Genomic DNA, 45,200 nt, shown 5'->3' on the forward strand with positions numbered 1-45,200 from the left:
AAGCCGGCTCCCACAGTTGGATCACTGGCCTTGAACGCTGTAAAGCCCCTGTGGGAGCCGGCTTGCCGGCGATGAGGCCAGTCGAGTTCTACCTGCCCTCGACCAGCCACTGCGGAATCCGCCGCTCCAGGTAGTAAGCCGGATTGCGCAGGCTGCCCTCGACAAACCCCACGTGCCCACCGCGGGCATGCAGTTCGAAATGCGTCTGAGGTGCCAGCTCGCTGACCGTGGGCAGGCTGTGGCCGGATACGAAAGGGTCATCGACGGCGTGGATGATCAGCGTTGGCGTGCGGTTCTCCCCCAGGTAATAACGGCTCGATGACCGGCGATAGTAGTCGTGGGCATCGCTGAAACCGTTGAGCGGTGCGGTGACCTTGCCGTCGAAGTCCCAAAAGGTACGCAAGTTGCGCAACGGCCCCAGGCGGTCGAGTGCAGCCAGGCCCTCATGATGCCCCTGCGCTCGGAAGTGCTGCTGCTTCGACTGCACATACGCCATCATCTCGCGCATGAAATGGGCCTGATAGACCTTGGAAAAACCTTGCCCGATACGGTCGGCGCACTGGTCGAGGCGAAAGGGCACCGAAACCGCCACCGCCGCTTCCAGCTGGCTGGCACAACCGCTTTCGCCCAAGTATTTGAGCAGTACATTGCCGCCCAGCGAATAACCCACGGCATACAGCGGTGCCAATGGACGTTCGGCGCGCAGGTGGGCGACCACCTCGGCCAGGTCCTCGCTGGCGCCGGAATGGTAGCTGCGGGCCAGCAGGTTGGGCTCGCCCGAGCAGCCGCGCCAGTTCACCGCCACGCTGGCCCAGCCACGCGCCTGCAGCGCCTGCTGCAAGCCTTTGACATAGGGTGAGTGGGACGAGCCGGTCAGGCCATGCAGCACCAGCACCAGCGGCGCATCGGCCAGGTGCGGGCCATGCCAGTCGAGGTCGAGGAAGTCGCCATCGGCCAGCCACAGGCGCTCGCGGTTGCGCTCGAGCGCGGGCAGCTTTCGCCACAGCGGGCCCCACAGGGTCTGCAAGTGGGGGTTGGACAGGCCGATGGCCGGGCGGAAGGTGGCAGTGAGACTGGGCATGCTGGGCGACTCGTGTTGTGCCTGCCTAGAGTGCCATGAAACCTCACCGCCGTATCTGCGCTATTGGTCGGTTGAGCTCCGCTGCCACAGCGCGTAGTGCACCTGGCCGGTCTTCTTCTCGCGGTGCAGGCGCCAGTTGCCCGGCAGTTGCAGGGTCGACGGGGCCGCTTCGCTTTCGGTGTAGATCCAGGCCTGGTCGCGCAGCCACTGGTTCTGCTCCAGCAGGTTGCAGACATTGGCCAGCAGGTCCTGGTGGAACGGCGGGTCGAGGAACACCAGGTCGAACTGCTGCTTGGCCGGGCCTTGCAGGTAGCGCAGGGCGTCGGTCTGCAGGATCTGCCCGCGCGGGCAGCGCAGGAGTTCCAGGTTGTTCTTCAGGTTACCGATCGCTGCCGGGTTGCTGTCCAGCGCCACGGCATCCTCGGCGCCGCGGGACAATGCCTCGAGCACCAGGGCGCCGCTGCCGGTGAAGGCATCCAGCACCCGGGCGCCTTCGATATGAGGCGCCAGCCAGTTGAACAGGGTTTCGCGCACGCGGTCGGGCGTTGGCCGCAGGCCTTCGCCTTCCGGTACCGCCAGACGGCGGCTGCGCCATTCGCCGGCGATGATGCGCAGGTGACCCTGGCCCTTGCTTTGGCCCGATTGGGGGCGGGCGGGAGGGTTGGATCTAGGCATTAGTGCTCCGGTACGCCGAGCGCTTGCTCGGCAGGTTTGTCAGTGGGGGCTGGCAGCGGTTTCTGCTGCACGCTTGGGCCAACGGTGACGATCACCAGCTTGTCGGCTGCCAGGTGTTTGTTCATGGCTGTCTTGACCTGCTCGACCGTGAGCGCCTGGGACTGCTGCATGAAGTCCTCCAGCCAGGTCAGCGGCAGGTTGTAGAAGCCGATGGCGCCCAGTTGGCCGACGATGCTCGCATTGCTGGCGTTGGACAGCGGGAAGCTGCCCGCCAGTTCGCGCTTGGCGTCGTCCAGCTCCTGCTGGGTCGGACCGCTTTTCAGGTAATCGGCAAGAATATCTTCAACCAGCTTGAGCGTACCTTCGCTGAGCTCGGCACGGGTCTGCAGGTTGATCATGAACGGGCCGCGCACCTGCATCGGGCTGAATACCGAGTACACGCCATAGGTCAGGCCGCGTTTTTCCCGTACTTCACTCATCAAGCGCGTGCCGAAGGCGCCGCCACCGAGAATCTGGTTGCCCAGCGACAGGGCTGGCCAGTCCGGGTCCTGGCGGTCGATGCCGAGCTCGGCGAGCATCAGGTGCGTCTGCTTGCTCGGGAAGTCGATGTGGGTGATGCCTGCCTTGGGCGCTACCGGTTGGGCCGGTGCCGCCAGTGCCGGGCCTTTCGGCAGGGCGGCGGATACCTGGGCGGCAACGGCTTCGGCTTCCTCGCGGCTGAGGTCGCCGACCAGGGCGATCACGGCGTTGCCGGCAGCATAAGCCTTGGCGTGGAAGGCGCGCAGTTGCTCCAGGGTGATGCCCGGGATGCTCTCGGCAGTGCCATCGCTGGGCTGGCCGTAGGGGTGGTCGCCGTAGAGCTTGGCGAACAGGGCCTTGCCACCGATCTTGCCGGGGTTCTGCTTTTCATACTCGAAGCCGGCCAGCAGCTGGTTCTTGATGCGTTTGAGCGCGTCTTCCGGGAAGGTCGGCTGGCCGGCCACCTCGGCGAACAGCTTCAGCGCGGGCTCGCGTTTGTCCTTGGCGCTCAGGCTGCGCAGCGAGGCCACGGCCATGTCGCGGTAGGACCCGTTGCCAAAGTCCGCGCCGAGGCCCTCGAAGCCTTCGGCAATGGCGGTCACATCCTTGCCGGCCACGCCCTCGTTGAGCATGGCGTTGGTCAGGCTGGCCAGGCCGGGCGTCTTGCCGTCCTGGCTGCTGCCTGCGGCGAAGGTCACGCGCAGGTCGAACATCGGCAGCTCGCGGGCCTCGACGAACAGCACCCGGGCGCCTTCGGCGGTGGTCCAGTTCTGGATGTTCAGCTGGCGCCGGCTCGGTGCCTTGCCGTCCAGTTCGGCCAGCGATTGCAGGGTGTTGGCCGAGCGGGCGGCACTGCTGTCGGCCTCGGAGTGAGCCGGGCGCACCAGGACGGCGGCCACTGTCACCACCAGCGCGATGATGCCCGCGCCGATCAGGGTGTAACGTGGTGCGCTGCGATCACTCATGAGCGGACTCCTCGGGCAGTACATGGGCAACGCTCAGGCGTTCGCGGGTGAAGTAGGTGCGTGCAGCGTTCTGGATATCCTCGGGGGTGACGCGCTTGAGTTCGTCCAGCTCGCTGTCGATCAACTTCCAGGACAGGCCAACGGTTTCCAGCTGGCCAATGGTCGTGGCCTGGCTGCTGATCGAGTCACGGTCGTAGACCAGGCCGGCAATCACCTGTGCGCGCACGCGCTCCAGCTCTTCGGCGCTGGGCGGGGTGGTCTTGAGTTCGTCGAGCAGCTGCCAGACGCCTTTTTCCACATCGGCCAGGGTTTTCTGCTTCTGCACGTTCGGCGTGGCCGAGATCAGGAACAGGCTGTCGCCGCGGGTAAAGGCGTTGTAGCTGGACGAGGCGCCGGCCACCAGTTCTTGACCACGTTCCAGGCGCGCCGGCAGGCGGGCGCTGTAGCCGCCGTCGAGCAACGCCGAGATCAGCCGCAGGGCGTGCACGGTGCGTGGGTCCTTGGCAGTGGCCAGGCCGGGTACGTTGAAGCCGTAGATCAGGCTCGGCAGCTGGGTGCGCACGTGCAGGCTCAGCTGGCGCAAGCCCGGTTCGGCAAGCTCGAGCGGCAGCTTGGCCGGCGGCACGCTGCGTTTGGGGATGGCGCCGAAGTACTTCTGTGCCAGGCCCTTGACTTCATCGGCGGTGACGTCGCCGACCACCACCAGGGTGGCATTGTTCGGTGCGTACCAGGACTCGTACCAGTGGCGCAGCTCCTCGACCTTCATCCGTTCGAGGTCAGCCATCCAGCCGATGGTCGGTGTGTGGTACCCACTGGCCGGGTAGGCCATGGCGCGGAACAGCTCGAAGGCTTTCGAGCTGGGCTGATCGTCGGTGCGCAGGCGGCGCTCTTCCTTGATCACTTCGATTTCCCGGGCGAACTCGTCAGCCGGCAGGCGCAGGCTGGCCAGGCGGTCGGCCTCCAGCTCGAAGGCCACCGGCAGGCGGTCACGGGCCAGGACCTGGTAGTAGGCGGTGTAGTCGTCGCTGGTAAAGGCGTTCTCTTCCGCGCCAAGGTCACGCAGGATGCGCGAGGCCTCGCCGGGACCGATCTTGGCGCTACCCTTGAACATCATGTGCTCGAGCGCGTGGGACAAGCCGGTCTGGCCCGGCGTCTCGTAGCTGGAGCCGACCTTGTACCAGATCTGCGAAACCACCACCGGCGCGCGGTGATCCTCTCGCACGACCACTTTGAGGCCGTTGTCGAGGATGAACTCGTGGGTGGGTTGCACATCGGCGGCGAAAGCCATGAGTGGCAGGCAGAGCGTGCTGAGCAGCAGGCCAGCGGCGCGGCGGGCTAGAGCATTCATAAGGTGTTTAACCTGTTCGGCGGCCCGCAGGGTTTAGCGTCGGCGGGCCAGGAGGTGCTAGGATACTGATCCGGTTGCCTGGCGACCATGCCTGTCGCCGTTCTGGCCCCCAGGCCCATTTAGACAAAACATTGCGCATGAACCAGCCGGATTCAAAATAGTCTGTTCTGCGTTTAGAGAATTCCCGATGCGCCACTGCTGGCCCATCGCTACCCTGAGATAGCCGTCTTCCATGTTTGGTTCCAACGACGACAAAAAAGCGCCGGCCGAGGCTGGCGAGAAAAAAGGCCTGTTCAGCTGGTTTCGCAAGAAGCCGCAGCAACCTGTCGCCGAACAGCCACAAACGCCTGAAGCTCAAGCTGCCGAGCCGGTAGCCGCGCAGCCCGCCGTCGAGCTGCCTGAAGCCGCTCCGGCAGCGCCGGCGGCTGCCGAAGCCCCTGCTGTTCCTGCTGCCCCTGAGGCGCCGCGCACAGTGCAGTATGAGCCGATAGCGGCCCCTGAGCCTGTGCCAGTCACTGTCCCTGCGCCAGCCGCCATTCCTGAGCCTGTACATCAGGCCCCTGTGGAAGCGGACTTGCCCGCGAATGCGGAGCCTGCCCCAGCACAGGTCGAAAGTCCGCCGCCGGTCGTTGCAGCCCCTGAAATCCCGGTTGCTCGCCCCGTTGAGCCGCCCGTCAGCAACCTGGTCCTGCCCGTTGCCGAAGAGCCTGTCGCCCTGGTCCCTGACCTCGAGCCCAAGGCTCCTCCGGCGATTCCTGAGCGCCCGGCGCCAGAGCCCGTCGCTACCGTAGCTGCGGCCCCGGCAGTCGTAGAGCCTGTAGTCGCGTCTTCAGCCGTCATCGAGCCTGAGCCGGCTCCGGTGGTCGCTGCCCCTGCCGCCACCGAACAGTCCAAGCCCGGCTTCTTCGCGCGCCTCAAGCAAGGCCTGTCGAAGACCAGCGCCAGTATCGGCGAGGGCATGGCCAGCCTGTTCCTGGGCAAGAAGGTCATCGATGACGACCTGCTCGACGAGATCGAAACCCGCCTGCTGACCGCCGATGTCGGCGTGGAAGCCACCTCGGCCATCGTCCAGAACCTGACCCAGAAGGTCGCCCGCAAGCAGCTCGCCGATGCCGACGCCCTGTACAAGTCGCTGCAGGAAGAACTGGCCGCGCTGCTGCGCCCGGTCGAGCAGCCGCTGAAGGTCGAAGCGCAGAACAAGCCTTACGTGATCCTCGTGGTCGGCGTGAACGGCGCCGGCAAGACCACCACCATCGGCAAGCTGGCCAAGAAACTGCAGCTCGAAGGCAAGAAGGTCATGCTGGCCGCTGGCGACACTTTCCGTGCCGCCGCTGTCGAGCAGCTGCAGGTGTGGGGCGAGCGCAACCAGATCCCGGTGATCGCCCAGCACACCGGTGCCGACTCCGCTTCGGTGATCTTCGACGCCGTACAAGCCGCCAAGGCCCGTGGCGTCGATGTGCTGATCGCTGACACCGCCGGCCGCCTGCACACCAAGGACAACCTGATGGAAGAGCTGAAAAAGGTCCGTCGGGTCATTGGCAAGCTCGATGCCGAGGCACCGCACGAGGTGTTGCTGGTGCTCGACGCCGGTACCGGACAGAACGCCATCAGCCAGGCCAAGTACTTCAACCAGAGCGTCGAACTGACCGGCCTGGCCCTGACCAAGCTGGACGGCACTGCCAAGGGTGGAGTGATCTTCGCCCTGGCCAAGCAGTTCAACATCCCGATCCGTTTCATCGGTGTCGGTGAGGGGATCGACGACCTGCGCACCTTCGAAGCCGAGCCGTTCGTCAAGGCTCTGTTCGCCGAGCGAGAGCACCCATGATCCGATTCGAACAGGTTGCCAAGCGCTATCCCAACGGCCATGTCGGCTTGCATGAGCTGAGTTTCCGGGCGCGCCGGGGCGAATTCCTGTTCGTCACCGGCCATTCCGGCGCCGGCAAGAGCACCTTGCTGCGCCTGCTGCTGGCCATGGAACGCCCGACCAGCGGTAAATTGCTGCTGGCAGGGCAGGACCTGGGGCAGATCAGCAATGCACAGATCCCGTTCCTGCGCCGACAGATCGGGGTGGTGTTTCAGAACCATCAGCTGCTGTTCGACCGCACGGTGTTCAACAACATCGCCTTGCCGCTGCAGATTCTCGGCTTGTCCAAGGCCGAGATCACCAAGCGGGTGGATTCGGCGCTGGAGCGTGTATCGCTGGTCGACAAGGGCGATCTGTTCCCGGCCGACCTGTCCACCGGCCAGCAGCAGCGGGTCGGTATCGCCCGTGCCATCGTCCACCAGCCAGCCTTGCTGCTGGCCGACGAACCCACCGGTAACCTTGACCCGCGCCTGGCCGCGGAAATCATGGGCGTGTTCGAAGACATCAACCGTCTGGGTACCACGGTATTGATTGCCAGCCACGACCTGGCACTGATCGCGCGCATGCGCCACCGCATGCTGACCTTGCAGCGCGGCCGTCTGATCGGCGATGGGGAGGCCGGGCAATGAGCAATGCACGTACACCAAAGGTTTCCGAACGGGTCGCACCGAAACCTGCCGACCCGCAGCCTGCGAAGAACAAGCGCGGCGAACATGACGATGATGGCCCGGACTTCCGCACCCTGTTGCACGCCTGGCTGGAAAGCCACCGTGCCAGCCTGGCCGACAGCCTGCGCCGCCTGGGCAAGCAGCCGATCGGCAGCTTTTTCACCTGCCTGGTGATGGCCGTGGCCTTGAGCATGCCCATGGGGCTGTCGCTGCTGCTGAAAAACGTCGAGAAGCTCGGCGGCTCCTGGCAGCGCGCGGCGCAGATCTCGCTGTACCTGAAGCTCGATGCGGGCAGCAAGGAAGGCGAGGCCCTGCGCGACGAGATCAAAGGCATGCCGGGCGTGGCAGATGCCCAGTACGTCAGCCGCGAGCAGGCGCTCGAAGAATTCCAGCAGCAATCCGGGCTGGGTGAGGCATTGCGCGAGCTCCCCGACAACCCGCTGCCCGGCGTGGTGGTGGTAACCCCGAGCGAAGTCGACAAGCCGGCGCTCGAGGCGCTGCGTCAACGCCTGGCCGAGCTGCCGCGCGTCGAGAATGCACAGCTTGACCTGGTTTGGGTCGAGCGCCTGGCGGCGATCCTCAAACTGGGCGACCGGTTCGTGTTCGGCCTGGCGGTCATGCTGATTTCGGCCTTGCTGTTAGTAATCGGTAACACAATTCGTCTACACATTGAAAACCGTCGCGTCGAGATCGAAGTGATCAAGCTGGTAGGCGGTACCGACAGCTATGTACGCCGGCCTTTCCTGTACATGGGGGCCTTGTACGGCCTGGGTGCGGGCATGCTGGCCTGGGGGATTCTGGCGTTTGGCCTGAACTGGCTGAACGAGGCCGTGGTAGGGCTGTCCGGGCTGTATGACAGCGACTTTGCCCTGGGCGGTGTGCCAGCATCCGATGGTCTGTCGCTCTTGATCGGGGCGGTCCTGTTGGGGTATATCGGTGCATGGATCGCGGTGGCCCGTCACTTGAACGAGTTGGCACCACGATAGTTTTTTCGTGCCAGCATTGACATTTTTTTCATTTTGGAACTTGTACCGTCGTTCCGGGTCAATGTTGGCAGCGCTCACAAGGCGCGAGTCTAGTAAGTCGGAGGTTCTTGAATGACCACATCGTTGCAACCTGCCTATGCCCTGGTACCTGGTGCGAACCTGGAAGCCTATGTGCACACGGTCAACAGCATCCCGCTGCTGACTGTCGAGCAGGAGCGTGATCTGGCCGAGCGTCTCTACTATGAGCAGGATCTTGAGGCCGCTCGGCAAATGGTGATGGCCCACCTGCGTTTCGTCGTACATATCGCCCGTAGCTATGCAGGCTACGGCCTGGCCCAGGCCGACCTGATCCAGGAAGGCAACGTTGGCCTGATGAAAGCGGTCAAGCGCTTCAACCCGGAAATGGGTGTGCGCCTGGTGTCCTTCGCGGTGCACTGGATCAAGGCCGAGATTCACGAGTTCATCCTGCGCAACTGGCGTATCGTCAAAGTGGCCACCACCAAGGCCCAGCGCAAGCTGTTCTTCAACCTGCGCAGCCAGAAGAAACGCCTGGCCTGGTTGAACAATGACGAAGTGCATCGCGTGGCGGAAAGCCTTGGCGTCGAGCCACGTGAAGTGCGCGAGATGGAAAGCCGCCTGAGTGGCCAGGACATGGCCTTCGACCCGGCAGCTGAAGCGGACGATGACAGCGCCTTCCAGTCGCCTGCGCATTACCTGGAAGACCACCGTTACGACCCTGCCGTGCAGCTGGAAGACGCGGACTGGAGTGACAACTCCACCAGCAACCTGCATGAAGCACTGCAGGGCCTGGATGAGCGTAGCCGTGACATCCTCTACCAGCGTTGGCTGGCGGAAGAAAAGGCAACGTTGCATGAGCTGGCGGACAAGTACAGTGTTTCGGCTGAGCGTATTCGCCAGCTGGAGAAGAATGCGATGAACAAGGTCAAGGCATTGATCGCGGTCTGATTGAGTGCTTGAAGTACTGAAAAGCCGCTGGCCCTTCTGGGGTCAGCGGCTTTTTTGTATTGGCTTTACTGGCCCTATCGCCGGCAAGCCGGCTCCCACAGGTATCCCACTGTCTGAAAGTGAGTGGTGTACCTGTGGGAGCCGGCTTGTCGTGGCGACGAACCGCGGCGATAGGGCCAGAACAGTCAGCAAATCGGCTCAAGGCCTGCGCGAAGCATCCAGTTGCATCAGGTAGCCAGGCCCGCCCAGCTGGCTCATCTGTCGGCGAATCCAGCCCGCGCGGCTCGCTACATAGGCGCTCGGCCGGCTGGCACTCCACTTGATCGGGCTTGGCAGCACGGCCGCCAGTTGTGCCGCCTGTTGCCGATTCAGCCGGCTTGCATCGATTCCAAAGTGGTAACGCGCCGCTGCCTGGGCACCGAATACCCCTTTGCCCCATTCCGCACTGTTCAGGTAGACCTCGAGGATGCGCTCCTTCGACCAGAACAGCTCGATCAGTGCCGTGAACCAGGCCTCCAGACCCTTGCGCAACCAGCTGCGCCCGGACCACAGGAACATATTCTTGGCCACCTGCTGGGTCAGCGTACTGGCGCCGCGAATGCTGCGGCCGCGTTCGTTGTAGGCCAGCGCCGCCTGGATGGCCGGGATATCGAAGCCCCAGTGCGTGGCGAACTTCTGGTCTTCACCGGCAATGACCGCGACCTTGAGCTCGTCGGAGATATTCTCCCAAGGCTCCCAGTCGCGCTGCAGGTCGATTGGTTCGCCACTTACCCACGACTGCACCTTGCGCTCGACCATCAATGCCGTGCCAGGTGGCGGCACCCAGCGAAACACCAGCACCAGTACGATGCTGCCGGCAGCGAACCAGAGCAGGGCGCGGGCGAAGCGGCGAATGATCGATGAAAGCATGGCGATGGCTTGGCCGGACCGGTGGAAGGGGCCATTATACAGACCCGATCCAAGGAGTCGTCCCATGCTTCGCAGCTTCCTGATGCTCGCCGCCTTTTTCGGTTTTACCGGTGTCGCCCTGGGCGCGTTCGCCGCCCACGGCCTGAAAAACCGGTTGACGGCGGACTACCTGGCAATCTTTCACACCGGTGTGACCTACCAGTTGGTGCATGCCCTGGCGATCTTCGGTGTGGCTGTACTCGCGGCGCACTTGCCGGGGCGTCTGGTGGGCTGGGCCGGTGGCCTGTTCGCCCTGGGTATCGTGCTGTTTTCCGGCAGCCTGTACCTGCTGACCCTCAGCGGGCTGGGCAAGCTGGGCATCATCACCCCCATTGGCGGCCTGTGCTTCCTCGCCGGTTGGCTGTGCCTGGGCCTGGCGGCCTGGCGCCTGGGCTGACCAAACGGTCCACAATCGCGACTAATGGCTCCCGTCGCCCTTGGGTAAAGGCGTTGTTCGGCGCTAGAATGCGGGCCCCAAAGAACGATGGTGGCCGTGCGCATGCGCATTCAACTGAACGGTGAACCTTACGAAGTACCCGCTGGCGAAAGCGTCGCGGCCCTGCTGACGCGCCTGGAGCTGACTGGGCGCCGGGTGGCGGTGGAACTCAATCTGGATATCGTGCCGCGTAGCCAGCACGACAGCACGCAGCTGAATGAAGGCGACCAGGTCGAAGTGGTCCACGCCATCGGTGGCGGTTGATTCCGTCCCGGCGACTCACCTGCAAGCCCAGCAACCTTTTCCCGAGGAACAACGATGAGCAACGTTCGTAGCGACAAGCCCTTCACCCTGGCCGGGCGTACTTTCCAGTCGCGCCTGCTGGTCGGCACCGGCAAGTACCGTGACATGGAAGAAACCCGTCTGGCCATCGAGGCCTCGGGTGCCGAAATCGTCACCGTCGCCGTGCGCCGCACCAACCTCGGCCAGAACCCAGGCGAGCCGAACCTGCTCGACGTGTTGCCGCCGGACCGCTACACCATCCTGCCGAACACAGCTGGCTGCTATGACGCGGTCGAAGCCGTGCGCACCTGCCGCCTGGCCCGTGAGCTGCTCGATGGCCACAACCTGGTCAAGCTGGAAGTCCTGGCCGACCAGAAAACCCTGTTCCCCAACGTGATCGAAACCCTCAAGGCCGCCGAAGTGCTGGTCAAGGACGGTTTCGACGTGATGGTCTACACCAGCGATGACCCGATCATTGCCCGTCAGCTGGCCGAAGCCGGCTGCATCGCGGTGATGCCGCTGGCCGGCCTGATCGGCACCGGCCTGGGTATCTGCAACCCGTACAACCTGCAGATCATCCTGGAAGAATCCAAGGTGCCGGTACTGGTTGACGCCGGTGTAGGTACCGCCTCCGACGCCACCATCGCCATGGAAATGGGCTGCGAAGCCGTGCTGATGAACTCGGCCATCGCTCACGCCCAGCAGCCGGTGCTGATGGCCGAGGCCATGAAGCACGCCATCGTGGCTGGCCGCATGGCCTACCTGGCCGGGCGCATGCCGAAGAAACTCTATGCCAGCGCCTCTTCGCCGCTGGATGGTCTGATCAAGTAAGAGCCCCTGATGACTGAACCGCAAGATACGCCGACCACCCCTGACGGCGAAGCGCGCCCCCACCGTCGCATCAAGAGTTTCGTGATGCGCGCCGGGCGCATGACCGAAGGCCAGCAACGCGGCCTGGACCAGGGCGGCCCGCTGTACATCCTGCCGCTGGCCGACAGCCCGGTGGACTACGACCAGGTGTTTGGCCGTTCGGCGCCGCGCACCCTGGAGATCGGTTTCGGCATGGGCCATTCCCTGCTGGAAATGGCCGCTGCCGCGCCGGAGCTGGACTTCATCGGTGTGGAAGTGCACCGCCCGGGTGTTGGCGCACTGCTCAACGGCGTGCTGACCCAGGGCCTGAAGAACCTGCGGGTGTACGACTGCGACGCCATCGAAGTGCTCAACCGCTGCGTGGCCGACAACAGCCTCGACCGTTTGATGCTGTTCTTCCCCGACCCGTGGCACAAGGCGCGCCATCACAAGCGCCGCATCGTGCAGCTGGAGTTCGCCGAGCTGGTGCGTCGTAAGCTCAAGCCGGGCGGCGTGTTCCACATGGCGACCGACTGGGAGCCGTATGCCGAGTACATGCTGGAAGTGATGAGTGCTGCGCCGGGTTACCGTAACCAGGCGGCGGACGGGGCTTATGTGCCGCGTCCGGAAGAGCGACCGATCACCAAGTTCGAGCGCCGTGGTGAGCGCTTGGGGCATGGAGTTTGGGATTTGAAGTTCGAGAAGGTGGATTGATTGGCTGTTTGAGCCTTTCGAGCCACAAGTGCCTGCAGAAATGCAGGCATAAAAAAACCGCCTTGAGAGAGGCGGTTTTTTTATGCGAGCGAGAGGACTGAGTATCCTTCGCTCGGGGTCTTCACCGACAAGTCAGTGGATCAGATGCTGGAAGATTGGCCCGCCAACACGGAGGCCATGGCATATGAAGCGTTTGCTTGATGCGCTGAGCCACGTTTGGAAGCTCATCAGGATCTTGTTCGTACTCAAGACCGCGAGAGATTTCTGTGGGAGCGGGCTTGTCCCGCGAAGAGGCCGGCTCAGCCGCAGCAAGTTGATGGTCAGGGCTTCGCCCTGGTTCGCGGGACAAGCCTCCCACAGATATGTGCAATCCTGTTGCTGTGGCTCACCCCCGCCGATCGGCCACCACGCCAATCAACACCAGCACCACCAACAAAACGGGTGCCAACGCATAGTTGTTGAACTGGCTCAGCCCCTTCACCACCCAGGGCGTGGCATAGATCAGCGCCGCGCCACTGCCGATCATCACCAGCAGCGCCATGAACGGCACACGCAGGGCACCCGCCAGGCCGCCCAGGCGTTGTTCCACCCAGGCCTTGAGGTCAGTGCCGAACAGCACCAGCAGGCAGCCTACCAGGGCCAGGGAAATCTCCGACAGGTTGCTACGGCTCCAGCGGGAAACCGTGGCCAGCAGATCAAGTACCAGATCCATGGGTCATCCTTAGGTCAAGAAATACTGCAGCAAGTCATTGAGGAACAGCTGGCCGCGCGGCGTGGCCACCAACCGATCCGGTTCGACCTGCAAAAGGCCCTTTTGTTCGGCGGCGCGGCGTGCCTCGGCCAGTTGCGCCAGGGGCAGCCCGGTGCGTTGGGTGAACAGCTCGGCTTCCACGCCATCGGTGAGGCGCAGCGCGTTCATCAGGAACTCGAACGGCAATTCATCGACCGGTAGCAGCTTCTCGCCGGCCTTGAAGGGCTTGGCAAGGTTCAGGTAGTCCTTCGGCAGGCGGGTCTTCCAGGTACGCAGGATGCGGCCATCGGCGAAGGTCAACTTGCCGTGGGCCCCGGCACCAATGCCGATGAAATCGCCAAATTGCCAGTAGTTCAGGTTGTGCCGTGCCGGGCGGCCGGGCTGGGCGTAGGCCGACACTTCGTACTGTTTGAAGCCATGCTCGGCCATCAGGGTTTGGCCAGCTTCCTGAATGTCCCAGAGGATGTCGTCTTCCGGAAGCTCCGGCGGCTGGTTCCAGAACACCGTGTTCGGTTCCACGGTCAGCTGGTACCACGACAGGTGCGTCGGCCCCAGGTCGATGGCCTGGCGCAGGTCGCCGAGGGCATCTTCCAGCGACTGGTCCGGCAGGCCGTGCATCAGGTCCATGTTGAAGTTGTCGAAGCCGGCCGCGCGGGCCATGGCCGCTGCGCGGACCGCTTCGTCGCCATTGTGGATGCGGCCCAGGGCCTGCAGCTTGGCGGGCTGGAAACTCTGCACACCGATGGACAGGCGATTGATGCCCGTTTGCCGGTAGGCCTTGAATTTCTCCTGCTCGAAGGTGCCTGGGTTGGCTTCCAGCGTGATCTCGATGTCTGGGGCGAACGGGATGCGTTGCTCCACGCCACGCAGCAAGCGGCCCAGGGCATTGGCGCTGAACAGGCTGGGCGTGCCGCCGCCGAAGAAGATCGACGAAATCGGCCGGCCCTGAACGGCAGCCAGCTCCTGGTCGAGGTCGGTCAGCAGGGCGTCGACATACGCCTCTTCCGGCAGCTCAGGGCCGGCGGCGTGGGAGTTGAAGTCGCAGTAAGGGCATTTGCGCACGCACCACGGAATGTGGATGTACAACGCCAGGGGCGGCAGCGTGGTGAAAGCCACCGCGTCTGGTTGGGACAGCGTTGCGATCATGCCAGGCCCAGACGTTGACGCAGCAGGGCCATGGCGCGGGCGCGGTGGCTGAGCTGGTTCTTATCCAATGGGGCGAGGTCGGCGCTCGAGCAGTTGCGCTCCGGCACCCAGAACAGCGGGTCGTAACCGAAGCCATGCTCACCGCTGGCTTCGAACAGGATGCGCCCTTGCCACAGGCCTTCGCAGAGAATCGGCAACGGATCATCGGCATGCCGCACCAGGGCCAGGACGCAGACGAACTGGGCGCCGCGCTGATCTTCCGGCACATCCTTGAGTGCTTCGAGCAGCTTGGCATTGTTTGCCGCGTCACCCTTGCCGTCGGCATAGCGCGCCGAATAGATGCCTGGCGCGCCGCCAAGGAAATCCACCGCCAGGCCCGAATCGTCGGCCAGCGCCGGCAGGCCGGAAATGCGGGCCGCATTGCGGGCCTTGAGGATGGCATTCTCGACGAACGACAAGCCGGTTTCTTCAGGCTCGACCTGGCTGAACTCACCGATCGAGCGCAGCTGCACCGACTGGCCGAGCATGGCCTGGAGTTCCTTGAGTTTGCCGGCGTTATGGCTGGCCAATACGAGTTGCTGGAAATTCATCATTCGCCTGGGAACACTTCCTGGTTGAAGCTGAGAGAGTTGCTGGTACCGCCGGTTTCGATATTCAGATCGAAGGTGACGGTTTCTGGCTGGTCGATCTTGAACTGGGCGATGTAGTACACCGCGCCTTGTTCGGTGATTTGCTTGAACGACAGCGGGCTGCTGCGTCCGGTCAGGTCCTTGACCGTGCCGCTGACCACCGCCATCGCAGGTTTGTCGGCCTTGAGCACGGCAATATTGAGCACGCCCTGGTTCTTGCTGCGGACAAGGCCGGTGGCCGTTGCCACCTCCGGCGTGAGCATGCTTGAAGTGAATGCACTGTAGTGCACCGTCACGTCGCCAAACACTTCCTTGCGCTCGGGCCTGGCGGCATCGGCAGCCAGTACTGGCAGGGCCAGGCACAGGCTGATCAGGAACAGGGCTAGACGACGCATGGTGCGATTCCTCCGGTGGGCGTCAGACCGCGAGCTGGTGCTCCTGCAGGCCAGGGCTGCTGACGCGATAAATGCCGATTTCACCTAGAAGATTAGGCCAAAGCCGGCCACCCCACCCGTTCCGGTGCAAGTGGTCGACGGCCAGGCGGTCGAGTACCTTGGCGTGGCGTTCATGGCACAGCTCTTCGAAGTCGGCGAAGGTGCAGAAGTGGATGTTCGGCGTGTTGTACCAGGTATACGGCATGAAGTCCGACACCGGCATGCGGCCTTTGGTCGCCAGGTACCAACGGCAGCGCCAGTGGCCGAAGTTGGGGAAGGTGATGATGCACTGGCGGCCCACCCGCAGCATCTCGTCGAGAATGCGGTCGGGGTACTCTACGGCCTGCAGGGCCTGGGTCATGATCACCACGTCGAAGCTGTTGCTGGCGAAGTTGCCCAGGCCCTTGTCGAGGTCTTGCTCGATCACGTTGACGCCCTTGGCGACGCAGGCGGCGATGTTGTCGGCGTCGATTTCCAGGCCGTAGCCGGTGACTTGCTTGCGATCGCGCAGCGAAGCCAGCAGCTCGCCACTGCCGCAGCCCAGGTCGAGTACCCGGCTGCCGGCGGGAATCCAGTCGTGGATGATTTCCAGATCGGCTCTCATGCTGTCCTCAGATGGCGATGCGGTTCATGTAGTTCGAGAAACCCTGCATGTAGCGAGGCGTCGGGATCAGGAAGGCATCGTGCCCATAAGGCGAGTCGATCTCCAGATAACAGACGTTCTTGCGCGCAGCCATCAGAGCGTCGACGATCTCGCGCGAGCGGGCCGGCGAGAAGCGCCAGTCGGTGGTGAACGACATGATGCAGTAGTTTGCCGTGACGTCGGCCAGGGTGGCTGCCAGATCACCGCCATGGGCCGCAGCCGGGTCGAAATAGTCCAGGGCCTTGGTCATCAGCAGGTAGGTGTTGGCGTCGAAGCGCCCGGAGAATTCTTCGCCCTGGTAGCGCAGGTAGCTTTCGACCTGGAACTCGACGCTGTGGAAGTCGTAGTTGAGCTTGTCGCTCTTGAGCTCACGGCCGAATTTCTCGCCCATCGAATCGTCGGACAGGTAAGTGATGTGGCCGACCATGCGCGCCAGCATCAGGCCGCGCTTTGGAATCACGCCCTGGTCCTGGAACGAGCCGCCATGGAACTCCGGATCGGTAAGGATGGCCTGGCGCGCCACTTCGTTGAAGGCGATGTTCTGTGCCGACAACTTGGGGGCCGAGGCGATGTCGACGCAATGGCGCACGCGGTCAGGGTAAGTGATGGTCCATTGCAGTGCCTGCATGCCACCGAGGCTGCCACCGACCACGACGGCCCATTGCTGGATGCCCAGGCGGTCGGCCAGGCGCACCTGGCTGTGCACCCAGTCTTCCACGGTCAGTACCGGGAAGTCGGCGCCATAGGGCTTGCCGGTGGCCGGGTTGACGCTGCTCGGGCCGGTGCTGCCATTACAGCCGCCGAGGTTGTTCAGGCTGACCACGAAGAAGCGGTTGGTGTCGATCGGTTTGCCAGGGCCGATGCAGCTGTCCCACCAGCCCGGCTTGCGGTCGGTGGTGGCATGGTAGCCCGCGGCATGGTGGTGGCCGGACAGGGCATGGCAGATCAGTACGGCATTGCTGGCGCTGGCGTTCAGGCTGCCATAGGTCTCGTAGACCAGCTCGTAGCTGGCCAGGGAACGGCCACAAGCCAGGGCCAGCGGTTCATCGAACCGGGCAATTTGCGGTGTAACCAGACCGACGGAATCTTCGGGAAGGACAGTGGACATCGACCCTGCTCACGCTTGACGGAGGCGTAAGTCTAAAGAGCGCTACCCCCAGCGGCAAGCAATGGCTTGCCGCCAGGTGCACGCGGGGTCAGATCATCCGCCACAGTTCCTGTGGCATGCCGGCGTAGGTGGCCAGCGGAGGCATGACGAACGACTGGATCACCTGGATCGCCAGGAAGGCGAAGATCGGCGAGATGTCCATGCCGCCCAGGTTCGGCATGATGCGGCGGAACGGTGCCAGCACCGGTTCGCTGATCTGGTAGGCCAGTTCGGCTGCCGGGTTGTGGCTGTTCGGCGCGACCCAGGAGACGATCACCATGACGATCATCGCCACCCAGAAGATCTTCAGGAACAGCGAGGTGATGCCGATGATCGCCCACATCAGCAAGTGCAGAACATCACCAAAGGTGCCGTAGGTCACCATCAGCACGAAGCCCATCAGCAGGGCCTGGATGACGACAGACAGCAACAGCGACGAAGTGTCCAGGCCGCCGACGCTGGGGATGATCCGGCGGATCGGCTTGAGCAGCGGCTGGGTGGCGCGCACGGCGAACTGGCACAGCGGGTTGTAGAAGTTGGCTTTGACCAGCTGCAGTACAAAGCGCAGCAGAACGATCACCAGGTACAGGCTGACCAGGGTTTGCACCACGAAGATCGCGGCGCCTGACAGTGCATTCATCAAGAACTCCTTATTTGCCCAATTGCTCGGCCAGCTCGGCGGAACGCTTGGCCGCAGCCTCCAGCGCCTGCTCGACGATGGCCTCGAATGCGTTGCCCTGGAACGACTTGATCGCCGCCTCGGTGGTACCGGCAGGCGAAGTGACGCGGCGGCGCAGTTCGGCAGCGTCGACGTCGCTGGCCACAGCCATGCGCGCAGCGCCCAAGGCCGTCTGCAGGGTCAGTTGCGAAGCAGTTTCGCGCGGCAGGCCGAGTTTTTCGCCGGCAGCGGTCATGGCTTCGATCAGCAGGAAGAAATAGGCCGGGCCGCTGCCGGAAACGGCGGTGACGGCATCGAGCTGTTGTTCCTGCTCCAGCCACAGCGCAGTACCGACAGCCGACAGCAGTTGTTCGGCCTGCTCGCGCTGTTCGCTGGAAACTTCGGCCGTTGCATACAAGCCGCTGACCCCCTGGCGCAGCAGGGCCGGGGTGTTGGGCATGCAGCGCACCACCGGGCGGGCACCGAGCCAGGCTTGCAGGCTGGCGCAGGTGATGCCGGCGGCAATGGAAACGATCAGCTGGCCGTCTTGCAGGTTGGGCTGCAAGGCCTGGCAGACGGCTTTCATCACCTGTGGCTTGACCGCCAGGACGATCACGTCGGCACCGGCGATGGCGCTGGCATTGTCTTCGAAGGTTTCAATTCCATGTTCGGCCTGCACCCGGGCGCGGGTTTCGGCGCCCGGGTCGCTGGCGCGGATCTGCGATGCGTCCAGGCCTTGGGCACGCAGACCGCCGATCAGGCTGGCGGCCATGTTGCCGGCGCCGATAAAGGCAATACGTGTCTTGCTCATGTCAGGTCCTTGAGGGAAAGAGTGAGTAAAGCATGGAATCAGACAGGGTCGCTGGCAGGGTAACTGCGTGCGCCGAACAGGGCGGTGCCGATGCGTACCCAGGTCGCACCTTGGGCAATGGCCGCTTCGAGGTCGTGGCTCATGCCCATGGACAAGGTGTCCAGACCCAGGCCCAGGCGTTCCTGCAGCTGGCGCAGGCTGGCAAAGGCCGCCTCCTGTTCGGCGCGGTCTTCGGTTGGCTCGGGGATCGCCATCAACCCACGCAGGCGCAGGTTGGGCAGCGCAGCCACGGCGTTGGCCAGTGCTGGCAGGTCGGCCGGGGCACAGCCCGACTTGCTGTCTTCGCCGCTGACATTCACCTGCAGGCAGATGTTCAGCGGGGGCAGGCCTGCGGGGCGCTGTTCGGACAGGCGTTGGGCGATCTTCAGGCGGTCCACGGAATGTACCCAGTCGAAATGTTCGGCAATCGCTTTGGTCTTGTTCGACTGAATGGGGCCGATGAAGTGCCAGATCAAGGGCAGGTCGCGCAGTTCGCCCTGTTTGGTCAGCGCTTCCTGAAGGTAGTTCTCGCCCACGTCGCGCACGCCTGCGGCATGGATTTCGCGGATGGCGCTGGCCGGTTTGGTCTTGCTCACCGCCAGCAACTGGATGCTGGCCGGGTCGCGTCCGACGGCCCGGGCTGCGCTATCGATGCGCTCGGCGAGGGCGGAAAGGTTGTCTGCTATGGTGGACATGGATCGATGCCGTCGGCTCTGGGTTCTGCGGCATTCTACCTGCTTGATGGCCTTTGGGGAGTCTCATGGACGTGACCGACCTGCTGGCCCGGGCTGTGGAGGCAGGGGCGAGTGACCTGCACCTGGCCGCGGGCGAAATACCGATGCTGCGCCTGGATGGCGAGTTACGACGACTGGAGCTGCCTGGCCTGCATCCTGCGGCCCTTGACGATGGCCTGACGCCGTTGCTTGGCGATGGCCAGCGGCAACAGTGGCAGCAGGGGGATGAGCTGGACCTGGCCCTGGAGCTACCGTCACTCGGGCGCTTTCGTCTGAACCTGTTTCGCCAGCGCAATGGCCCCGCAGCGACCTTCCGCGTGATTCCAAAACGCATCGCGACAGTCGATGAACTGGCGCTGGAAGAAGTGTATCGAGCTATTGCGCAGCATACCGATGGCCTGATCCTGATCGGGGGGCCAACCGGTAGCGGCAAGTCCAGCACCTTGGCGGCCCTGATCGATCAGCTCAATCGTGAGCGGTGCTTGCACATCATCACCCTGGAAGACCCTGTCGAAGTTATCCACAGCGGCCAGCGCAGCCTGGTCAATCAACGGGAGATCGGTCGGCACTGCCGTGACTTCTCCCAGGGCTTGCGCAGTGCGCTGCGTCAGGACCCGGATGTGATCGTGATTGGCGAATTGCGAGACCTGGAGACGATTCGTCTGGCACTGCGTGCCGCGGAAACGGGGCATCTGGTGCTGGCGACGGTGCATACGCGCTCGGCGGTGAGCAGCATCGACCGACTGGTGGAGGTATTTGCCGCAGAGGAAAAACCCTTGGTGCGGGCGATGTTGGCCGAGTCGCTGCGTGTGGTGGTGGCGCAGGTACTGCTCAAGCGGATAGGCGGTGGCAGGGTGGCTGCAAGGGAGGTGCTGGTGGCGACGGCGGCGGTACGCAACCTGATTCGCGACGGACGCATGGCCCAGCTGTGTTCGGTGATGCAGACGGGGGCGGCGGAGGGGATGCGGACGATGGAGGGGGCGATGAGCCACCTGAAGATCAACGGACTGATCGAGCCTTGTGTGAGGCCTTAGGGCCCTATCGCCGGCAAGCCGGCTCCCACAGATGCATCACAGGCTTCGAAAGCTGTGTAGTACCTGTGGGAGCCGGCTTGCCGGCGATAGGGCCGTAACAGGCGACTGAGGGCTATCAGCGTTTGGCCAGGGCCAGCTGCTGCTGTTCCTTCGGCAACACCCGCTTGGCGACAACATAGTGCTTCTGCCAGTAAGGCTTGCTCAGGTTGTCGATGCTCACCCGCTTGCCGCGACGCGGTGCGTGGATGAAGCGGTCGTTGCCCAGGTAGATGGCAACGTGGTTGACCCGACGGCTCTTGATATTGAAGAAGATCAAGTCGCCTGGCTTGAGGTCGCTTTTCGCCACTTTCACGCCGTGGCCTTGAGCCATGGCGTTGGAAGTGCGCGGCAGGTCGACGTCAGCCACGTCGTTGAAGGCGTATTTGACCAGCCCGCTGCAATCAAAGCCCCTTTTAGGGCTGCTGCCACCCCATACGTACGGCGTGCCGAGCACATTGACGGCACGGCTGAGCACGTCGCTGCTCTGCTTCGGCGACATCGCGGCTACGGCTGGCAGGTTCTGGTCCTTGGCCGAAGCGTTTTGACGTGCGCGCAGCGTCGTCTGTTTGACCGGGGCGTGCTTCACCGAAGTGTTGCTGGTGTAACCGGTGAAACCGTTGGGAAGACGTTGCTCACGATTGGTGGCGTGGGCGGCCAGGGGCAATAATAGGCAGAGGGTCAGCCATGTCTTGAACAAAGGCGGCATAGATGAAGCTCTTTATGAATGTTTTATGTGTGTTGGCGGGCAACTTTATAACAGCTTTTTGATCAATTTTTGATCCGTTGGTCGATTGTCATGGTGCCATGCGTCGGCCAGCAGCGAAAAAGTCACATTTTTTTTAAGAAAATTTTTGGATAACCCAAGAGGGCTACGAATGAACAGTTATCAACAGGGAGCGCCGTATCACGACACCCACAGCAAGGTGATCGGCTACCTGCTCTGGATTTTCGGCTTTACCGGTTCGCACCGCTTCTACTACGGCAAGCCCATCACCGGCACGATCTGGTTCTTCACGTTGGGGCTGCTGGGCATCGGCTGGCTGATCGACCTGTTCCTGATTCCGTCGATGGACCGCGAGGCCGACATGCGCTTCCAGTCCGGGCGCATCGACTACAACATCGCCTGGCTGCTGTTGACCTTCCTCGGCATCTTTGGCGTGCATCGGCTGTACCAGGGCAAATGGATCAGCGCGATCATCTACTTCTTCACCGGCGGGTTGTTCCTGGTGGGGGTGCTGTATGACTTCTGGACGCTGAACGGCCAGGTCTCCGAGGTCAACGCCGAGCGTCGCTGAGGCAGAAAAAAGGCCTTGTCGCATCGCGCGGCAAGGCCTTTTTCTTTACTGGCGGGTTTGCCGCTGTTGCAGCAGCAGGTTGCTGAAACCTGCCCCTGCCAGCTGCTTCTGCGCCCCGGTCAGCTGTTCACGGTTGCTGAACGGGCCGACCAGCACGCGGTACCAGGTTTCATCCTTGACCGTCCCCGACTCGACCTTGACGGCCTGGCCCAGCAGGATGATCTGTGCGCGCACCTTGTCGGCATCTGCCTGCTTGCGGAACGAGCCCGCCTGGAGGAAGAACTGCGTGGTCGCTGCCGGCTTGATCACGGGCGGCGCCGGAGGTGGCGTCTGCCCCAGCAAGGCGGCCTGGGCGCGCGCCGTGTCGATCTTGGCGGCTTCCGCTGGGGTGACCGGGGTCACCGGTTGTGCCGGCACCGGTGGTGTCTTCTCGGGCACGGCCTCCGGCGGCACGATGACCTCGGACTCCGGCAGCAGGGTGTAGAAGTCGTACTTCGGCTTCACCGGCTGCTGCGGCGTGGCAGCGGTGGACTTGCCAGCCTCGGCCACCTTCTCCGGCTTCTGTTGCTCGGGCTTGGCGCGCTTGATGTCGCCACCACCAGGCTCGAGCTTCATCAGGAAGACGATGAAGGCGCCGACGGTCAGGCCGACCGCCAACCATACCCAGCCGGGAATCGGCTGTTTGGCCGGTGCCTGGGTGCGGCTGGCGCCGCGCTTGGGTGCTGGTTTTTTCTTGGCAGCCAACTTACATACGCTCCAGGGTTTCCAGGCCGAGCAGTTCCAGACCTTGCTTGAGGGTACGGCCGGTCAGGGCAGCGAGGCGCAGTCGGCTCTGTTGCTGCTCTGGCGTTTCGGCGGCGAGGATCGGGCAGTTCTCGTAGAAGCTGGAGAACAGGCCGGCCAGGTCGTACAGGTAGCTGCACAGCACGTGCGGCGTGCCCTTTTCGGCCACGTTATTGAGGATTTCGCCGAACTGCGCCAGGCGTGCGGCCAGGTCCTGTTCGTGCGGAGCTTGCAGGACGATGCTGCCCTCGACTTCGTCGAAGCCCTTGCCCAGCTTGCGGAACACGCCGGCCACGCGGGTGTAGGCGTACAGCAGGTAAGGCGCGGTGTTGCCTTCGAAGTTGAGCATCAGTTCGAAGTTGAAGCTGTAGTCGCTGGTGCGGTGCTTGGACAGGTCGGCGTATTTCACCGCGCCGATACCGACCACTTCACCGATGTGGCGCAATTCATCTTCGGCCAGGCTCGGGTTCTTTTCCTTGACCAGGGCGTAGGCACGGTCCTTGGCTTCGGTCAGCAGGTCGATCAGCTTGACGGTGCCGCCGTCACGGGTCTTGAACGGGCGGCCGTCGGCGCCGTTCATGGTGCCGAAGCCCATGTGCTCCATCTGCATCGGGTGGCCGACGAAGCCTGCGCGGCGGGCCACTTCGAACACTTGGTTGAAGTGCAGCGCCTGGCGTTGGTCAACGAAGTACAGGGCGCGGTCGGCCTTGAGCACGTTGCTGCGATAACGCACGGCAGCCAGGTCGGTGGTGGCGTACAGGTAGCCGCCGTCGGCCTTCTGCACGATGACCGGCAACGGCTCGCCTTCGCTGTTCTTGAACTCGTCGAGGAACACGCACTGGGCGCCCTGGTCCTCGACCAGCAGGCCCTTGGCCTTGAGGTCGCTGATCACGTTGGCCAGGTCGTCGTTGTAGGCACTCTCGCCCATCACGTCGGCCATGGTCAGCTTGACGTTGAGCAGCTCGTAGGTCTTCTGGCAGTGGGACAGCGAGATGTCCTTGAAGCGCGTCCACAGCGCCATGCAATCCGGGTCGCCGGCCTGCAGCTTGACCACCAGGCCGCGGGCGCGGGTGGCGAACTCTTCGGATTCGTCGAAGCGCTTCTTGGCCGCGCGGTAGAAGTTCTCCAGGTCCGACAGCTCGTCGCTGGTGATCGGGTTTTCCTGCAGGTAGGCCATCAGCATGCCGAACTGGGTACCCCAGTCACCAACGTGGTTCTGGCGGATGACCTGGTCACCGAGGAATTCCAGTACGCGGGCGACGCTGTCACCGATGATGGTCGAGCGCAGGTGGCCGACGTGCATCTCCTTGGCCAGGTTCGGTGCCGACATGTCGATCACCACCTTTTGCGCAGGGCCGGCCTTGCGTGCGCCCAGGTGGGCGTCGGCGAGGGCGGCGTCGAGGCGGTTGGCCAGGGCGTCGGTGTTCTGGAAGAAGTTCAGGAAGCCGGGGCCGGCGATTTCGACCTTGCTGATGTCGGCACTGGCCGGCAGGGCATTGATCAGTTTTTCGGCCAGGTCACGCGGCTTCATGCCGGCCGGCTTGGCCAGCATCATGGCGATGTTGCTGGCGAAGTCGCCGTGGGTCTTGTCCCGGGCGTTTTCCACCTGGATCGCCGGCGACAGCCCTTCAGGCAGCACACCGTCGGTGACGAGTTGGGTGAGGGCTTGCTGGATCAGCTGGCGAATGGTGTCTTTCATGGGGATCTCTTTTCGACCGCAAGCGCGGTAGGGCGCCTGGATGCGCAGGTGGAAAAACTGGGCATTATCCGTTGCTGGGGCCGGGTTGCCAACCTTTGGCGGTGTTCGATGGCCCTATCGCCGGCAAGTCGGCTCCCACAATGGACGCAGCGCTGCAAATCCCTGTAGGAGCCGGCTTGCCGGCGATAGGGCCAGTGGATTCAGTACAAATCCACCGGGTCCACATCCAACGACCAGCGTACCTGGCGCCCGCTCGGCATTTGTTCCAACACTAGCAACCAGGCGCTGATCAGTCGATGCAAGGGTGCCCGGGTGTTGGCCTGGATCAACAATTGTGCGCGAAAGCGACCGGCCTTGCGCTCCATCGGAGCGGGGACCGGGCCCAACAGTTCGATGCCCGGCAGCTGCTGTTCGGCCACCAGGCGTTCCGCCGCGCTGCAGGCCTCGTCGAGGAAGCCCTCGGCCTGCCCCGGCTTGTGCGCTTCGGCGCGCAGCAAGGCGAGGTGCGAGTAGGGCGGCAGGCCGGCGGCGCGGCGCTCGCCCAGGGCCTGCTCGGCGAAGGCGAAGTAACCCTGCTCGGTCAACTGCACCAGCAGCGGGTGATCGGCCAGGTGGGTCTGGATGATGACCTTGCCCGGCTCCTCGGCACGCCCGGCGCGTCCGGCCACCTGGACGATCAGTTGGGCCATGCGCTCGCTGGCGCGAAAGTCGCCGGAGAACAGCCCGCCGTCGGCATCGAGGATGGCCACCAGGGTAACCCGCGGGAAGTGGTGCCCCTTGGCCAGCATCTGGGTGCCGACGAGGATGCTCGGCTGGCCGCGCTGGATGGTGCTGAACAGGTTGTGCATGGCGTCCTTGCGCGCGGTGCTGTCACGGTCCACGCGCAGGATCGGGTAGTCGGGGAACAGCACCTTCAGACGCTCTTCGGCGCGTTCGGTGCCGGCGCCGACCGGGCGCAAGTCCACATGGTTGCACTTCGGGCACTGGTGCGGCAGGCGTTCGTCATAGCCGCAGTGGTGGCAACGCAGCACGCCGGAGCGCTGGTGCACGGTCATGCGCGCATCGCAACGCGGGCATTCGGACAGCCAGCCACAGTCATGGCACAGCAGGGTCGGGGCGAAACCTCGGCGGTTGAGGAACACCAGCACTTGCTGGCCGGCTTCCAGGGTCAGGCGGATGGCCTGCTGCAGCGGGCCACTGATGCCACTGTCCAGCGGCAAGCTCTTCACATCCAGGCGCAGCATGCGTGGCGGGCGTGCGCCGCCGGCGCGCTGGTTCATGCGCAGCAGGCGGTAGCGGCCGGTCAGGGCATTGTGCAAGGTCTCCAGCGACGGGGTGGCGGAGCCGAGCAGGATCGGGATGTTTTCCTGGTGGGCGCGCACCAGCGCCAGGTCGCGGGCGTGGTAGCGCAGGCCTTCCTGCTGTTTATAGGAGCCGTCGTGCTCTTCGTCGATGATGATCAGGCCGGGGTTCTTCATGGGCGTGAACAGCGCCGAACGCGTGCCGATGATGATGTCGGCCTCGCCGTCACGCGCCGCCAGCCAGGCGTCAAGGCGCTCGCGATCATTCACGGCCGAGTGCAGCAGGGCGATGCGGGCATTGAAGCGCTGCTCGAAGCGCGCCAGGGTCTGCGGGCCGAGGTTGATTTCGGGAATCAGCACCAGTGCCTGCTTGCCGGCCTCGAGGGTTTCGCGGATGAGCTGCAGGTAGACCTCGGTCTTGCCGCTGCCGGTAACGCCCGCCAGGAGGAATGCGCCGAAACCGCCAAAGCCCTCGCGCACCGTGTCGAAGGCTTCGCGTTGCTCCTCGTTGAGCGACAGTTCCGGCTGTGCCAGCCAGTGTTCATGGCGCGCTGCCGGGCGCTGGCGACGAACTTCCACCTGCACCAGCTCCTTGGCCAGCAGCAGGTCGAGGCTGTCCTTGTTCAGGTTGAGCTTGGCCAGCAGGCTGTGGGCTACACCGTGGGGGTGCTGGGCAAGGGTCTTCAGGGCGTCGCGCTGGCGTGGCGCACGGGCGATGCGTGGGTCTTCCAGGCGGGCGCCGGGTGCCACGTGCCAGAAGCGCTCCTGACGCATTTCGGCCGGCTCCCCCTGACGCAGCAGGGTGGGCAGCGCCCAGCTCAGGGTATCGCCGAGGCTGTGCTGATAATACTGGGCGGTCCACAGGCAAAGCTTGAACAGCGCTGCCGGCACCGGTGTGACCGGGTCGAGCAGGGCAATGGCCGGCTTGAGCTTGTCGGCGGGCACTTCGCTCTGTTCGCACACCTCCACCAGCACGCCGATCATCTCGCGGCGGCCGAACGGCACACGGATACGCATGCCAGGCGCCAGGGCCTGGCGCGCCATGCTCGCCGGCGCCCGGTAGTCGAACAGGCGACGCAAGGGGGAGGGCAGGGCAAGGCGCAGGATGACGTCGGACACGCGGAAGATCTCGGAGGGCATTTCAATGACTGGCGAGCCTAGCAGACGACGGTCGGTGCAAGCGACAACTTGCGTTGGCGTGATGCTCTGGTATTATTCCCCGCCTAATTACGTGCGGTATTCAACAATTGGTGTTGGGTGGCGGCACGCAGCTCGAGGAAGTGACCATGAAAGCTGATATTCATCCGAACTACGAAGTAGTTGCAGTCACCTGCAGCTGCGGTAACAAGTTCGAAACGCGTTCGACCCTGGGCAACACCCTGGCGATCGACGTTTGCAACCTGTGCCACCCGTTCTACACCGGTAAGCAGAAAGTCCTGGACACCGGTGGTCGCGTACAGAAGTTCGCCGATCGCTTCGGTATGTTCGGTACCAAGAAGTAATCATGCGCATGGCGAATCCTTCGGGTTTCGCGTTGTTGCTGAAAAAGGCGCCCCTTGTGGGCGCCTTTTTTGTGGGCGCGATCTGGCACATGCCGGTCCAGGCCTTCTGCCCCTTGCCGGACCGGCCGCAGCCGGTGGCGGTGCGCCAGGTGGTGGACGGCGACACACTGCGCCTGAGCGATGGCCGCAGTGTGCGCATGATCGGCATCAATGCCCCGGAAATCGGTCGCAAGGGCCGAACCAGCGAGCCCTATGCCGAGGCGGCCAAGCGGCGCTTGCAGGCGCTGGTTAAGGCCAGCGATGGGCGTGTCGGGTTGGTGCCGGGTAAAGAGGCCAAGGACAAGTACGGCCGCACGTTGGCGCATGTTTACGCCGCTAATGGCGACAATCTCGAAGCGCGGCTGCTGAGCGAGGGGCTGGGTTACCGTGTCGCGGTTGCGCCCAATGTCCGCCTGACGGGTTGCCAGCAAGTCGCCGAGCAGTCGGCGCGCCAGGCGAACCTGGGCCTGTGGCAGCGTGCTGCAGTGCTGCGCGCCGATGATGTCAGGCAGTCGGGCTTCGCGCTGATCTCGGGCAGGATCGGCAGCATCGAACGCAATCGCGCCGGCATCTGGCTGGAACTGGACAACGGCGTGGTGCTGCAGATTCCCGCTCGTCTGCAAGGCAACTTCCCCGCCAGCTTCTTCGATAACCTCAAAGGACGCCAGGTTGAAGCGCGTGGCTGGGTGCTGGATCGTTCCCGCAAGGGTGGGCTCAAGCCAGGGCAGCGACGTTGGCTGTTGCCGTTGACCGATCCAAGCATGCTGGAGCGCGTTTCAGGCTGAAAAGATGTAGACATTTCGCTATTGGATTGTACACACTGTCCATTCCAATGCCCCCGCGGGTTATAGCGTAAAGTCGTAGGCTAAAGGCCTTGACACAAGTGACCGACCAGTCTTGTGGCTCCCCGGCTCTTTGCGTATCCTCGGCGGTCCGTCAGAACAGTAAATAGCGGAATGCCCACCATGTCAGACCTGAAAACCGCCGCTCTCGAATATCACGCTCAACCTCGTCCGGGGAAACTGAGCGTCGAGCTCTCCAAGCCCACCGCCACCGCCCGTGACCTCGCCCTGGCCTACAGCCCAGGTGTTGCTGAGCCCGTGCGCGAAATCGGCCGTGATCCAGAGCTGGCCTACAAATACACCGGCAAGGGCAACCTGGTTGCGGTGATTTCCGATGGCACCGCCATCCTCGGTCTGGGTGACCTCGGCCCACTGGCTTCCAAGCCGGTGATGGAAGGCAAGGGCGTTCTGTTCAAGCGTTTCGCGGGTATCGATGTGTTCGACATCGAAGTGGAATCGGAAAGCCCACAGGCTTTCATCGACACCGTGCGCCGCATTTCCATTACCTTCGGTGGCATCAACCTCGAAGACATCAAGGCGCCAGAGTGCTTCGAAATCGAGCGCACCCTGATCGAGCAGTGCGACATTCCGGTATTCCACGATGACCAGCACGGCACCGCGATCGTTACCGCGGCCGGCATGATCAACGCCCTGGAAATCGCCGGCAAGAAGCTGGAAGAAGCCAAGATCGTCTGCCTGGGTGCCGGCGCTGCCGCCATCTCCTGCATGAAGCTGCTGGTGAGCATGGGTGCCAAGGTCGAGAACATCTTCATGATCGACCGCAGCGGCGTGATCCACGCTGGCCGCGACGACCTGAACCAGTACAAGGCCCAGTTCGCCCACGCCACCGACAAGCGCACCCTGGCCGATGCCCTGGACGGTGCCGATGTGTTCGTTGGCCTGTCCGGCCCGAACCTGCTGAGCCCGGAAGGCCTGAAGTCGATGGCTGCCAACCCGATCGTGTTCGCCTGCTCGAACCCGGACCCGGAAATCTCCCCGGAGCTGGCGCACGCTACCCGCAACGACGTGATCATGGCCACCGGTCGTTCCGACTACCCGAACCAGGTCAACAACGTTCTGGGCTTCCCGTTCATCTTCCGTGGTGCCCTGGACGTTCGCGCCAAGCGCATCAACGAAGAAATGAAGATCGCCGCCGCTATCGCCCTGAAAGACCTGGCCAAGCTGCCGGTGCCGAAGGAAGTGTGCGACGCCTACAACGTCCAGGCCCTGGAATTCGGCCGTGAGTACATCATTCCGAAGCCACTGGACCCACGCCTGATCACCGTCGTTTCCGACGCTGTGGCCAAGGCTGCAATCGAATCCGGCGTAGCTACCCTGCCGTATCCGAAGCACTATCCGCTGAACAATGTGGATGAAGTGTTCAACGGCTGATTGCGGCCGTAGCGACACAAAAAAGCCCCGGCTCGTGAGAGTCGGGGCTTTTTGTTTGCCTGCTGTAATTGTATGGCCAGTACCGGCCCTATCGCCGGCAGCGGGCTGCCCGGTGTCGCGCCATTGCCCAGCTCATCCACCGACGGCGGCGAGTCTTCGGCCTTGAACAGCTCGAAGTAGGCATTCGGCGTGCTTGGCGAAGCCGCGCGGCCACTGATCGGGTCGACGCGCAGACTGAGAATGCCTTCCGGTTCGGCTGGCGGGTGGTTCGGCTTGTCCTTGAGCGCCGCACCCATGAAGCTCATCCAGATCGGCAGCGCCACCGTGCCACCGTACTCACGGCGGCCCAGGGTTTCCGGTTGGTCGAAGCCGACCCACACCGTGGTGACATAGTCGGCGTTGTAACCGGAGAACCAGGCGTCCTTGGATTCGTTGGTGGTGCCGGTCTTGCCTGCCAGGTCGGTACGGCCCAGGGCCAGTGCACGCCGCCCGGTGCCTCGCTTGATCACATCCTGCAGCATGCTGGTGAGGATGTAGCTGGTGCGGCCGTCGATGATTTGCTCGGCTGCTACCGGTACCTGCGGTGCAGGTGCAACCTGGCCATAGGCCGAGGGGGCTTCGCCGGGCAGCGACGCCGTGCTGATCGGCTGTTCCGGTGCCGCCAGGCCGGCGTGGTCTTCGCTGGCTTGTGGCACGCGTGCCGGGTTGGCGGTGAACAGCGTCTCGCCGTTGCGGCTTTCGATACGGTCGATCAGGTAGGGGTTGATCTTGTAGCCGCCGTTGGCAAAGGTGCTCCAGCCCGTGGCGATTTCCATCGGAGTCAGGGTCGCGGTGCCCAGCGCCAGGGACAGGTTTGGCGGCAGGTCCTGCTTGTTGAAGCCGAACTTGGCGATGTAGTCGATGGTACGGCCCACGCCCATGGCCTGCAGCAGGCGAATCGATACCAGGTTGCGCGACTTGTACAGCGCTTCGCGCATGCGGATCGGGCCAAGGAAGGTGTTGGTGTCGTTCTTCGGTCGCCAGACCTTGTCCAGGTACTCGTCGACGAACACGATCGGGGCATCGTTCACCAGGCTCGAAGCGGTATAGCCGCTGTCCAGTGCCGCACTGTAGATGAACGGCTTGAAGCTCGAACCCGGCTGGCGCTTGGCCTGCATGGCGCGGTTGTAGTTGCTCTGCTCGAACGAGAAGCCGCCGACCAGGGCGCGGATAGCACCGTTGTAAGGGTCGAGCGTAACCAGCGCGCTCTGCGCGCCCGGCACCTGGCTGAACTTGAGCTTGCCGTCGTCCAGGCGCTGCAGGCGCACCAGGTCACCGACCTTGGCCACATCCGCCGGCGATTGCGGCGCGCGACCCTGCGAGTTGCTGTTGAGGTACGGGCGGGCCCACTTCATGGTTTCCCAGGCCACGTGCTCTTCCTGGCCGCCACGGGTCAGGACCTGGATCCCGCTCTTGTCGACCTGGGTGACGATTGCCGGCTCCAGGCCGCCGAGGGTGCGCTGCTTGTTCAATTCCTGCAGCCAGGCAGCCTGGGTCTTGCCCGGGAAGCGCGCTTCGGGGCCGCGGTAGCCGTGGCGCTCATCGTAGTCGGAAAGGCCGTTGAGGACCGCCTTGTTGGCCATTTCCTGCATGTCGCTCGGCACCGTCGTGGTCACGCGGAAGCCTTCGGTATAGGCATCGCTGCCATAGCGACCGACCATCTCCGCACGGGCCATTTCGGCGACGTAGGGCGCGTTCACTTCCGGGGTGGGCACGTGATAGCTGGCGTTGAGCGGCTCGGCCAGCGCGGTTTGATAGCTGGCCTCGTCGATCTTGCCGAGCTTGTACATGCGGCCGAGAATCCAGTCACGGCGCTCTTTCGCCCGCACCGGGTTAGCCAGCGGGTTGAAGCGCGAGGGCGCCTTGGGCAGGCCGGCGATCATCGCCATCTGCGCCAGGCTCACGTCGCGGATCGACTTGCCGTAGTAAACCTGCGCGGCGGCGTCGATGCCGTAGGCGCGGTTGCCCAGGTAGATCTTGTTGACGTACAGCTCAAGGATCTCGTCCTTGGTCAGCTCACGTTCGATCTGCAGGGCCAGGAGAATTTCGTTGGTCTTGCGCGAGAAGCTGCGCTCGCTGGTGAGGAAGAAGTTCTTCGCCACCTGCATGGTGATGGTGCTGCCGCCGGTCTGGATGTGACCGGTTTTCACCAGCTGGGTCGCAGCGCGCATCAGGCTGCTTGGATCGACCCCGTAGTGATTGAGGAAATTGTCGTCCTCGGCTGACAGAAGCGCCTGGATGAATTGTGGGGGGATTTCCGCGAAGCGGATCGGCGAGCGGCGCATTTCGCCGAACTCGGCAATCAGCTTGCCGTCGCTGCTGTACACCCTGAGGGGGATCTGCAACTGGATACTTCTGAGCGAATCGACCGACGGCAGGCTGGGGCTAAGATACAGAAACGCACCGCTCACGCCGAGTACGAGCGAGCAAATGACTGCGACGAAAGACCACCAGAAGAACTTCAGCAGGCGTATCAAGGCTTTTGGGTGTCCAGATTGAAGGGTGAATTGCGCACGGGGCCGGCGGACGAAAAACGCTGGGCATTATAAGCATTTTTCGCCTCGCCGGGTGACCGGCCAGGTGGCCCGCTGTACCGCCTGGCCGTCAACGGCTGGCGCTGAGGCGGGTTTTAGGGGCAGCAACGAGGGAACAGCGATGCTTGGACGCTGGGGCAGGGATGCCGGTTCATTGCTGGGGGTGGAAATCACCTCCGATTCGATACACATGCTGCAAGTGCGTCGGCATGGCGGGCGCTGCGAGCGGGTCGCCTGGGCGCTTGAGCCATTCGAGCCGTTCGCTGGAGGGCAGTGGTGGCAGGACCCGGATCGCGTCGAGGCGGCCCTGCGGGGTGCTCATCGGCGCTGTGGCGGCCGCCAGCGTCGGGTTGCGGTGGCGCTGCCTGCCTCGCAGGTGATCTGCAAGCTATGCCAATTACCCGCAAGTCAGACCGCAGCGCAGATGGAGGCTCAATTACTGGCCGACGCCGACACCTTGTTCCCTTTTCCTCTGGACGACCTGGTGATCGATTTCCATGCCATGGGCGCGTCGATGGGGCGATCGGGCTACCGGGATGTCATGGTCGCCGCTTGTCGACAAAGCACATTGCAGCCGCTCGAGGCACTGTTCGAGGCCGCAGGGCTCCAGCTGGATGCCGTGGAAGTCGACAGCATCGCCTTGCGGCGTTTGCTGCCGCGGCCGTGTACAGGCGCTTTGGCGCTGCTACGCCTCGAACCTGACGGGATAACGCTGCATGGCTGGATGCAGGATGGGCTGCCACAGCGGCGCGAATTGCCTGCGCACGCTTCAGTGGAGCGGCTTGCCGAGTGGGTTGCCAACGGTGTGCAGGTGGATGAAGTCCTTGTATGCGGTGCTGCGCTGGGTGAGCACGGTCGGTTAGCTGAACTGAGCCGCCAAATGAAGGTGCCGTGCCGCCCTTTGCCAACGGTGGCCGGGCTCGACTGTAACGATTGCAGCCTGGCTTGCGCGCTGGCGCTGGGAGGGTTGCGCGGATGATGCGTCTGAACCTGATGCCATGGCGTGAACGGCAGCGCCTGGCGGCGTTGCGGCGACTTCGATTGATGCTGCTTGGCGGCATGTTCTTGGGGCTTTGCGCGGTACTGCTCATGGATCAGTTGGTGCGCGAGCGTGCGCAGCGGCAGGCTATCGACAACAGCAACCGCCAAGCCGCCATGGCGGAGCTGGATGCGCAGCTGGAGCAACTGGCGCCTATCAACCGGGCTTATGAGGCGGCGCGGGCGCAAGCTGCGGCGCTGGCTGCCCTGCGGGCAGACCAGGGGCTTGTGACCGGGTTGTTTGCCGACCTGGAGCGGGCATTGCCGGAAGGTATCCAGCTGACAGAGATCAAGCTCGAGCGTTCGCGCTTGCGCCTTGTCGGCCTGGCTGCTTCGGGGGCGGTGGTGGCGCAGTTCATGCGCGAGCTTGAGCACTCCAATGTCCTGCTCGACCTTGCACTCGAGCGCGTGAAAAGCACGGATGAGGGCGATGAGTTTCTGCTGGTGGCACGAATGTCGGCGGCTTGGTCGTGAGCCCGCAGGTCTGGACGCGATGGGTCGAACGCTCGCGAATTTCCGGATCCTGGCTGCCCTTGATCACGGCAGGGGTGGTACTTGCCCTCGGTGCCATGGTTCGCCTACCTGAGTGGCGGCAAATTCAAACGGCTGAGCAGGCAATGCAAGAGGCCTTGGCGCTCGAACTGGCAAGCAAGGCCAGCCAGGTGTCGGGCTTGGGCCAAAGTCGTGCGGCCCTGGACGAGGCCGAGCAACTGCTGCAGAGCGCCCGCTGGGGACTGGCGGCGGGTGATCGCATGAGTGATCTGCTGGAACAGTTGGCGCTCTCGGGGCATGCGCTGGGATTGCAGTTCGAACAGTTGAACGTACTTGAAGAGGTGCATAAGTCTGGATATCGGCAAACCCCTATGGATCTGCAAGTCGTCGGGCGTTATTCGGGGTTGCGTTTATGGCTGGACGACTGGCTTGGGCAAGTTCGCTTGTTGCGTGCCGATGAAATGCATTGGTTCGCCGCCAAAGGCAGGCCCGGTTTTTTAAGACTGCGTCTGCGAGTGAATGCCTACCAGGCCGATGCGCCAGTGCTCGAGCCCGCCTCGTTGGCGCAGATACCCGCCCGGGCACCCGTGCAGGTCGCAGACTTCGATCCCTTTGCTGCCTGGTCAGGGCGAACCTCCCGAAAGGGCTTGGGTGAGATCCCGCTGGCACAGCTGGAAATGGTCGGCAGTTTGTCGCGCAGAGGGGAGCATGAGGCGCTGCTGGCGACTGCCGGAAGGTTGTATCGCGTGCGCCAAGGCGAACGCCTGGGGCGCGATGATGGCGTGGCGGTGCGCATCGACGAGCATCAGGTGGAGGTGCGCGAACGGTTGTTCGTGGCCGGCGAGTGGCGCGAGCGCACCACGTTCTTGGCGCTCAGGAAGGGCGCTGGCAGGGAGGCAAGTGGTCATGAAATGGCTGGCGATAGTGATGGTGGCGATGCTGATACCGGTTCAGCCGGGGCTGGCAGCGTCTTATAAGGGGGAGCCTGTTTCGTTGAATTTCCAGGATGTCGAGGTGCGTTCGGTGCTTCAGGTCCTGGCAGATTATGCAGGCATCAACCTGGTGGCCAGTGACCAGGTGCAAGGCAATATCACCCTGCGTTTGCAAGACGTCCCTTGGGATCAGGCCCTGGCGCTGGTGTTGCGGAGCAAGGGGTTGGCACGGCGAGAGGAAGGCAATGTCTTGCTGATCGCGCCAGCGGGTGAGTTGGCCGAACAATCTCTCGGCGAGTCCTACGGACAGGCCCTCGATGCCCAGTTGCAGCCCTTGCGCCGGGAGTTGATGCCAATCCATCACGCCAATGCCTCGGAGCTGGCGGAGGTATTGCTGGCGACGCTTGCCGACGACGGCATCCTCACCGGTCGCGGTAGCCTGAGTGTCGATGCGCGTACCAATACCTTGCTGGTGCACCAGCCCAAGGATCGTCTCGCCCAGTTGCGGCAACTGATTACGCAACTGGATGTGCCGGTACGGCAGGTGGCGATCGAGGCGCGCATCGTCGAGGCCAATGTCGATTATGAAAAGAGCCTGGGTGTGCGCTGGGGAGGTGCCTTGTATGAACAGGCCGCCCAGTTGGGCAGGGATGTGTTCGTCGATCTGGGCGTGGAGAGGGCCGGCGCTGGGGTAGGCCTGGGCCTGTTGCGTGGGGGCGTACTGCTGGACCTTGAACTCAGTGCCATGGAAAAGAGCGGTAATGGCGAGATCATTTCGCAACCCAAAGTGGTCACGGCAGACAAGGAAACGGCCCGGATCCTCAAGGGCACCGAAGTGCCATATCAGGAAACGAGCAAGAGCGGCGCCACCTCCGTTTCCTTCCGAGAGGCCTCGCTGTCGCTTGAAGTCACCCCGCAGATTACCCCTGACGGCAAGGTGATCATGACGGTCAGGGTGACCAAGGATGAGCCCGACTTCGTCAATGCCCTGAACGACGTGCCGCCGATTCGCAAGAACGAGGTCAATGCCAAGGTCCGTGTGGCGGATGGGGAAACCATCGTCATTGGAGGCGTGTACTCGACCTCGCAAAACAATGTGGTCGACAAGGTGCCATTTTTCGGCGATCTGCCGTATGTTGGGCGGCTGTTTCGACGCGATGCATTACAAGAGAAAAAATCCGAGCTGCTGGTCTTCCTGACTCCGCGTATCATGAGTGACCAGGCGATTGCTGTGAGTCGTTGATTCTGTGCGAAATTTGATACTTGTAGGGCCCATGGGCGCTGGAAAGAGCACCATCGGGCGCCTGTTGGCCAAAGAGCTGCGCCTGCTGTTCAAAGATTCCGACAAGGAAATCGAACTGCGAACCGGCGCCAACATTCCGTGGATCTTCGATAAAGAAGGCGAACCGGGCTTCCGTGACCGTGAGCAAGCGATGATCGCCGAGCTCTGCGCGCTCGATGGCGTGGTCGTGGCGACCGGTGGCGGCGCAGTCATGCGCGCGGAAAACCGCCAGGCGCTGCATGCGGGCGGACGGGTCATTTACCTGCATGCTTCGGTGGAGCAGCAGGTCGGGCGCACCGCGCGCGATCGCAACCGCCCGTTGCTGCGCACCGCCAACCCGGAGGCGACCCTGCGCGCCCTGCTGGAAGCGCGCGACCCGCTCTACCGTGAGATCGCCGACCTGGTGGTGGAAACCGACGAACGGCCGCCGCGCATGGTGGTGCTCGATATTCTCGAACGCTTGCAGCAGTTGCCGCCCCGCTAAGCCGGGACTATTCTCGGCCAGCGCCGAGGCGAGGTTCAACGTTACCGCGCGGGTCGCATCAATGACGCCGCGCCCAAGTACATTGTGGGGATACATGCAGACACTAAAGGTCGACCTGGGCGAGCGCAGCTACCCGATCTACATTGGCGAAGGCTTGCTGGACCAACCCGAACTGCTGGCGCCGCACATCGCCGGGCGGCAGGTTGCCATCGTTTCCAATGAAACCGTCGCGCCTCTGTATCTCGAACGCCTGAGCAAGACCCTGGGTGCCTATTCGGTGCTGCCCGTGATCCTCCCGGATGGCGAGGCCTACAAGAACTGGGAGACCCTGCAGCTGATCTTCGACGGCCTGCTCACCGCACGGCATGACCGCCGTACCACCGTGGTCGCCCTCGGTGGCGGGGTGATCGGTGACATGGCGGGCTTCGCAGCGGCCTGTTACCAGCGTGGTGTCGATTTCATTCAAGTGCCCACCACCCTGTTGTCCCAGGTCGATTCCTCGGTCGGCGGCAAGACCGGCATCAACCACCCGCTGGGCAAGAACATGGTCGGTGCGTTCTATCAGCCCAACGCGGTGCTGATCGATACCACCTCCCTCAAGACCCTGCCCCAGCGCGAGCTGTCGGCTGGCCTGGCCGAAGTGATCAAGTACGGCCTGATCTGCGACGAGCCGTTCCTCGGCTGGCTCGAAGACAACATGCAAGCCCTGCGCACCCTGGAGCCTGCGGCCCTGACCGAAGCGATCCGCCGCTCATGCGCGGCCAAGGCCGCCGTGGTCGGCGCCGATGAGCGCGAATCCGGCGTGCGGGCGACCCTGAACCTTGGGCATACCTTCGGGCATGCCATCGAAACGCACATGGGCTACGGTGTCTGGTTGCACGGCGAAGCCGTGGCAGCGGGCACGGTGATGGCCCTGGAGATGTCAATGCGCCTGGGCTGGATCGACCAGCCCGCGCGCGATCGAGCAATCCGCCTGTTGCAGGACGCAGGTTTGCCGGTGGTGCCACCACAGGAAATGACCCCGGCGCATTTCATGGAGCATATGGCGGTCGACAAAAAGGTGCTCGACGGTCGCCTGCGGCTGGTGCTGTTGCGCCGGCTGGGCGAAGCCGTGATCACCGACGACTATCCGAAAGAGATTCTTCAGGCCACGCTGTCGGCGGATTACCGCGCGATCGTGGCCCAGCTTTGAGGTTGTGACAGCGCAATGACCAGTTTGCATGCCGATGAGGCGTTTCTCGACCATTTCCAGTTGAGCCACGATCCGTTCGCGCCGCGCGTGCCCGGTTTCAAGTTCTTCCCCGCCCAGCGCAAGCCTGTGCTCGGTCAGTTGCATCACCTGGCCCGTTACAGCCAGCTGATGCTGGTGGTCACAGGCCCCGTAGGCAGCGGCAAGACCCTGCTGCGCCAGGCCTTGGTGGCCAGCACCAACAAGCAGTCGGTGCAGAGCGTGGTGGTATCCGCCCGTGGCGCCAGCGATGCTGCCAGTGTACTGGGGCAGGTTGCCCAGTCGCTGGAAGTGGCCCAGCCCGAGGTTCAGGCCATTCTGTCCAAGGTGGTGCAGCTTGCCCTGACCGGACAGGAAGTCTATTTGCTGGTGGACGATGCGGAACAACTCGACGAGTCGGCACTCCAAGCGTTGCTGGAGCTGGCAGCTGGCGTCCCGGAGGGGCGCCCGCACGTGTTCCTGTTCGGCGAGCCGTCGCTGATTGCCGGGTTGGACGAGATCCATGTCGAGGAAGAGCGCTTCCATGTCATCGAACTCGCCCCCTACAGCGAGGAAGAGACCCGCGAGTACCTTGAGCAGCGCCTGGAAGGCGCCGGCCGGGGCATCGAGGTGTTCACCCATGAGCAGCTCGTCGATATCCATGAAAACTCCGACGGTTGGCCTGGCAACATCAACCAGGTCGCCCGCGATACCTTGATCGAAGCCATGATCGCCAGCCGCACCGCGGTCAAGCGACCATCCATGGGGTTCAAAATGCCTAAGAAACACGTGCTCGCGCTGTCCGCTGTCGTCGTGGTCGCTGTTGGTGCCGCGGTGCTCATGCCCAAGAAAGGCGACAAGGCTCCTGAGGCACCCGCGGCCCAGGCCCAGTTGCCATTGGGTGACAAATCGAACAACCCCGCCATCGAGTTCTCCGGCTCGTCGCAGCCGATGCCGCTGCCGCTGGTTGGCCAATCGCAGCCGGTGATGCGTGAGCCCCTGGCTCAGGCAGCTGGCATGGGCGACGGCGAGGAGGGCGGCCCAGCCGACAATACCGCGCTGCAGCCTGGCAACCCGCCGCCGACCGTGACCACCACCGCACCACCGCAAGGCGTTGCTGCGGGTCCGGCGCCGACGATGGCCCAGGCGACCCCTGTGGCACCGTCACAGCCGGTTGCGCCTGCGCAAAAGCCTGTCGCAACCCAGCCGGCCAAGCCGGTTGCCCCTGCCAAGCCGACCCCGGCGCCGACCCAGGTCGCCACGGCCAAGCCCGCCGCCAAGCCTGCTGAAAAACCGGCAGCCGGTGGCAGTGCCAGCGGTGGCTGGTACGCAGGCCAGAAGCCTGGCAACTATGTGGTGCAGATCCTCGGCACCAGCTCCGAGGCCTCGGCCCAGGCCTTCGTCAAGGCGCAGGGTGGCGACTATCGCTACTTCAAGAAAAACCTGCAGGGCAAGCCGCTGTACGTGGTCACCTATGGCAGCTTCGCCAACCGCGACGCAGCGGTAGCTGCAATCAAGAACTTGCCAGCGAAGGTCCAGGCTGGTAAACCTTGGCCACGTACCGTCGCCAGCGTCCAACAAGAGCTGGCCTCGGCCCGCTGATACCTTCCGGGCGGCATCACCCCGCCGCCCAGTTGCTGAGCGATTACTGACTTTCGTCTAGCCTGCTGCGCCTGAGCGCGGCAGGCTTTTCTGTCCCAGGCTGCCGGCCACAAGCCCTTCTTGCAGTCATGGCTGAAACGCTTCAGACTCGAGCCGAGCCGCTATCACGGCGCATGGCGCAAAAACATTCAAAAATGCGACATAAATTTTCAATGGTGAGACATGAAAATTTGTGAGTATCGCTGTCGCTGTGCAACAATGGTTTTCCATGGCCACCGCAAAAAAGCTGGCATTTGATCGGCGTGGATGGTAAGTGGTTGTACTAAAAAGAGATTTGCCTCCGTTGAGAGGTGAACCTGGTGAGAAAGTGTCTATGAAAACAGGTCTGTACCATCCCGAAGAATTCAAGGACAACTGTGGCTTTGGCCTGATCGCCCATATGACGGGCGAACCGAGCCACCACCTTCTGCAAACCGCCATGCAGGCGCTGACCTGCATGACCCACCGCGGCGGGATCAACGCCGACGGCAAGACCGGTGACGGTTGCGGTCTGCTCATGCAGAAGCCCGATCAATTCCTGCGTGCCGTGGCCCAGGAGCACTTCGCCGTCGAGCTGCCCAAGCAGTACGCCGTCGGCATGGTGTTCTTCAACCAGGACCCGGTAAAAGCCGAAGCCGCGCGGGCCAACATGGACCGCGAAATCGTCAACGCCGGCCTTACGCTGGTGGGCTGGCGCAAAGTCCCGATCGACACCAGCGTGCTGGGCCGCCTGGCCCTGGAGCGTCTGCCGCAGATCGAGCAGGTGTTCATCGGCGGTGAAGGCCTGAGCGATCAGGAATTCGCGATCAAGCTGTTCAGTGCCCGTCGTCGCTCGTCCGTGGCCAACGCCCATGACGCCGACCACTACATCTGCAGCTTCTCGCACAAGACCATCATCTATAAAGGCCTGATGATGCCGCGCGATCTCGCGGCCTTCTATCCAGACCTGGATGACGAGCGCCTGCAAACCGCGATCTGCGTGTTCCACCAGCGCTTCTCCACCAACACCCTGCCGAAGTGGCCGCTGGCGCAGCCCTTCCGCTTCCTCGCCCACAACGGCGAGATCAACACCATCACCGGCAACCGCAACTGGGCCATGGCCCGTCGCACCAAGTTCGCCAACGACCTGATCCCCGACCTCGAAGAGCTCGGCCCGCTGGTCAACCGTGTCGGCTCCGACTCTTCGAGCATGGACAACATGCTGGAGCTGATGGTCACCGGCGGCATCGACCTGTTCCGTGGCGTGCGCATGCTGGTACCGCCAGCCTGGCAGAACGTCGAGACCATGGACGCCGACCTGCGCGCCTTCTACGAATACAACTCCATGCACATGGAGCCGTGGGACGGCCCGGCCGGTATCGTCATGACCGAAGGCCGCCATGCGGTGTGCCTGCTCGACCGCAACGGCCTGCGCCCGGCACGCTGGGTGACCACCACCAATGGCTACATCACCATCGCCTCGGAAATCGGCGTGTGGGGCTACCAGCCTGAGGACGTCCTGGCCAAGGGCCGAGTCGGCCCAGGCCAGATTCTTGCCGTGGACACCGAGACCGGCCAGATCCTCGACACCGATGCCATCGACGACCGTCTCAAGTCGCGCCACCCGTACAAGCGTTGGCTGCGTCAGCATGCCCTGCGCATCCAGGCGACCTTGACCGACGACCAGGGCGCGGCCAGCTACGACACTGACCAGCTCAAGCAATACATGAAAATGTTCCAGGTCACCTTCGAAGAGCGTGACCAGGTGCTGCGTCCGCTCGGCGAGCAGGGCCAGGAGGCGGTAGGTTCGATGGGTGACGACACGCCGATGGCCGTGTTGTCCCAGCGCGTGCGTTCGCCATACGACTTCTTCCGCCAGCAGTTCGCCCAGGTCACCAACCCGCCGATCGACCCGCTGCGCGAAGCGATCGTAATGTCGCTGGAAATCTGCCTGGGCGCCGAGCGCAACATCTTCCAGGAATCCCCGGAGCATGCCTCCCGGGTAATCCTCAGCTCGCCGGTCATCTCGCCCGCCAAATGGCGCTCGCTGATGAACCTGGAGCGCGAAGGCTTCGACCGCCAACTGATCGACCTCAACTATGAAGAGAGCGTCGGCCTGGAAGCGGCCATCCGCAACATTGCCGACCAGGCCGAAGAAGCGGTGCGCAGCGGCAAGACCCAGCTGGTGCTGAGCGACCGCTACATCGCCCCGGGCAAACTGCCGGTGCACGCCTCGCTCGCCGTCGGCGCGGTACACCACCGCCTGACCGAGCAGGGCCTGCGCTGCGACAGCAACATCCTGGTGGAAACCGCCACCGCCCGTGACCCGCACCACTTCGCCGTGCTGCTGGGCTTCGGCGCCTCGGCCGTGTACCCGTACCTGGCGTATGAAGTGCTGGCCGACCTGATCCGCACCGGCGAAGTGCTGGGCGACCTGGACGAAGTCTTCAAGTACTACCGCAAGGGCATCTCCAAAGGCTTGCTGAAGATCCTGTCGAAGATGGGTATCTCCACCATCGCCTCGTACCGTGGCGCCCAGCTGTTTGAAGCCGTGGGCCTGGCCGAGGAAGTGGTCGGCCTGAGCTTCAAGGGCGTGTCCAGCCGCATCAAGGGTGCGCGCTTCGTCGACCTGGAAGGCGACCAGAAGCTGCTCGCCGCCGAAGCCTGGAGCGCGCGCAAGCCGATCCAGCAAGGTGGCCTGCTGAAGTTCGTCCACGGTGGCGAATACCACGCCTACAACCCGGATGTGGTCAACACCCTGCAGGCTGCCGTGCAGCAGGGCGACTATGCCAAGTTCAAGGAATACACCACGCTGGTCGACCAGCGCCCGGTGTCGATGATCCGCGACCTGCTGAAAGTGAAAGTGGCCGACCAGGCCCTGCCGCTGGATCAGATCGAACCGCTGGACGCGATCCTCAAGCGCTTCGACTCCGCCGGTATCTCGCTGGGCGCACTGTCGCCAGAAGCCCACGAAGCCCTGGCCGAGGCCATGAACCGCCTGGGCGCGCGCTCCAACTCCGGTGAGGGCGGTGAAGACCCGTCCCGTTACGGCACCCTCCGCAGCTCCAAGATCAAGCAGGTGGCCACCGGCCGCTTCGGTGTCACCCCGGAATACCTGGTCAACGCCGAAGTGCTGCAGATCAAGGTTGCCCAGGGCGCCAAGCCCGGCGAAGGCGGGCAGCTGCCAGGCGGCAAGGTCAACGGCCTGATCGCCAAGCTGCGCTATGCAGTGCCGGGCGTGACCCTGATCTCGCCGCCGCCGCACCACGACATCTACTCGATCGAAGACCTGGCCCAGCTGATCTACGACCTCAAGCAGGTCAACCCGCAGGCCCTGGTATCGGTCAAGCTGGTTGCCGAGGCAGGCGTTGGCACCATCGCCGCTGGCGTGGCCAAGGCCTATGCCGACCTGATCACCATTTCCGGCTACGACGGCGGCACCGGCGCTTCGCCGCTGACCTCGATCAAGTACGCCGGTGCCCCATGGGAACTGGGCCTGGCCGAAACCCACCAGACCCTGCGCGGCAACGACCTGCGCGGCAAGGTGCGGGTACAGACCGACGGCGGCCTGAAAACCGGCCTGGACGTGATCAAGGCGGCCATCCTCGGCGCCGAGAGCTTCGGCTTCGGCACCGCACCGATGATCGCACTGGGCTGCAAGTACCTGCGCATCTGCCACCTGAACAACTGCGCCACCGGCGTGGCCACCCAGAACGACAAGCTGCGCAAGGATCACTACATCGGCACCGTCGACATGGTGATCAACTTCTTCACCTTCGTCGCCGAAGAGACCCGTGAGTGGCTGGCCAAGCTGGGCGTGCGCAGCCTCGGCGAGCTGATCGGCCGCACCGACCTGCTCGACGTGCTGCCAGGCGACACCGAGCGCCAGCATCACCTGGACCTGACTCCGCTGCTGGGCAGCTCGCACATTCCGGCCGACAAGCCGCAGTTCTGCGAAGTCGACAAGAACCCGCCGTTCGACAAGGGCGAACTGGCCGAGAAGATGGTCGACATGGCCCTGCCGGCCATCCGTGACCAGGCCGGTGGCGAGTACGCGCTCGACATCTGCAACTGCGACCGTTCCATTGGTGCCCGCATCTCTGGCGAAATCGCCAAGCTGTACGGCAACCAGGGCATGGCCGACAAGCCGATCACCTTCCGCTTCAAGGGCACTGCAGGGCAAAGCTTCGGCGTGTGGAACGCCGGCGGCCTGAACCTGCACCTGGAAGGCGATGCCAACGACTACGTCGGCAAAGGCATGACCGGTGGCAAGGTCACCATCGTGCCGCCTGCCGGCAGCCCGTTCAAAACCCAGCTCAGCGCCATCGTCGGCAACACCTGCCTGTATGGCGCCACGGGCGGCAAGCTGTTCGCTGCCGGCACCGCGGGCGAGCGCTTCGCTGTGCGTAACTCCGGCGCCCACGCGGTCGTCGAGGGGACTGGCGATCACTGCTGTGAATACATGACCGGTGGCTTTGTCTGCGTTCTGGGCAAGACCGGTTACAACTTCGGTTCTGGCATGACTGGCGGCTTCGCCTACGTGCTCGACATGGACAACTCCTTCGTCGACAAACTCAACCACGAGCTGGTGGAAATCCAGCGCATCAGTGGTGAGGCGATGGAGGCCTACCGCAGCCACTTGGCGCGGGTCCTTGCCGAGTACGTGGAGGAGACTGGCAGCGAGTGGGGGCGTGAGCTCTCGGAGAACCTGGACGACTACGTGCGGCGCTTCTGGCTGGTCAAGCCGAAGGCGGCCAACCTCAAGCAACTGCTGTCCAGCACCCGTGCCAACCCGCAGTAACAACAGCTGCAAGTGACGGCCCCGTGCGCGGGGCCCGTCGTGCTCAAGTGATCGTCTTGCAGCTTGCAGCCCAAGGCTGGCAACTGCGGTAAAGAGGTTTTGAAAAATGGCTGAACGTCTGAACAACGACTTCCAGTTCATCGAAGTGGGCCGCAAGGACCCGAAGAAAAAGCTCCTGCGCCAGCGCAAGAAGGAGTTCGTGGAAATCTACGAACCCTTCAAGCCGCAGCAATCCGTGGAGCAGGCGCACCGCTGCCTGGGCTGCGGTAACCCGTACTGCGAATGGAAGTGCCCGGTGCACAACTTCATCCCCAACTGGTTGAAGCTGGTCTCCGAAGGCAACATCCTGGCGGCGGCGGAGCTTTCGCACCAGACCAACACCCTGCCGGAAGTGTGCGGCCGCGTGTGTCCGCAGGACCGTCTGTGCGAGGGTGCCTGCACCCTGAACGACGGCTTCGGCGCGGTGACCATCGGCTCGGTGGAGAAGTACATCACCGACACCGCGTTCGCCATGGGCTGGCGTCCGGACATGTCCAAGGTCAAGCCGACCGGCAAGCGCGTCGCGATCATCGGTGCAGGTCCTGCGGGCCTGGGCTGTGCCGACGTGCTGGTGCGCGCTGGCGTGACCCCGGTGGTGTTCGACCGCAACCCGGAAATCGGTGGCCTGCTGACCTTCGGCATCCCTGAGTTCAAGCTGGAAAAGACCGTGCTGAGCAATCGCCGCGAAGTCTTCACCGGCATGGGCATCGAGTTCCGCCTGAACACCGAGGTGGGCAAGGACATCACCCTGGAGCAGCTGCTCGCCGAGTACGACGCCGTGTTCATGGGCATGGGCACCTACACCTACATGAAAGGTGGCTTCCCGGGTGAAGACCTGCCGGGCGTGCATGACGCGCTGGATTTCCTGATCGCCAACGTCAACCGCAACCTGGGCTTCGAGAAGTCGCCGGAAGATTTCGTCGACATGCAGGGCAAGAAGGTGGTGGTACTGGGCGGTGGCGACACCGCGATGGACTGCAACCGCACCTCCATCCGTCAGGGCGCCAAGGCGGTGACCTGCGCCTACCGTCGTGACGAAGCCAACATGCCGGGCTCGCGCAAAGAGGTGAAGAACGCCAAGGAAGAGGGCGTGAAGTTCCTCTACAACCGCCAGCCTATCGCCATTGTCGGCGAGGACAAGGTCGAAGGCGTGAAGGTGGTCGAGACCCGTCTCGGCGAGCCGGACGCCCGTGGCCGTCGCAGCCCCGAGCCGATTCCAGGGTCTGAAGAGATCCTGCCGGCCGATGCCGTGGTGATCGCCTTCGGCTTCCGCCCGAGCCCGGCGCCGTGGTTCGAGCAGCATGGCATCCAGATGGACAGCCAGGGCCGTGTGGTGGCGCCGGAGAAGGGCAAGTTCAAGCACCAGACCAGCAACCCGAAAGTCTTCGCCGGTGGCGATATGGTGCGCGGTTCGGACCTGGTGGTGACCGCCATTTTCGAAGGGCGTACCGCTGCCGAAGGCATCCTGGACTATCTGGAAGTCTGATTTTGGCTGAACCGGCCTCATCGCCGG

41 protein-coding genes are annotated in these 45,200 nt (G+C 63.6%); 22 read left to right on the top strand and 19 right to left on the bottom strand.

Going from position 1 to position 45,200, the window contains the following annotated elements; genetic code table 11:
• Window positions 1-88 precede the first annotated feature (88 nt).
• From PMI38_RS08925 to PMI38_RS08940, 4 genes are read right to left on the bottom strand one after another with little or no spacing between them, the layout of a single operon-like run.
• The gene (locus PMI38_RS08925) at window positions 89-1,081 is read right to left on the bottom strand and encodes a hydrolase (RefSeq protein ID WP_008092942.1); all 993 of its coding nucleotides are present in this window, start codon (window positions 1,079-1,081) and stop codon (window positions 89-91) included.
• Between the two features lie 60 nt (window positions 1,082-1,141).
• Window positions 1,142-1,756, bottom strand: a complete 615-nt coding sequence (gene rsmD, locus PMI38_RS08930; protein ID WP_008092945.1) for a 16S rRNA (guanine(966)-N(2))-methyltransferase RsmD — start codon at window positions 1,754-1,756, stop codon at window positions 1,142-1,144.
• On the bottom strand, window positions 1,756-3,240 hold the full coding sequence (locus PMI38_RS08935) for a M16 family metallopeptidase (RefSeq protein ID WP_008092947.1): 1,485 nt from the start codon (window positions 3,238-3,240) through the stop codon (window positions 1,756-1,758). The genes rsmD and PMI38_RS08935 overlap by 1 nt, the downstream gene beginning before the upstream one ends.
• Complete coding sequence (locus PMI38_RS08940; RefSeq protein ID WP_008092950.1) at window positions 3,233-4,588, bottom strand: M16 family metallopeptidase; 1,356 nt, start codon at window positions 4,586-4,588, stop codon at window positions 3,233-3,235. The genes PMI38_RS08935 and PMI38_RS08940 overlap by 8 nt, the downstream gene beginning before the upstream one ends.
• Window positions 4,589-4,820: 232 nt before the next feature.
• Here PMI38_RS08940 and ftsY point away from each other — a divergent pair, with 232 nt between their 5' ends.
• The 4 genes from ftsY (at window position 4,821) to rpoH (ending at window position 9,072) form a co-directional block, all read left to right on the top strand.
• A complete protein-coding gene (gene ftsY / locus PMI38_RS08945) occupies window positions 4,821-6,413 on the top strand; it encodes a signal recognition particle-docking protein FtsY (protein WP_008092952.1) in 1,593 nt (530 codons plus the stop codon).
• Entirely contained in the window at window positions 6,410-7,081 is a 672-nt protein-coding gene (gene ftsE, locus PMI38_RS08950) for a cell division ATP-binding protein FtsE (RefSeq protein WP_008092954.1), read from the top strand. The genes ftsY and ftsE overlap by 4 nt, the downstream gene beginning before the upstream one ends.
• Complete coding sequence (gene ftsX, locus PMI38_RS08955) at window positions 7,078-8,106, top strand: permease-like cell division protein FtsX (protein WP_008092956.1); 1,029 nt, start codon at window positions 7,078-7,080, stop codon at window positions 8,104-8,106. The genes ftsE and ftsX overlap by 4 nt, the downstream gene beginning before the upstream one ends.
• 111 nt (window positions 8,107-8,217) lie before the next feature.
• Window positions 8,218-9,072 carry an RNA polymerase sigma factor RpoH gene (rpoH, locus tag PMI38_RS08960; protein WP_008092958.1) on the top strand — a complete coding sequence of 285 codons (855 nt, stop codon included), beginning with the start codon at window positions 8,218-8,220 and terminating at the stop codon, window positions 9,070-9,072.
• A gap of 198 nt (window positions 9,073-9,270) precedes the next feature.
• Here the strand turns inward: rpoH and mtgA are convergent, their stop codons facing one another.
• Window positions 9,271-9,981, bottom strand: coding sequence for a monofunctional biosynthetic peptidoglycan transglycosylase (mtgA, locus tag PMI38_RS08965; protein ID WP_008092960.1), 711 nt, complete (start codon window positions 9,979-9,981; stop codon window positions 9,271-9,273).
• Window positions 9,982-10,045: 64 nt separating this feature from the next.
• Between mtgA and PMI38_RS08970 the strand changes: the two genes are divergently transcribed.
• The 4 genes from PMI38_RS08970 (at window position 10,046) to trmB (ending at window position 12,301) form a co-directional block, all read left to right on the top strand.
• Entirely contained in the window at window positions 10,046-10,417 is a 372-nt protein-coding gene (locus PMI38_RS08970) for a DUF423 domain-containing protein (RefSeq protein ID WP_008092962.1), read from the top strand.
• Between the two features lie 102 nt (window positions 10,418-10,519).
• Window positions 10,520-10,720 carry a sulfur carrier protein ThiS gene (gene thiS, locus PMI38_RS08975; RefSeq protein ID WP_008092964.1) on the top strand — a complete coding sequence of 67 codons (201 nt, stop codon included), beginning with the start codon at window positions 10,520-10,522 and terminating at the stop codon, window positions 10,718-10,720.
• 54 nt (window positions 10,721-10,774) lie between these two features.
• Complete coding sequence (locus tag PMI38_RS08980) at window positions 10,775-11,569, top strand: thiazole synthase (protein WP_008092966.1); 795 nt, start codon at window positions 10,775-10,777, stop codon at window positions 11,567-11,569.
• Window positions 11,570-11,578: 9 nt separating this feature from the next.
• Entirely contained in the window at window positions 11,579-12,301 is a 723-nt protein-coding gene (gene trmB, locus PMI38_RS08985) for a tRNA (guanosine(46)-N7)-methyltransferase TrmB (RefSeq protein ID WP_008092968.1), read from the top strand.
• Between the two features lie 385 nt (window positions 12,302-12,686).
• On the opposite strand, the gene PMI38_RS08990 is transcribed toward trmB, so the two are convergent.
• The 9 genes from PMI38_RS08990 to PMI38_RS09030 all read right to left on the bottom strand — a co-directional run bounded on the left by PMI38_RS08990 (window position 12,687) and on the right by PMI38_RS09030 (window position 19,254).
• Window positions 12,687-13,013, bottom strand: coding sequence for a DUF3392 family protein (locus PMI38_RS08990; protein WP_008092971.1), 327 nt, complete (start codon window positions 13,011-13,013; stop codon window positions 12,687-12,689).
• Between the two features lie 9 nt (window positions 13,014-13,022).
• Window positions 13,023-14,198 (bottom strand): radical SAM family heme chaperone HemW, encoded by a 1,176-nt coding sequence (hemW, locus tag PMI38_RS08995; protein WP_008092973.1) that lies wholly within the window; start codon window positions 14,196-14,198, stop codon window positions 13,023-13,025.
• Window positions 14,195-14,791: an RdgB/HAM1 family non-canonical purine NTP pyrophosphatase gene (gene rdgB / locus PMI38_RS09000; protein ID WP_043273294.1), complete on the bottom strand. Its 597-nt coding sequence runs from the start codon at window positions 14,789-14,791 to the stop codon at window positions 14,195-14,197. Before rdgB ends, hemW begins: the two co-directional genes overlap by 4 nt.
• On the bottom strand, window positions 14,788-15,222 hold the full coding sequence (locus tag PMI38_RS09005; RefSeq protein ID WP_008092975.1) for a DUF4426 domain-containing protein: 435 nt from the start codon (window positions 15,220-15,222) through the stop codon (window positions 14,788-14,790). The genes rdgB and PMI38_RS09005 overlap by 4 nt, the downstream gene beginning before the upstream one ends.
• Window positions 15,223-15,244: 22 nt before the next feature.
• The gene (gene metW, locus PMI38_RS09010) at window positions 15,245-15,865 is read right to left on the bottom strand and encodes a methionine biosynthesis protein MetW (RefSeq protein ID WP_008092977.1); all 621 of its coding nucleotides are present in this window, start codon (window positions 15,863-15,865) and stop codon (window positions 15,245-15,247) included.
• Window positions 15,866-15,872: 7 nt separating this feature from the next.
• Window positions 15,873-17,012, bottom strand: a complete 1,140-nt coding sequence (metX, locus tag PMI38_RS09015) for a homoserine O-succinyltransferase MetX (protein WP_008092979.1) — start codon at window positions 17,010-17,012, stop codon at window positions 15,873-15,875.
• An 88-nt stretch (window positions 17,013-17,100) separates the two neighbouring features.
• A complete protein-coding gene (locus tag PMI38_RS09020; RefSeq protein WP_008092981.1) occupies window positions 17,101-17,691 on the bottom strand; it encodes a YggT family protein in 591 nt (196 codons plus the stop codon).
• Between the two features lie 10 nt (window positions 17,692-17,701).
• Window positions 17,702-18,520: a pyrroline-5-carboxylate reductase gene (proC, locus tag PMI38_RS09025; protein ID WP_008092983.1), complete on the bottom strand. Its 819-nt coding sequence runs from the start codon at window positions 18,518-18,520 to the stop codon at window positions 17,702-17,704.
• A 38-nt stretch (window positions 18,521-18,558) separates the two neighbouring features.
• Entirely contained in the window at window positions 18,559-19,254 is a 696-nt protein-coding gene (locus tag PMI38_RS09030) for a YggS family pyridoxal phosphate-dependent enzyme (RefSeq protein ID WP_008092985.1), read from the bottom strand.
• Window positions 19,255-19,319: 65 nt separating this feature from the next.
• Here PMI38_RS09030 and PMI38_RS09035 point away from each other — a divergent pair, with 65 nt between their 5' ends.
• Window positions 19,320-20,327, top strand: coding sequence for a type IV pilus twitching motility protein PilT (locus PMI38_RS09035; RefSeq protein WP_008092987.1), 1,008 nt, complete (start codon window positions 19,320-19,322; stop codon window positions 20,325-20,327).
• Between the two features lie 115 nt (window positions 20,328-20,442).
• On the opposite strand, the gene PMI38_RS09040 is transcribed toward PMI38_RS09035, so the two are convergent.
• Complete coding sequence (locus PMI38_RS09040; protein WP_008092989.1) at window positions 20,443-21,072, bottom strand: C40 family peptidase; 630 nt, start codon at window positions 21,070-21,072, stop codon at window positions 20,443-20,445.
• Window positions 21,073-21,241: 169 nt separating this feature from the next.
• Between PMI38_RS09040 and PMI38_RS09045 the strand changes: the two genes are divergently transcribed.
• Window positions 21,242-21,661, top strand: coding sequence for an NINE protein (locus PMI38_RS09045; RefSeq protein ID WP_008092991.1), 420 nt, complete (start codon window positions 21,242-21,244; stop codon window positions 21,659-21,661).
• Window positions 21,662-21,706: 45 nt separating this feature from the next.
• Here the strand turns inward: PMI38_RS09045 and PMI38_RS09050 are convergent, their stop codons facing one another.
• The 3 genes from PMI38_RS09050 to PMI38_RS09060 form a co-directional block, all read right to left on the bottom strand.
• A complete protein-coding gene (locus PMI38_RS09050) occupies window positions 21,707-22,405 on the bottom strand; it encodes an SPOR domain-containing protein (RefSeq protein ID WP_008092993.1) in 699 nt (232 codons plus the stop codon).
• 1 nt (window position 22,406) lies between these two features.
• Window positions 22,407-24,143, bottom strand: coding sequence for an arginine--tRNA ligase (argS, locus tag PMI38_RS09055; RefSeq protein WP_008092994.1), 1,737 nt, complete (start codon window positions 24,141-24,143; stop codon window positions 22,407-22,409).
• 200 nt (window positions 24,144-24,343) lie between these two features.
• On the bottom strand, window positions 24,344-26,563 hold the full coding sequence (locus tag PMI38_RS09060; RefSeq protein WP_043273298.1) for a primosomal protein N': 2,220 nt from the start codon (window positions 26,561-26,563) through the stop codon (window positions 24,344-24,346).
• 167 nt (window positions 26,564-26,730) lie between these two features.
• Here PMI38_RS09060 and rpmE point away from each other — a divergent pair, with 167 nt between their 5' ends.
• The 3 genes from rpmE (at window position 26,731) to PMI38_RS09075 (ending at window position 29,219) form a co-directional block, all read left to right on the top strand.
• Window positions 26,731-26,946, top strand: coding sequence for a 50S ribosomal protein L31 (rpmE, locus tag PMI38_RS09065; protein WP_008092997.1), 216 nt, complete (start codon window positions 26,731-26,733; stop codon window positions 26,944-26,946).
• 2 nt (window positions 26,947-26,948) lie between these two features.
• Window positions 26,949-27,770, top strand: coding sequence for a thermonuclease family protein (locus tag PMI38_RS09070; protein ID WP_008092999.1), 822 nt, complete (start codon window positions 26,949-26,951; stop codon window positions 27,768-27,770).
• 180 nt (window positions 27,771-27,950) lie between these two features.
• Window positions 27,951-29,219 carry a malic enzyme-like NAD(P)-binding protein gene (locus PMI38_RS09075; protein ID WP_008093001.1) on the top strand — a complete coding sequence of 423 codons (1,269 nt, stop codon included), beginning with the start codon at window positions 27,951-27,953 and terminating at the stop codon, window positions 29,217-29,219.
• On the opposite strand, the gene PMI38_RS09080 is transcribed toward PMI38_RS09075, so the two are convergent.
• The gene (locus tag PMI38_RS09080) at window positions 29,180-31,732 is read right to left on the bottom strand and encodes a penicillin-binding protein 1A (RefSeq protein ID WP_443216387.1); all 2,553 of its coding nucleotides are present in this window, start codon (window positions 31,730-31,732) and stop codon (window positions 29,180-29,182) included. The two genes, PMI38_RS09075 and PMI38_RS09080, sit on opposite strands and share 40 nt — an antisense overlap.
• Before the next feature lie 181 nt (window positions 31,733-31,913).
• Between PMI38_RS09080 and pilM the strand changes: the two genes are divergently transcribed.
• The 9 genes from pilM to PMI38_RS09125 all read left to right on the top strand — a co-directional run bounded on the left by pilM (window position 31,914) and on the right by PMI38_RS09125 (window position 45,173).
• Window positions 31,914-32,771 carry a type IV pilus biogenesis protein PilM gene (pilM, locus tag PMI38_RS09085; RefSeq protein WP_008093005.1) on the top strand — a complete coding sequence of 286 codons (858 nt, stop codon included), beginning with the start codon at window positions 31,914-31,916 and terminating at the stop codon, window positions 32,769-32,771.
• Window positions 32,768-33,304: a PilN domain-containing protein gene (locus tag PMI38_RS09090; protein ID WP_008093007.1), complete on the top strand. Its 537-nt coding sequence runs from the start codon at window positions 32,768-32,770 to the stop codon at window positions 33,302-33,304. Before pilM ends, PMI38_RS09090 begins: the two co-directional genes overlap by 4 nt.
• Window positions 33,301-34,299 (top strand): pilus assembly protein PilP, encoded by a 999-nt coding sequence (locus PMI38_RS09095; protein ID WP_238540178.1) that lies wholly within the window; start codon window positions 33,301-33,303, stop codon window positions 34,297-34,299. Before PMI38_RS09090 ends, PMI38_RS09095 begins: the two co-directional genes overlap by 4 nt.
• Complete coding sequence (locus PMI38_RS09100) at window positions 34,250-35,497, top strand: type IV pilus secretin PilQ (protein WP_043273296.1); 1,248 nt, start codon at window positions 34,250-34,252, stop codon at window positions 35,495-35,497. Before PMI38_RS09095 ends, PMI38_RS09100 begins: the two co-directional genes overlap by 50 nt.
• A 4-nt stretch (window positions 35,498-35,501) precedes the next feature.
• A complete protein-coding gene (gene aroK, locus PMI38_RS09105) occupies window positions 35,502-36,020 on the top strand; it encodes a shikimate kinase AroK (RefSeq protein ID WP_043273297.1) in 519 nt (172 codons plus the stop codon).
• 94 nt (window positions 36,021-36,114) lie between these two features.
• Window positions 36,115-37,212 (top strand): 3-dehydroquinate synthase, encoded by a 1,098-nt coding sequence (gene aroB / locus PMI38_RS09110; protein ID WP_008093016.1) that lies wholly within the window; start codon window positions 36,115-36,117, stop codon window positions 37,210-37,212.
• A gap of 15 nt (window positions 37,213-37,227) precedes the next feature.
• Window positions 37,228-38,829: an SPOR domain-containing protein gene (locus PMI38_RS09115; protein WP_008093017.1), complete on the top strand. Its 1,602-nt coding sequence runs from the start codon at window positions 37,228-37,230 to the stop codon at window positions 38,827-38,829.
• A gap of 373 nt (window positions 38,830-39,202) precedes the next feature.
• Window positions 39,203-43,648 carry a glutamate synthase large subunit gene (gene gltB / locus PMI38_RS09120; protein WP_008093018.1) on the top strand — a complete coding sequence of 1,482 codons (4,446 nt, stop codon included), beginning with the start codon at window positions 39,203-39,205 and terminating at the stop codon, window positions 43,646-43,648.
• A gap of 106 nt (window positions 43,649-43,754) precedes the next feature.
• Window positions 43,755-45,173 (top strand): FAD-dependent oxidoreductase, encoded by a 1,419-nt coding sequence (locus tag PMI38_RS09125; RefSeq protein ID WP_008093019.1) that lies wholly within the window; start codon window positions 43,755-43,757, stop codon window positions 45,171-45,173.
• Window positions 45,174-45,200: the final 27 nt, after the last annotated feature.

It is taken from the genome of Pseudomonas sp. GM84, from assembly GCF_000282535.1.
In the GTDB taxonomy this organism is placed as follows: Bacteria; Pseudomonadota; Gammaproteobacteria; order Pseudomonadales; family Pseudomonadaceae; genus Aquipseudomonas.

Coding starts and splice junctions, on each gene's coding strand:
- gltB (WP_008093018.1), top strand. CDS start 39,203: ATGAAAACAGGTCTGTACCATCCCGAAGAATTCAAGGACAACTGTGGC.
- PMI38_RS09035 (WP_008092987.1), top strand. CDS start 19,320: ATGGACGTGACCGACCTGCTGGCCCGGGCTGTGGAGGCAGGGGCGAGT.
- PMI38_RS09045 (WP_008092991.1), top strand. CDS start 21,242: ATGAACAGTTATCAACAGGGAGCGCCGTATCACGACACCCACAGCAAG.
- PMI38_RS09070 (WP_008092999.1), top strand. CDS start 26,949: ATGCGCATGGCGAATCCTTCGGGTTTCGCGTTGTTGCTGAAAAAGGCG.
- PMI38_RS08990 (WP_008092971.1), bottom strand. CDS start 13,013: ATGGATCTGGTACTTGATCTGCTGGCCACGGTTTCCCGCTGGAGCCGT.
- PMI38_RS08935 (WP_008092947.1), bottom strand. CDS start 3,240: ATGAGTGATCGCAGCGCACCACGTTACACCCTGATCGGCGCGGGCATC.
- PMI38_RS09100 (WP_043273296.1), top strand. CDS start 34,250: ATGGTGGCGATGCTGATACCGGTTCAGCCGGGGCTGGCAGCGTCTTAT.
- argS (WP_008092994.1), bottom strand. CDS start 24,143: ATGAAAGACACCATTCGCCAGCTGATCCAGCAAGCCCTCACCCAACTC.
- ftsY (WP_008092952.1), top strand. CDS start 4,821: ATGTTTGGTTCCAACGACGACAAAAAAGCGCCGGCCGAGGCTGGCGAG.
- PMI38_RS08970 (WP_008092962.1), top strand. CDS start 10,046: ATGCTTCGCAGCTTCCTGATGCTCGCCGCCTTTTTCGGTTTTACCGGT.
- PMI38_RS08940 (WP_008092950.1), bottom strand. CDS start 4,588: ATGAATGCTCTAGCCCGCCGCGCCGCTGGCCTGCTGCTCAGCACGCTC.
- ftsE (WP_008092954.1), top strand. CDS start 6,410: ATGATCCGATTCGAACAGGTTGCCAAGCGCTATCCCAACGGCCATGTC.
- PMI38_RS08980 (WP_008092966.1), top strand. CDS start 10,775: ATGAGCAACGTTCGTAGCGACAAGCCCTTCACCCTGGCCGGGCGTACT.
- PMI38_RS08925 (WP_008092942.1), bottom strand. CDS start 1,081: ATGCCCAGTCTCACTGCCACCTTCCGCCCGGCCATCGGCCTGTCCAAC.
- rdgB (WP_043273294.1), bottom strand. CDS start 14,791: ATGATGAATTTCCAGCAACTCGTATTGGCCAGCCATAACGCCGGCAAA.
- PMI38_RS09090 (WP_008093007.1), top strand. CDS start 32,768: ATGATGCGTCTGAACCTGATGCCATGGCGTGAACGGCAGCGCCTGGCG.
- PMI38_RS09075 (WP_008093001.1), top strand. CDS start 27,951: ATGTCAGACCTGAAAACCGCCGCTCTCGAATATCACGCTCAACCTCGT.
- pilM (WP_008093005.1), top strand. CDS start 31,914: ATGCTTGGACGCTGGGGCAGGGATGCCGGTTCATTGCTGGGGGTGGAA.
- thiS (WP_008092964.1), top strand. CDS start 10,520: ATGCGCATTCAACTGAACGGTGAACCTTACGAAGTACCCGCTGGCGAA.
- rsmD (WP_008092945.1), bottom strand. CDS start 1,756: ATGCCTAGATCCAACCCTCCCGCCCGCCCCCAATCGGGCCAAAGCAAG.
- ftsX (WP_008092956.1), top strand. CDS start 7,078: ATGAGCAATGCACGTACACCAAAGGTTTCCGAACGGGTCGCACCGAAA.
- proC (WP_008092983.1), bottom strand. CDS start 18,520: ATGAGCAAGACACGTATTGCCTTTATCGGCGCCGGCAACATGGCCGCC.
- PMI38_RS09005 (WP_008092975.1), bottom strand. CDS start 15,222: ATGCGTCGTCTAGCCCTGTTCCTGATCAGCCTGTGCCTGGCCCTGCCA.
- metX (WP_008092979.1), bottom strand. CDS start 17,012: ATGTCCACTGTCCTTCCCGAAGATTCCGTCGGTCTGGTTACACCGCAA.
- rpoH (WP_008092958.1), top strand. CDS start 8,218: ATGACCACATCGTTGCAACCTGCCTATGCCCTGGTACCTGGTGCGAAC.
- hemW (WP_008092973.1), bottom strand. CDS start 14,198: ATGATCGCAACGCTGTCCCAACCAGACGCGGTGGCTTTCACCACGCTG.
- PMI38_RS09115 (WP_008093017.1), top strand. CDS start 37,228: ATGACCAGTTTGCATGCCGATGAGGCGTTTCTCGACCATTTCCAGTTG.
- metW (WP_008092977.1), bottom strand. CDS start 15,865: ATGAGAGCCGATCTGGAAATCATCCACGACTGGATTCCCGCCGGCAGC.
- rpmE (WP_008092997.1), top strand. CDS start 26,731: ATGAAAGCTGATATTCATCCGAACTACGAAGTAGTTGCAGTCACCTGC.
- PMI38_RS09040 (WP_008092989.1), bottom strand. CDS start 21,072: ATGCCGCCTTTGTTCAAGACATGGCTGACCCTCTGCCTATTATTGCCC.
- trmB (WP_008092968.1), top strand. CDS start 11,579: ATGACTGAACCGCAAGATACGCCGACCACCCCTGACGGCGAAGCGCGC.
- PMI38_RS09020 (WP_008092981.1), bottom strand. CDS start 17,691: ATGAATGCACTGTCAGGCGCCGCGATCTTCGTGGTGCAAACCCTGGTC.
- PMI38_RS09125 (WP_008093019.1), top strand. CDS start 43,755: ATGGCTGAACGTCTGAACAACGACTTCCAGTTCATCGAAGTGGGCCGC.
- aroB (WP_008093016.1), top strand. CDS start 36,115: ATGCAGACACTAAAGGTCGACCTGGGCGAGCGCAGCTACCCGATCTAC.
- PMI38_RS09030 (WP_008092985.1), bottom strand. CDS start 19,254: ATGTCCACCATAGCAGACAACCTTTCCGCCCTCGCCGAGCGCATCGAT.
- mtgA (WP_008092960.1), bottom strand. CDS start 9,981: ATGCTTTCATCGATCATTCGCCGCTTCGCCCGCGCCCTGCTCTGGTTC.